54 protein-coding genes and 2 pseudogenes (2 of these 56 only partly in view) are annotated in these 57,671 nt (G+C 34.2%); 22 read left to right on the top strand and 34 right to left on the bottom strand.

The window, feature by feature from the left end; translation table 11 throughout:
- The 10 genes and pseudogenes from ACPWTF_RS03725 to ACPWTF_RS03680 form a co-directional block, all read right to left on the bottom strand.
- Positions 1 to 1,191, bottom strand: partial view of a hypothetical protein gene (locus ACPWTF_RS03725; RefSeq protein ID WP_427874466.1) — the start only. Its footprint begins 2,217 nt before the window's first position; 1,191 of the gene's 3,408 nt are visible here — the first part of the coding sequence; the start codon lies at positions 1,189 to 1,191; its stop codon lies beyond the left edge, outside the window.
- Positions 1,188 to 2,036 carry a hypothetical protein gene (locus tag ACPWTF_RS03720; protein WP_427874465.1) on the bottom strand — a complete coding sequence of 283 codons (849 nt, stop codon included), beginning with the start codon at positions 2,034 to 2,036 and terminating at the stop codon, positions 1,188 to 1,190. The genes ACPWTF_RS03725 and ACPWTF_RS03720 overlap by 4 nt, the downstream gene beginning before the upstream one ends.
- Before the next feature lie 59 nt (positions 2,037 to 2,095).
- A pseudogene (locus ACPWTF_RS03715) lies at positions 2,096 to 3,490 on the bottom strand (DUF6603 domain-containing protein); the annotation flags it as partial.
- A 61-nt stretch (positions 3,491 to 3,551) separates the two neighbouring features.
- Positions 3,552 to 4,592 carry a hypothetical protein gene (locus ACPWTF_RS03710; protein WP_427874464.1) on the bottom strand — a complete coding sequence of 347 codons (1,041 nt, stop codon included), beginning with the start codon at positions 4,590 to 4,592 and terminating at the stop codon, positions 3,552 to 3,554.
- Between the two features lie 12 nt (positions 4,593 to 4,604).
- Positions 4,605 to 5,873 carry a hypothetical protein gene (locus ACPWTF_RS03705; protein WP_427874463.1) on the bottom strand — a complete coding sequence of 423 codons (1,269 nt, stop codon included), beginning with the start codon at positions 5,871 to 5,873 and terminating at the stop codon, positions 4,605 to 4,607.
- A 502-nt stretch (positions 5,874 to 6,375) separates the two neighbouring features.
- Positions 6,376 to 6,636, bottom strand: coding sequence for a hypothetical protein (locus tag ACPWTF_RS03700; RefSeq protein ID WP_427874462.1), 261 nt, complete (start codon positions 6,634 to 6,636; stop codon positions 6,376 to 6,378).
- Positions 6,637 to 6,641: 5 nt separating this feature from the next.
- A complete protein-coding gene (locus tag ACPWTF_RS03695; protein WP_427874461.1) occupies positions 6,642 to 6,800 on the bottom strand; it encodes a hypothetical protein in 159 nt (52 codons plus the stop codon).
- Between the two features lie 438 nt (positions 6,801 to 7,238).
- Complete coding sequence (locus tag ACPWTF_RS03690; RefSeq protein WP_427874460.1) at positions 7,239 to 7,796, bottom strand: ferritin-like domain-containing protein; 558 nt, start codon at positions 7,794 to 7,796, stop codon at positions 7,239 to 7,241.
- Positions 7,797 to 7,809: 13 nt separating this feature from the next.
- A complete protein-coding gene (locus ACPWTF_RS03685) occupies positions 7,810 to 9,951 on the bottom strand; it encodes a catalase (RefSeq protein ID WP_427874459.1) in 2,142 nt (713 codons plus the stop codon).
- Positions 9,952 to 10,156: 205 nt separating this feature from the next.
- Complete coding sequence (locus tag ACPWTF_RS03680) at positions 10,157 to 13,396, bottom strand: CheR family methyltransferase (protein WP_427874458.1); 3,240 nt, start codon at positions 13,394 to 13,396, stop codon at positions 10,157 to 10,159.
- Positions 13,397 to 13,764: 368 nt separating this feature from the next.
- Between ACPWTF_RS03680 and ACPWTF_RS03675 the strand changes: the two genes are divergently transcribed.
- The 7 genes from ACPWTF_RS03675 (at position 13,765) to ACPWTF_RS03645 (ending at position 19,046) form a co-directional block, all read left to right on the top strand.
- Positions 13,765 to 13,950, top strand: a complete 186-nt coding sequence (locus tag ACPWTF_RS03675) for a hypothetical protein (RefSeq protein WP_427874457.1) — start codon at positions 13,765 to 13,767, stop codon at positions 13,948 to 13,950.
- A gap of 25 nt (positions 13,951 to 13,975) precedes the next feature.
- Positions 13,976 to 14,632, top strand: coding sequence for a DUF6766 family protein (locus ACPWTF_RS03670; protein WP_427874456.1), 657 nt, complete (start codon positions 13,976 to 13,978; stop codon positions 14,630 to 14,632).
- Positions 14,633 to 14,761: 129 nt separating this feature from the next.
- On the top strand, positions 14,762 to 15,589 hold the full coding sequence (locus ACPWTF_RS03665) for an STAS domain-containing protein (RefSeq protein WP_427874455.1): 828 nt from the start codon (positions 14,762 to 14,764) through the stop codon (positions 15,587 to 15,589).
- A gap of 18 nt (positions 15,590 to 15,607) precedes the next feature.
- Positions 15,608 to 16,006, top strand: a complete 399-nt coding sequence (locus ACPWTF_RS03660; protein ID WP_012025123.1) for an STAS domain-containing protein — start codon at positions 15,608 to 15,610, stop codon at positions 16,004 to 16,006.
- Complete coding sequence (locus ACPWTF_RS03655; protein WP_427874454.1) at positions 15,987 to 16,334, top strand: hypothetical protein; 348 nt, start codon at positions 15,987 to 15,989, stop codon at positions 16,332 to 16,334. The genes ACPWTF_RS03660 and ACPWTF_RS03655 overlap by 20 nt, the downstream gene beginning before the upstream one ends.
- A 59-nt stretch (positions 16,335 to 16,393) precedes the next feature.
- Positions 16,394 to 17,407 (top strand): SpoIIE family protein phosphatase, encoded by a 1,014-nt coding sequence (locus tag ACPWTF_RS03650; RefSeq protein WP_427874453.1) that lies wholly within the window; start codon positions 16,394 to 16,396, stop codon positions 17,405 to 17,407.
- Between the two features lie 73 nt (positions 17,408 to 17,480).
- Positions 17,481 to 19,046, top strand: a complete 1,566-nt coding sequence (locus tag ACPWTF_RS03645) for a sensor histidine kinase (RefSeq protein WP_427874452.1) — start codon at positions 17,481 to 17,483, stop codon at positions 19,044 to 19,046.
- Between the two features lie 49 nt (positions 19,047 to 19,095).
- Here the strand turns inward: ACPWTF_RS03645 and ACPWTF_RS03640 are convergent, their stop codons facing one another.
- Positions 19,096 to 19,656, bottom strand: a complete 561-nt coding sequence (locus tag ACPWTF_RS03640) for a DinB family protein (protein ID WP_427874451.1) — start codon at positions 19,654 to 19,656, stop codon at positions 19,096 to 19,098.
- A gap of 55 nt (positions 19,657 to 19,711) precedes the next feature.
- On the bottom strand, positions 19,712 to 20,218 hold the full coding sequence (locus ACPWTF_RS03635; RefSeq protein WP_427874450.1) for a Crp/Fnr family transcriptional regulator: 507 nt from the start codon (positions 20,216 to 20,218) through the stop codon (positions 19,712 to 19,714).
- A gap of 376 nt (positions 20,219 to 20,594) precedes the next feature.
- Here ACPWTF_RS03635 and ACPWTF_RS03630 point away from each other — a divergent pair, with 376 nt between their 5' ends.
- Entirely contained in the window at positions 20,595 to 22,253 is a 1,659-nt protein-coding gene (locus ACPWTF_RS03630; RefSeq protein WP_427874449.1) for an FAD/NAD(P)-binding protein, read from the top strand.
- 109 nt (positions 22,254 to 22,362) lie between these two features.
- On the opposite strand, the gene ACPWTF_RS03625 is transcribed toward ACPWTF_RS03630, so the two are convergent.
- A complete protein-coding gene (locus tag ACPWTF_RS03625) occupies positions 22,363 to 22,632 on the bottom strand; it encodes a hypothetical protein (protein ID WP_427874448.1) in 270 nt (89 codons plus the stop codon).
- A 194-nt stretch (positions 22,633 to 22,826) separates the two neighbouring features.
- Here ACPWTF_RS03625 and ACPWTF_RS03620 point away from each other — a divergent pair, with 194 nt between their 5' ends.
- Genes ACPWTF_RS03620 through ACPWTF_RS03610 form a run of 3 tightly spaced genes read left to right on the top strand, consistent with a single transcriptional unit; the run spans position 22,827 to position 25,525 of the window.
- Positions 22,827 to 23,117 carry a hypothetical protein gene (locus tag ACPWTF_RS03620; RefSeq protein ID WP_427874447.1) on the top strand — a complete coding sequence of 97 codons (291 nt, stop codon included), beginning with the start codon at positions 22,827 to 22,829 and terminating at the stop codon, positions 23,115 to 23,117.
- Positions 23,078 to 23,401, top strand: a complete 324-nt coding sequence (locus tag ACPWTF_RS03615; RefSeq protein ID WP_427874446.1) for a hypothetical protein — start codon at positions 23,078 to 23,080, stop codon at positions 23,399 to 23,401. The genes ACPWTF_RS03620 and ACPWTF_RS03615 overlap by 40 nt, the downstream gene beginning before the upstream one ends.
- Before the next feature lie 3 nt (positions 23,402 to 23,404).
- Positions 23,405 to 25,525, top strand: a complete 2,121-nt coding sequence (locus ACPWTF_RS03610) for a cation:proton antiporter (RefSeq protein ID WP_427874445.1) — start codon at positions 23,405 to 23,407, stop codon at positions 25,523 to 25,525.
- 53 nt (positions 25,526 to 25,578) lie between these two features.
- Here ACPWTF_RS03610 and ACPWTF_RS03605 read toward each other — a convergent pair whose 3' ends face one another.
- The 5 genes from ACPWTF_RS03605 to ACPWTF_RS03585 form a co-directional block, all read right to left on the bottom strand.
- Positions 25,579 to 27,087: an ATP-binding protein gene (locus tag ACPWTF_RS03605; protein WP_427874444.1), complete on the bottom strand. Its 1,509-nt coding sequence runs from the start codon at positions 27,085 to 27,087 to the stop codon at positions 25,579 to 25,581.
- A 301-nt stretch (positions 27,088 to 27,388) separates the two neighbouring features.
- Complete coding sequence (locus ACPWTF_RS03600) at positions 27,389 to 27,910, bottom strand: hypothetical protein (protein WP_427874443.1); 522 nt, start codon at positions 27,908 to 27,910, stop codon at positions 27,389 to 27,391.
- A gap of 238 nt (positions 27,911 to 28,148) precedes the next feature.
- Positions 28,149 to 28,904 (bottom strand): SDR family NAD(P)-dependent oxidoreductase, encoded by a 756-nt coding sequence (locus tag ACPWTF_RS03595; RefSeq protein WP_427874442.1) that lies wholly within the window; start codon positions 28,902 to 28,904, stop codon positions 28,149 to 28,151.
- Between the two features lie 25 nt (positions 28,905 to 28,929).
- Complete coding sequence (locus ACPWTF_RS03590; protein ID WP_427874441.1) at positions 28,930 to 29,292, bottom strand: DoxX family protein; 363 nt, start codon at positions 29,290 to 29,292, stop codon at positions 28,930 to 28,932.
- A 15-nt stretch (positions 29,293 to 29,307) separates the two neighbouring features.
- Positions 29,308 to 29,748 carry a nuclear transport factor 2 family protein gene (locus ACPWTF_RS03585; protein WP_427874440.1) on the bottom strand — a complete coding sequence of 147 codons (441 nt, stop codon included), beginning with the start codon at positions 29,746 to 29,748 and terminating at the stop codon, positions 29,308 to 29,310.
- Between the two features lie 99 nt (positions 29,749 to 29,847).
- On the opposite strand from ACPWTF_RS03585, the gene ACPWTF_RS03580 reads away from it, so the two are divergent.
- A complete protein-coding gene (locus ACPWTF_RS03580) occupies positions 29,848 to 30,231 on the top strand; it encodes a winged helix-turn-helix transcriptional regulator (protein WP_379795570.1) in 384 nt (127 codons plus the stop codon).
- 103 nt (positions 30,232 to 30,334) lie between these two features.
- Here the strand turns inward: ACPWTF_RS03580 and ACPWTF_RS03575 are convergent, their stop codons facing one another.
- The 9 genes from ACPWTF_RS03575 to ACPWTF_RS03535 form a co-directional block, all read right to left on the bottom strand.
- The gene (locus ACPWTF_RS03575) at positions 30,335 to 30,619 is read right to left on the bottom strand and encodes a hypothetical protein (RefSeq protein ID WP_427874439.1); all 285 of its coding nucleotides are present in this window, start codon (positions 30,617 to 30,619) and stop codon (positions 30,335 to 30,337) included.
- Positions 30,620 to 31,205: 586 nt separating this feature from the next.
- Positions 31,206 to 31,760, bottom strand: coding sequence for a YceI family protein (locus ACPWTF_RS03570; RefSeq protein WP_427874438.1), 555 nt, complete (start codon positions 31,758 to 31,760; stop codon positions 31,206 to 31,208).
- Between the two features lie 5 nt (positions 31,761 to 31,765).
- Entirely contained in the window at positions 31,766 to 32,200 is a 435-nt protein-coding gene (locus tag ACPWTF_RS03565) for a cytochrome c (protein ID WP_427874437.1), read from the bottom strand.
- Between the two features lie 19 nt (positions 32,201 to 32,219).
- Positions 32,220 to 33,062, bottom strand: coding sequence for a DUF5777 family beta-barrel protein (locus ACPWTF_RS03560; RefSeq protein WP_427874436.1), 843 nt, complete (start codon positions 33,060 to 33,062; stop codon positions 32,220 to 32,222).
- Between the two features lie 23 nt (positions 33,063 to 33,085).
- Positions 33,086 to 33,478, bottom strand: a complete 393-nt coding sequence (locus tag ACPWTF_RS03555) for an OB-fold protein (protein WP_427874435.1) — start codon at positions 33,476 to 33,478, stop codon at positions 33,086 to 33,088.
- A gap of 29 nt (positions 33,479 to 33,507) precedes the next feature.
- Positions 33,508 to 33,912, bottom strand: coding sequence for a winged helix-turn-helix transcriptional regulator (locus tag ACPWTF_RS03550; RefSeq protein ID WP_427874434.1), 405 nt, complete (start codon positions 33,910 to 33,912; stop codon positions 33,508 to 33,510).
- A gap of 141 nt (positions 33,913 to 34,053) precedes the next feature.
- The gene (locus tag ACPWTF_RS03545) at positions 34,054 to 36,504 is read right to left on the bottom strand and encodes a TonB-dependent receptor (protein WP_427874433.1); all 2,451 of its coding nucleotides are present in this window, start codon (positions 36,502 to 36,504) and stop codon (positions 34,054 to 34,056) included.
- An 83-nt stretch (positions 36,505 to 36,587) separates the two neighbouring features.
- A complete protein-coding gene (locus ACPWTF_RS03540; RefSeq protein ID WP_427874432.1) occupies positions 36,588 to 37,487 on the bottom strand; it encodes a FecR family protein in 900 nt (299 codons plus the stop codon).
- Between the two features lie 50 nt (positions 37,488 to 37,537).
- Entirely contained in the window at positions 37,538 to 38,053 is a 516-nt protein-coding gene (locus ACPWTF_RS03535) for an RNA polymerase sigma factor (RefSeq protein ID WP_427874431.1), read from the bottom strand.
- Between the two features lie 198 nt (positions 38,054 to 38,251).
- On the opposite strand from ACPWTF_RS03535, the gene ACPWTF_RS03530 reads away from it, so the two are divergent.
- Positions 38,252 to 39,274, top strand: a complete 1,023-nt coding sequence (locus ACPWTF_RS03530; protein WP_427874430.1) for a hypothetical protein — start codon at positions 38,252 to 38,254, stop codon at positions 39,272 to 39,274.
- A gap of 134 nt (positions 39,275 to 39,408) precedes the next feature.
- Here the strand turns inward: ACPWTF_RS03530 and ACPWTF_RS03525 are convergent, their stop codons facing one another.
- A complete protein-coding gene (locus ACPWTF_RS03525) occupies positions 39,409 to 39,795 on the bottom strand; it encodes a PepSY-associated TM helix domain-containing protein (protein ID WP_427874429.1) in 387 nt (128 codons plus the stop codon).
- 144 nt (positions 39,796 to 39,939) lie between these two features.
- On the opposite strand from ACPWTF_RS03525, the gene ACPWTF_RS03520 reads away from it, so the two are divergent.
- The 6 genes from ACPWTF_RS03520 (at position 39,940) to ACPWTF_RS03495 (ending at position 47,161) form a co-directional block, all read left to right on the top strand.
- Positions 39,940 to 40,908 carry a hypothetical protein gene (locus ACPWTF_RS03520; RefSeq protein ID WP_427874428.1) on the top strand — a complete coding sequence of 323 codons (969 nt, stop codon included), beginning with the start codon at positions 39,940 to 39,942 and terminating at the stop codon, positions 40,906 to 40,908.
- A gap of 66 nt (positions 40,909 to 40,974) precedes the next feature.
- Positions 40,975 to 42,627 carry a hypothetical protein gene (locus ACPWTF_RS03515; protein WP_427874427.1) on the top strand — a complete coding sequence of 551 codons (1,653 nt, stop codon included), beginning with the start codon at positions 40,975 to 40,977 and terminating at the stop codon, positions 42,625 to 42,627.
- Entirely contained in the window at positions 42,585 to 43,403 is an 819-nt protein-coding gene (locus tag ACPWTF_RS03510) for a hypothetical protein (RefSeq protein WP_427874426.1), read from the top strand. Before ACPWTF_RS03515 ends, ACPWTF_RS03510 begins: the two co-directional genes overlap by 43 nt.
- A gap of 193 nt (positions 43,404 to 43,596) precedes the next feature.
- Positions 43,597 to 44,904: a thioredoxin family protein gene (locus ACPWTF_RS03505; RefSeq protein ID WP_427874425.1), complete on the top strand. Its 1,308-nt coding sequence runs from the start codon at positions 43,597 to 43,599 to the stop codon at positions 44,902 to 44,904.
- An 81-nt stretch (positions 44,905 to 44,985) separates the two neighbouring features.
- Positions 44,986 to 46,233: a gliding motility-associated C-terminal domain-containing protein gene (locus tag ACPWTF_RS03500; RefSeq protein WP_427874424.1), complete on the top strand. Its 1,248-nt coding sequence runs from the start codon at positions 44,986 to 44,988 to the stop codon at positions 46,231 to 46,233.
- Between the two features lie 10 nt (positions 46,234 to 46,243).
- On the top strand, positions 46,244 to 47,161 hold the full coding sequence (locus tag ACPWTF_RS03495) for a PorP/SprF family type IX secretion system membrane protein (protein ID WP_427874423.1): 918 nt from the start codon (positions 46,244 to 46,246) through the stop codon (positions 47,159 to 47,161).
- A 249-nt stretch (positions 47,162 to 47,410) separates the two neighbouring features.
- On the opposite strand, the gene hxlA is transcribed toward ACPWTF_RS03495, so the two are convergent.
- From hxlA to ACPWTF_RS03475, 4 genes are all read right to left on the bottom strand, one after another.
- The gene (gene hxlA, locus ACPWTF_RS03490; protein ID WP_095931786.1) at positions 47,411 to 48,052 is read right to left on the bottom strand and encodes a 3-hexulose-6-phosphate synthase; all 642 of its coding nucleotides are present in this window, start codon (positions 48,050 to 48,052) and stop codon (positions 47,411 to 47,413) included.
- 35 nt (positions 48,053 to 48,087) lie between these two features.
- Positions 48,088 to 48,654, bottom strand: coding sequence for a 6-phospho-3-hexuloisomerase (hxlB, locus tag ACPWTF_RS03485; protein ID WP_427874422.1), 567 nt, complete (start codon positions 48,652 to 48,654; stop codon positions 48,088 to 48,090).
- A 533-nt stretch (positions 48,655 to 49,187) separates the two neighbouring features.
- Positions 49,188 to 50,066 carry a helix-turn-helix domain-containing protein gene (locus ACPWTF_RS03480; RefSeq protein ID WP_427874421.1) on the bottom strand — a complete coding sequence of 293 codons (879 nt, stop codon included), beginning with the start codon at positions 50,064 to 50,066 and terminating at the stop codon, positions 49,188 to 49,190.
- A gap of 240 nt (positions 50,067 to 50,306) precedes the next feature.
- Positions 50,307 to 51,143 carry a hypothetical protein gene (locus ACPWTF_RS03475; protein ID WP_427874420.1) on the bottom strand — a complete coding sequence of 279 codons (837 nt, stop codon included), beginning with the start codon at positions 51,141 to 51,143 and terminating at the stop codon, positions 50,307 to 50,309.
- Between the two features lie 381 nt (positions 51,144 to 51,524).
- Between ACPWTF_RS03475 and ACPWTF_RS03470 the strand changes: the two genes are divergently transcribed.
- The 3 genes and pseudogenes from ACPWTF_RS03470 (at position 51,525) to ACPWTF_RS03460 (ending at position 55,745) form a co-directional block, all read left to right on the top strand.
- Positions 51,525 to 53,936, top strand: coding sequence for a TonB-dependent receptor domain-containing protein (locus tag ACPWTF_RS03470; RefSeq protein WP_427874419.1), 2,412 nt, complete (start codon positions 51,525 to 51,527; stop codon positions 53,934 to 53,936).
- Between the two features lie 18 nt (positions 53,937 to 53,954).
- Positions 53,955 to 54,986, top strand: a complete 1,032-nt coding sequence (locus ACPWTF_RS03465) for a sensor histidine kinase (RefSeq protein WP_427874418.1) — start codon at positions 53,955 to 53,957, stop codon at positions 54,984 to 54,986.
- Positions 54,987 to 55,023: 37 nt separating this feature from the next.
- Positions 55,024 to 55,745 (top strand): annotated as a pseudogene (locus ACPWTF_RS03460) (LytR/AlgR family response regulator transcription factor).
- Positions 55,746 to 55,945: 200 nt separating this feature from the next.
- Here the strand turns inward: ACPWTF_RS03460 and ACPWTF_RS03455 are convergent.
- Positions 55,946 to 56,707, bottom strand: a complete 762-nt coding sequence (locus tag ACPWTF_RS03455) for a hypothetical protein (protein ID WP_427874416.1) — start codon at positions 56,705 to 56,707, stop codon at positions 55,946 to 55,948.
- 377 nt (positions 56,708 to 57,084) lie between these two features.
- On the bottom strand, positions 57,085 to 57,671 hold the 3' end of the coding sequence (locus ACPWTF_RS03450) for a M16 family metallopeptidase (protein WP_427874415.1). Its footprint extends 2,227 nt past the window's final position; only the last 587 of its 2,814 coding nucleotides appear in the window; the start codon falls outside the window, past its right edge — the gene reads right to left on this strand; it ends in the stop codon at positions 57,085 to 57,087.

Raw genomic sequence — 57,671 nt, 5'->3', positions numbered from 1 at the left:
TGGATCACCTTTTGTAGGATCATCTTCTGAAATAATTCCAGCATCAAAATTTACCTGCTCCATATTATTTGCTGCAATGCTATAATCATCAGAAAGATTTATTCTTGCGGCCATAGCCTTGGTAAATTGATGCGGATAGGGATGTTCATCCCATTCATCATATTTTTTTGCAATTGCTTTATCGGCGGGCTTCATCGAATCGAAAGGCACTCTTAGTGCACCACCGAGTTTTAAAATATGATGGAGTTCAGGGTCATTTATCGGAGGAAGATTAGAGCCTGGATGTATCACATCTATATCTCTTACTCCAATACTTTTATCAGCAAGCTTTGGCTGTAATAGATTTACTAAATATTCGAAGTCACCCATATTACCTGTTTTGAAATGCCAGCGATGGTAATACGGAAATTCGGAAACGTTGCTGTCATCCCATGCACATTTACTTGCTACTAATGTTGAAGGAATTTCGTAGTCTAATCCAGCAAGTCTCCCGCTTTCAAAAGTGGGAATAAGAAAAGCATAGTATCCAATATTGGGTTCCAGTTTTCTTGGACAAATAATTCTAGAGTAGGCATTATCAGGATTTTTATTAATTAAATCATTAATAGCATTAGTAATATTGTCTGGATTTGCAGTGTTTGCGACTGCTCCATTAGAAAGATCGGTATTTATGTGTACGTGCGCCCATGCCCAAAGTTCTGATGATTTCGGGAAAATATCGGCAGTGTTTTTTCCGCTTTTCAATTTAAAGAAAGGCAACGGTTTATCTTTCATATTCTGTCCATCCTCAAATTCATCTTCTTTTAGTACGACGAGTGTGAGCCAAGGACGAAGTCTATTTTCAAAAGGTCTTGCGGGCGTGTATCGCCATGGAAAATCTTCTTCGTAAAATTCGATATAAGGTAAATAATTAGGTTCAAAATTTGTGATCCAGTTTCTGGGTTCTGTTTTTACAATTGCCTTGCTATCTATGCCTACAATATCACCAGGTCCATAAAGTTGAATTTCTTTAGCTGGTAATATTCTGTTGTCTTCCGTTTTTCCATCTACTTTTATTGCTTCAATTTCGAGTGCTACTTTTATAGAGGCACGCAAAAGCACAGAACTATCATTGTCGGATTTAATGATATTGTTAGATAATCCTTGGCGTAACCATGGTAAAAAAGAGTAGTTTGCTAATGTTTCGCTCATGATGATTGTAATTCATAATTAGGAATAATTTGAAGCTCCTTTTTCAGTCCTGGCTGTCTGGCAATTTGCTCCTCCATATAGGTCTGCGCCATGATCTCACTTTCAAATGTTGCGTGCGCAGTATGTGCCTTATTGTTTGATTTTAAGGCTACCGTATAACCTTCTTCTTTTATAGAAATTTTTTCTGCAAAAGGCTGCATTTTATTCAAATGAGATTTAGATAAAGTAGACTTAGACACGCTGTTTCCTTTTAGGAAATGATTGAACAAGGTGCCGATTTCCATAAAGAATCTTCCTTTTCTAAATGGTTTTATAGGTTCTTTATCTATAATAGTAATTTCATACGCGACATTTTTTCGTACAAATTTTCCATTTTTGATAATGGTATTACTCAATGATATTTGAACGCCGTTTGGCATTTTTTCGAAAGAAGGCTTAGACAGTTTTTCTGAATCGGTAAGGTTTTGATATTGTGCTCGGGCGAAGTTGTCGTTCACTTCTGTGATTTTTAGTTCATTGTCATCACTAGTTGCTTTTTTAATAGTGATTTTTTGTACATCATTTACTTTTTGACTTCCTACTTTATCAATTTTTACCTGTAATGGCAATATTTTTTGTTGTACTACCAGTGATCCTGCAGGATGTAACACAAGAGGCGCTGTTGCCGACTCTTCCATTTTTCGAAGTGATACTAAAAGATTTTTGTTATTTGATAGTATAGTACTCCAGTATTCTCTTTTCTGTAAATCGTCGAGAAATTTTTGATAGATAGCCACTTCTGGTATGGCTGTGTTTTTTTCTTCTCCCCAAGTAACATCAAAGTCGGCAGATATTTCGAAGAACAAGATAGAAACACTACCAGTACCTTTCGCTCTCCATGGAGTTCGTGCCCTTCAAGAGACATTCTTACCCTTACACTTAATATATCAATACCAGCGGCACTAAGTTTGAAGCTGGCCGATACTTGAATAATAAAATAGAATGGACTGAACTGGAACAAGGCATCAAAACCAATATTTCCTTCTATGACACATGCTCTAAGATCAAATTTTATCTCTGCCTTAGCACCAAACTGTACTGTGTTGGATGTTACTGCCTGATAACATTCTACTCGTATCAAGGCAATGCCTGTATTTAGGATAGTGAGAGAAAGGCGTTTCATGGTGGGTAATGAAAGCGGGGGAGGTGTGTATGACGGATGAAAACCTCCAACACTCAATAAAAAATCAGGTTCATCGCCCCATTTCAAACGCACTGCCATATCGCCTTCCAGAGTCATAGTAAGAATAAATGATTCATAGAGACTCGCATCGAAGGTTAACATTTTCTTGTCAAAATCGATAGTTCCCACAAATAGAACCTGTATTTGAACCAGTGGTGTTTGCTCTGTTGGCAATGCTACTTTAAGTACTCCCAGAATAGCAATATTGCCAGGTATTTCAATAATAATGCCTAATGAAAGTGTAATCAAAGTTGGCGTTCCCCAGCCTATTTTTCCCATGGGGCCAATTAGAAATCTTTCTTCATAGGGAGGGAATATCGATTTTAGGTCACTAATAATTCTTGGCGCGTTGGCAATTACATTTTGTGGAAACATGATGCTGTTTACAGCTCCAGTGCGCACGGCATTTCTTAATGGATCCAACAGCATGGTTCTATTCAATCCCAATAATCCGCCAACAGCATTCAATGTGAACCCATAACCTAGTTGAAATGGAGGAAAGAATTCTGCCGTGATAATAATAAGCATTGAAAAACCTTTACTGCCATCTGGCATCTTTGTCGTAATCAAGCCTATTGCTTTTGCAGAAATAAATCCTGCAATTGTCAGTTCTAGTACACCTGCGTATTCTTCTTTTTCAAAATCAAAAAATAAGTAACCGCCGCCAATGACTGCTCCAGCATTTACAGAAAGACCCAGTCCATTTGGTGGCTTAAAACCAAAACCAAGATCAAAAGGCCCCATATTTCCACGGTTATTTTCGGGGAAACTTAAATTGGTGCTCACTCCAATATTTTCTACAACCACTGTAAGCGGACCCAATTCGCCTTTAAAGTCGGCACTTACAGATATAGGTATTTTTCGGTCTTCAATTTTTATTTCGATGGTTATACCGCTAATTTCAATAGGCGCCAACGAAATATGGATGGGCAATTGAATCTGTATTCCTGCACTTCCTTTAAAGTAAATGCCATTTTTGGTGGAATATCCTACAGTAAGATCGAGAGGAACTTCTATAGGATCCAACGGCAGTACAGAAGAAATAAATCCATCTCCACCGCCTAAATCTATTACCACACGTGAATCTTTAACGGCAATTTCAATAGTAAAATCATTGCCTTGCTGGTTTACCTGAGCTTTACCAGTTAATTCTATGGCTCCTATTTCGAGTCTGGTAGATTCTGGCGCACCTAATTGTACCAGATGTTCTGGCCGATATTCGAAAAGTTACTTCAATACTACCATTAATAGCAGAGGCAGCAGTAAGATCAAATAAAGTTATGGCCGTTTTGGGTCTTATTTCTACCCCTGTTGTTTTATCTATTTTAAGTCCGCCCTTAATAAGTAAGGAAAAATTTTCGTTGATTACAATTTCTGTTTCAGCACTTCCGATAAAGAATGGTGATACAGCCAGCCCCGCGTTATTTGGAGTGCTGTCTGTGGCAATTGGATACACTTCCAGTCCAGCTTTAACCGTATCAAGATCAAAAAATGGAACATACAAAGCATCACCACTTAAACTATATTGTGAAGTAATATCTCCAGTAGGCATATAAACGCCAGTTTGTATTTCTAGCGCATTTAGTAAATGTTCAATATTTTCTATTAATAATTTACCATCATAAGTTGGTGTACCCCATCCGTAAACAATTTCTGGTATGCGATGTGGTTCTTGTAGAAAAATGATTAATCTTTCCCATTCAATGCGATATTGTTTGTAGGCAATATGTGCAGGCAATGCCGCTGGTTGGTAACTATTATCAAAAATACCAATGAAGAGGAAGAAAGCAGAAATTTTTGGATGTTCATACTGCATATGCCGCATGATCGTATAATCAAGAAGCTGTCTAGGAAACTTTGTGCCAAAATCAGCTAATGTTGCGCCAAGACCAAGATTATCTTTGATGGAGTCGAAATCGGTTATTACATTTTTTAGCGATCCGATAAGCGAGCTATAATCGGAAGTATTACTAAGATTAATGGAAGAAAAGCTATTGATAAATTTAAGAGGAGACGAAGAAAGGTCTGTACTTTCAGGAACATTCCAACCCAAGTTGCGAAGGAAGTATAAGGTGGTTTGAGGAGACTTTACAGGATTACCTATATCATTGAGCACACCATTGATGGCTTGTCCTAGCTCTTCAATTAATAACTCAAATGTACTTTTATCAGTCGCCATTTTTTAATTATTTTAAGGTCTTGGGTAAAAAGTTCGATACAAAGCTTCTAGCAGTGTTGGGTCTATCTTTTCTATGATTGCATATTTACATACATAACAAAAATCATTATCATAACTTGTACTTTTCATTCTGCACGATCCTGCAGGAATATATACACCGCAGCCTTCTCTGGCTCCCCCTTCATATAAACCTATAATTCGTTGCGGATAGCGAATACCATTTCTTACCGATACAGGTGGATACTTCGTAGATCCGTCAAAACCAATGTTGGCGCATACGGTACCTGCAGGTCGCTCCCATAGTGGTTTGAGGTTGGTTTGCATATAAGTAAAGGCATCGGTGCCGATTAATTTTTCTGAGCTGCCGGGATAAGCGTCTTTGTACCATTTGGCCTTGCTGGGGTCAAATACATTCGTAACAGTATCAAGCACATCTCTCCGTGTTACAGCATTGGGACGTACATCAGTACCATCAAAATGGCCTGCTGTAGTTGCGATGGCTGGTGTGTTTATTTCAGAATATTCATCTATAAGTCTAAAGTGCGAATGGCCTAATTCATGCATGCTCACGGCAGCAAGATTATTATAATTATTTCTTGGAGTGCTTGGAGTATGGTCTATACCCGCAACAGAAGTTGATAATCCTTGAAAACCGGGCTGATCGCCTAAACAGACCATTGCAAAATCGCGATGTCCGCCTCCACCATATTTATCATCATTTACCAATACAATGACTAATGCATGGTCTTTTCCTGTAGAGGAAGACATACCACTTGGAGGAGCAGCCCAACATTGCGGTATTAAATTATCTGCCACAGCTTCAGAAGGTAAGGTAAGCGTAGCAATAAAATCCATTATTAAGGTTTCATCGCCGGTTTTAGGCCGTATAAGTCTAGCCATTGGCGTTCCGTTTATCAGAAAACCATAAGTTAGTCCCAATGCATTTGATTTTTGCATCATAGTGCCAACAGCCGGTCCAGCCGTACCAGGATTGTCTGGAACTGTTATTCCGTTAGCGTCGACAGGAACGGCACATGAAATACCCGAGCTCGGTGATGGCGTAAATGCTTTAAAAATATTAAAATGTTCTCTAACTCCTCTAAGATTAAAAGGAGCCTTTCTAAAAAATCGGGCCACAACCTCGTTTATGGTTCTGTCAAAAAGAGCTCTGTCGCCTGCGCTAAAGCCATCGCCTAAAAAAAGAAGATTTTTTTTGTCCTTTGTTGCGCCATTATAGATAATGGTTTCAAGTGTTATACCTGCAGGGATAGGAGTCGGCATATTAGTTTCTTTTAATTAATAATTAAATTGAAAATCATATATCCGTGTCATTTATTTAATCCTAAAATTATAATGAAAATGCAAATTGATTTGCAGTATTCAAACAAATCATATTTTAAAAATATCATTTTGTTTGAACTATAATTTTTCAAAAAAAAAACACTGAAATTGTATATACAAAAATTAGATTATTTAAAAAGATGGCTTTATAAAATTTTGTATATGAGGCAGTTATAGAAGTAAAATTTTTGCTAAGATAAAAAAAAAAGAAAGATCTTCATTTTTTTTAACAACTGATTACTTACCAGCAAAATTTTTATTTTATTGATTCCTCTTTTTACTGAAGAAGAACTATTCTTTAAATTAGGTTATGGGAAAATTGAAAACGGACACATCGTAGGATGCAGATGCCATGGTAAAAGGGCTTTACATTTTGTATTAGATAAGCAATACAAAAAAAGCCGCCTGTATTTAGGCAGCTTCCTTTTAAAGAGGGTATCAACTATTCTTTATCATAAGTGTCTCTTTCCTCTTCAATATCTTCATCTTCATCCAGATCATTATCTTCATCTTGACTTTCATCATCATCGGATCGATCATCTTCTTCATTCAAAGCAAGATTAGTACCGTAGTCTGGTTCTGGATTTTCTGTTAGAGAATGATCTGCTGGAGGTGAGTCAATATCAGGATCTTCATATTGTCTTCTGTCATTTTGAAAATACTGGTCTTCCTGACCATTCTTTTCCTTTTCATCTGTACTCATAATAATTAATTTTTAGCGGCGTTTTTTTTTGTATCAGCCGAAGTTTTCGATTCCTCTTTTGAATCTTTTTTAGAATCGCTTTTAGAAGCACTTTCTTTTGTATCAGTTTTTTTATCTGATGACTTAGCACTGTTAGTGCTTTTCTTTGTGTTTGAACTTTTCATATCTATTTGTATTTAAATTATTTATTGAGGTAAATGTAGAGTTGATATATGGTTTGATTTTATACTTAAGACTATTAGTAATTATATAATTAACAGTAGGTTATCTCTTTTTTTATGTAATTACCTTTGCATAAAATCTTACTGTTAGTTTATCAGATTATTTAATCTGATTTTTATATTTAATACGTGAGATTCTTATATCATTTTAAATCTTGTCGTTTTTGTGTCTATATTCCAGATTATTTTAACTAAAAAATTTCATTAAATGATGGAGATAAAACAATCGAGGCAAATGTATTGGGAAGAAGGGACGTTTTTTACATGCAGCATCATGTGTGTTACATGATTTACAGTCAGTTGTTTATGATACAGGATCAAAAAAAACATCTGCATAGTGTACAGATGTTTTTGGTTTAATTAAAAAAGTTCGAATAAAATTTATTCGGCAGCTACAATATTTACTTTATTTAGTGCTACGTCGTTTAGTACGCAATCGGCTTCTTTTTCTTCTGAAAGAGTTTGTGTTAATAGTTTTGCAGTATTGTTTTCTCCAAGTGTTTTGGCAAAAGCGACTAAAGTTCCGTATGTTGCAATTTCATAATGTTCAATTTTTTGTGATGCGGCAATTATTCCGGCATCTCTAACCGCTCCTGGAGTTGTTTCTAAAAGAATACTATCGCCTTCTTTAAGAAGACCCGCCATTGCTTCGCATTTTTTTCCTTCCGCTTTTTCGCCTAAAAGATCAAAAACTTCTTCTAGTCTTTTTACTTGGTTTTTAGTTACATCAAGATGCTCTAAAATCGCGCTCGCAAGTGCGGGAGAAGTGGCGTTGTCTGCCATTTTTGGTAAGGCACCTACTAATGCATTTTCTGCCCAGTAAATGTCTTTAAGACTGTCAATAAAAAGTTCTTTCAGTTCTGTTGCAGCGTCTGAGGCTGGTTCAACAAAATTGTTTTTAACGGCTTTGTTTTCTGTGGGTTTTTCTGAATTTTTCATGTGTTTTTTTGATTTAATTGTATAAGTTTGGTTCGCGTTCCCAAAAACGGTGTAGGGTCATTGCAGCGATAAAATCTTGAGCAAATCCTTCGGTTGCGACATCGCTGGTCAAAATAATTCCTCCATCTTCATTTGTAATTTTTGATGCAAAAGGGGCACTGCTTATAATTTCTGAAGCTTCGCCATCTGCACCAATTACTTTGCAATGCTTGTAGGCATCATTAAGGAATTCGAATAAATCGTCATTTTCAGCCAATGCATTCAATCCTAATCCATGTGGAATGTAAACTGCATCAAATAATACAGATGAAGCAGTTAAGAAACTAAATTCTGCAGCAATTGCACCGTCAGCATCTGTTATGATAGATCCAAGATGAGGTGCTATAATGCATCCTTTGGCATCTTCTTTTTTAAGTGCTTTTTTGATATTCAATACAGCCGCTTCAGAAACTCCGTCAGAACAAATAATTGCTACTTTTCTAGACGCAATCGTTGGTGAATTCGTTGGATTTTTAATCATACTCAATGCTTCAGAAGAAGAAACAGAAGATTCAACTGTTTGCGATTCTTGAGGTTCGCCTTCGTTTTCTGGCGATACACCTTTATTAATCGGTGTTTCCAAAATTGGAGGTACAGTAGCTCCAAGTCCAATTGCTACTTTTTCAGCAAGAGTGGCATCAATTTGCGAAAGCAGACCTAACACTCTAACGCGAATAGCAGTAGTTTCTACTTTTCCAAGTTCAAAACGTAGTGCTTTTACAATATGGCTTTTTTCTTCTGGCGTCTGGCTGTTGAAGAATAATTTTGCCTGCCCGAAATGATCGTTAAAACTTTCACTTCTTTCTCTTACTTTATGAGCATCAACTCGTTCGTTGAAACTTGCAAAACCTCCTTCTTCAATTTTAGCCTGATACGGACAGCCTCCGCCAAGTGAATTTGGATGATAACTTACACGCCCTTTATTGATTTCCTGACGCATGTGTCCGTCACGTTGATTGTTGTGAACGGGAGCAACACTTCTATTAATTGGGATTTCATGAAAATTCGGACTTCCTAATCTAGAAAGTTGTGTATCGGTATAAGAAAATAATCTTCCCTGTAAAAGAGGATCATTACTAAAATCGATTCCCGGGACGATGTGTCCTGGATGGAAAGCAATCTGTTCTGTTTCTGCAAAGAAATTATCAGGGTTTTTGTTTAAAACCATTCGGCCGACAATAGTAACGGGAACTAATTCTTCTGGAACCAGTTTGGTTGGGTCTAGAAGATCAAATTCGTATTTGTTTTCGTCTTCAGCAGGAATTACCTGAACGCCTAATTCCCATTCTGGAAAATTTCCCGTTTCAATAGCTTCCCATAAATCTTGTCTGTGAAAATCTGGATTCTTTCCTGAAATTTTCTGAGCTTCGTCCCAAGCAACAGCGTGAGTTCCTAATTTGGGTTTCCAGTGGAATTTTACAAAAACAGATTCTTCCTGTTCGTTGATTAGTCTAAAAGTGTGTACTCCAAAACCTTCCATCATTCTGTAACTTCTCGGAATGGCACGATCAGACATAACCCACATGATCATGTGCATGGATTCTGGCATCAATGAAATAAAATCCCAAAAAGTATCATGCGCAGATGCAGCCTGCGGCATTTCATTGTGTGGCTCTGGTTTTACAGCATGGATAAGGTCTGGAAATTTAGCAGCGTCTTGTATAAAAAATACAGGAATATTATTAGCCACTAAATCATAAATACCTTCCTGAGTATAAAACTTAACGGCAAATCCTCTGGCATCTCTGGCAAGATCTGTAGAACCTCTTGATCCAGCAACGGTAGAAAATCTTGTAAATACAGGAGTCTTAAGACCTTTTTCTTTTAAGAAACCAGCTTTAGTCAATTCCGGAATTGGATTTGTAACTTCAAAAAATCCGTGAGCTCCTGAACCGCGCGCGTGCACAATTCGTTCCGGAATTCTTTCGTGGTCAAAATGCGTTATTTTTTCCCTAAGAATAAAATCCTCGAGTAGAGAAGGACCTCTTTCGCCTGCTTTCAGCGAATTATTATCATCATTAATTCTAAGGCCTTGATCTGTAGTCAGAAATTTATTTGTGCCATCTGATTTGTTGATTGATAAATCGCGTTGTTTTTCGTCTTGAAAATTTTTCATAAAATATCATATTAGTTAAATACCTTGAAATTTTGAAGAATCAAAACCCTTACTTACAGATTTATAGTTAGTTAGAGTTGTGATTTTTCTTTCTATCAAAAGTATATTATACTAATGTGACGTTTTTATACTTTTACAATTTATAGTTCTACAATTACCAGTAATTCAGATAAATAAAAATAAATGAGATTGTTTTTTTTAAAATTTAGCTTTCAAGTAACGGAAGATAGACATTAACTGTTGTTCCTACAGAAGGTTTGCTTGAGACTTTAATAAAACCGCCATGATTAGAAACAATTTTTTGCACCAAAGCCAGCCCTAGTCCGCTTCCATATTGCAAATCATTGCTTTCAAGTTTATAAAAGGGAGCAAATATCAATTTCTCAAAATCATCATTAAAGCCTATTCCGTTATCACTTACATAAAGCTTTATAAAGTTAATTTTAGAGTCAGCGCCTAATTCTATAATTTCTTCAGATTCGGGATAAAAGATGCCAATTTTTATTTCGGGCGCCGTATCCTTTCTGGTATATTTTATTGAATTGGAAATTAAATGCCTAAGCAGCAGCTGTATTTGTGGAGCTATAATTGCAATTGTTGGAAGAGGATCATTTGTTATAACAGCATTATACACATTAATTGCTCTTTTTAAATCACTTACTGTTTTTTTGAGAAGGATATTAAGATCTGTCTTTTTAAATTCTTTTTTAGAAAAGTTTATTTTTGAATAATCTATAAGGTCTTCAATCAGCTGATTCATATTTACTGCCGAGCTTAGCAATCTTTTTACATTATGTCTGCCAGATTCAGTAAGATTGGTTTCATTGTCTAAAATTTTTTTTCCAAACATATATATTTTTCTAATGGGCTCTAGTAAGTTGCCGCTGGCAGCATCTGTAAAATATTCTAATTGCTTGTTATGGTCGAGGAGTTCTGTGTTTTTGCTTTTTAACGATTCACCACTGTGTTCTAATTCTGTAATATCTTCTAGGGCAATAAGAATCATGCCTTCAGGAACAGAGTTTAAAATGGGAGATGCATTTAGAATCATGATCTGTTTCTCTCCGGCAGAAGATTGAAATTCTATTTTAAAGTTTTCGACGATATTGTTTTGAGCCAGTTTTTTTAAAACAGTTTCTTTGAATTGCGGCCTATTCCATTGGCCGTTTATTATATCAAAAATTGAAAAGCCTTCTGTATTTTCTTCGTGGGTTTTAAAATATTTGTAAAAAGATGGATTGGCATTTTTGACTATAAAATTTTTATCAATAATAATTAAAGGTTCTCTTATGGTTTTTACAATCGATTCATAAAAATTGCGCATCGATGCGAGTTCATCACGACCGTCCTGAAGTTCAAAATTGATATAAGATAATTCTTTGTTATTAGACTGAAGCTCTTCTGTCGAAGTTTCGAGCTGCTCATTTATAAGCTGCAGTTCATCAGTGCTGCTCAGTAATTCTTCATTTGTAGTCTGCAGTTCCTCAAAATAAATCTGCTGTTCTTCGGTAACTCTTTTAAAATCACCCCTCAGCTGCAGCAGCTGTCGTTCTAATTCTTCGGTTCTATTTTCGCCAGTTCGATTTTGTTCGGCAGGTGAAACCGTTTTTTTGCAAAAAATAATCAATAATAATTCGATATTTGAAGGAAGAAATATAACCTCAAAAGAGGTTAAAAAAGATTGTTTTTTTACGCTAATATTTTCTCCAGAAAAGTTTTTTTTCTCATTACGGGCTTTTAAAATTGCATTTCTTAATTCGAAACCAATTTCTTCATAAACCATACTTAAAATATTAAAGCTCGGTTTTCCAACAGGCGGCTGTAAAAAGGGGCTGGTATCTCCATGAAAATGAACTATTTCTAATTCTTCATTAATGATTACAGCGGCAGGAGAATATTGCTCTAAAAGGATATCTGCGGCAATTTTTCTATAATCTATTTCATTGCTTGTTAAAGGTGAGTTATTTTTTGTTCTGATAACAGCAGAATTAAAATCGGAATGGAAGATTTTACGTTTAATATCATCCTGTTTTCGAATATAGATCTTATCCTTTTTTTCTATTATAGTAAACAAATTTTGGACATTGTTTGCCGATTCTGATCTGCCCAAGAACAAATATCCCTTGTCTTTAAGCGCATAATGAAAGGATTCAAATATTTGATTCTGTAATTGTGAATCAAAGTATATCAGTACATTTCGGCATGATATTAAATCTATATTTGCAAAAGGCGCGTCTTTAGTCAGATCATGCAGGGCAAAAACGCATTTATCTCGGATGTTTTTATTAACATGATAACCGCTGTCTCTTTTAGTAAAGTATTGTTCGATTCTTTCTTCACTTATATTTTTCACATCTTGCAAAGTATATATTCCAGAGCGGGCTTTTTTAATGCATTTTTCAGATAAATCGGAAGCGAAAATCTGAACCTGAATATCCTTATTGTTTATTTTATTAAGATATTCATCAATGCAGATAGCCAGAGAATACACTTCTTCGCCAGTTGAACATCCTGCAGACCAAATTCTTAAATTCTTATTGCTTAAATTTTCAATGATAGACGGAAAAACGGTAGAACATAAGTTATCAAAATACAGTTGATCTCTAAAGAAATAAGTAACAGGTATAAGGAAATCATAAAACAGAAGATCTTGTTCGCTAGTACTGCTTTTAAGTAGATTCAAATATTTTTCGATGCTATCTTGCCTAGTATTTACCATTCTTTTGGCGATACGTCTTCGTAGGGTTTGGTATTTATAATGATAAAAATTGGTGCCTGACCTTACAGATACAAGAGCTATAATTTCTTCAAACAACTCTTGATCACGATCTGATGTTTCTTCTTCAAAATAAGCGTGAGCGGCCAAATAACTACTTTGTACTTCAAGTAATTTAGAAACAATTTTTTCAGGTAATGCAAAATAATCTATAAATTCTGCTGTGTCATTTTGATTTTTATTAGATAAAACAGCAATAGTCGCACCGCCATATTCTTTTAGTTTTTTAAGTCCCGCCGCACCATCAATCGGATTTGAAGAAAGGATTACTCCAAAGGCATAGCTGTTGTAAACAGAGGAAAGGGATTCGAAAAATAAATCCATACAATTGTTTACTCTGCTGCTTCGCGTTCGAGGCTTAAGTTTTAGTATGCCATTTTCTAAAAACAAAAAATTGTTTTCAGGAATAATGTAAATATGGTCGGGAATTAATTCTATTTCACTGACAATTTCGGCAACAGGAATTTTAGAATATGTTGCGAGCTGTTCGGCTAGTTTTTTGGATTGAGGGAAATATAAATTTTCTATAATCAGATAACTCATTCCTGACACTTCAGGTATCTCAGAAATAATCGTCTTTAATATTTCAATTTCTGCTGATGTCGAGGCAATACCAACAACAGGGAATAAATTTGATGATGCTGTCGTTTCTATTTCCGATGTGTTCATGCATTTTAAGTTTTAAATGAAAAATATTCATTATGCTTAAAAATTATACTGAACCTCTTCATCGAAATCTAGATAATTATTATTAGGACATAACCCGTAAATTTAGGAAAGAGATTGGAGTTCTTTTTATAAAATTGACCTTGGTGTTTTCATAATTAACATCTGTACTAATTAAATATGTAATTACTGTTGAGTTATTGAAATATAGTTTTTTAGTTTTTTGAGGGGAATAATGTAAATAATACATAGTAATGATATAAAAGTAGTCCGGTCGAGCTTCTATACCTTTAGTCTTGAAATTGAATGGCATAATTGTTTATTCTGAAGGAGGAAGTAAACACATTTTGAATTATTAAATATAAAATATCATGTATAAAAAAGGACAACAGGTGCAGCAGGAATTTGGAACACAGGTGATGAAGGTTGTTGGTTTTGAACCCGATTTGATAGAGAATGTTATAACAGAGTGGGAGGATGAAGAAGGAACTATTGTAAAGGGAAAATTCATGGAATCTCAATTACTGCCTGCGGAAGATGAATTAGAAAAACAATAGTTTGCAATCTTTTACAATTAAAATCATGAAAAAATTTTTACGTAATAATGGACTTTCGATTTGTTTCTTTCTATTATTTATAGCCTCTTTTGTAGGACAGATTTTTTTTGGATTTGTAGAACACAATAAAGATTTAACAGAAAACGGCACCTCACCAATCAGTTTATTTTCTTATTTCTCAACAGGGCATTTTATAGAATCTACATTTGAAAATTGGGAAAGTGAATTTCTGCAGATGGCTTTATTAGTGGTTTTGACCATTTTTCTGCAGCAGAAAGGTTCTTCAGAATCTAAAGATTTAGATAAACAAGAAGAAGTAGACAGAGAACCATCAGCCAAAAGAGAAAATGTTCCATGGCCGGTTAAAAAAGGAGGGTGGATATTAGCTGTGTACAAGCATTCTCTAAGTATTGCCTTATTTTTGTTGTTTTTTATTTCTTTAGGAGCACATTTTTATGGAAGTCTGAAAGATGAAAATCAACAACTAGCATTGAAAGGTTTGCCGCTTGAAACCGCTTCGGCATATATAGGAGATTCGCGGTTTTGGTTTGAGTCATTCCAGAACTGGCAGAGCGAATTTTTGTCGGTTTTTGCTATAGTCATTTTTTCCATTTATCTGAGACAGATCGGTTCTTCGCAGTCTAAACCTGTAGATGCTCCCCATATGCAGACAGGAGAATAATTTTACAAAAAAAAATCGATTATTGATTAAAGAATAAAGTGATGTTTTTTTACAAGTTTTTTCTGAATTTAAAGAGTTTTACTAATATTAATTTTCTACATTTACATGAATATCCAAATATCACAACAAATGCAGAACAATCTCCTGGCAAGCTTGAAAGAGCACCAAAACAAATTATTGACCACATGGTCTCAGCTTTTACAAGCAAACGGATCTACTGATGGAGCAACAGAAGAAGAAGAATCAAAGGAGTTCGCCGCTCTTTTTCTAGATGCTTTACAGCATTCAAACGGAAATACTGAATCACACGAATTTGAAAAAGTTCATGACTTGTTAATTGGAATTTCAAGTTCCAGAGGCAGACGTGGTTTTTCTCCCCGCGAAAATGCACAATATCTGATTGCTTTTAAAGAAGCAGCTTCTAAAATTCTTTCAGAAACAGCATCTGATTCTACAGAATTATACAACGCTAATTTGCAATTATCTACGCTGCTGGATAACATGACAATCTTAACTTTTGAATCGTATATGAAAGGACGTGAAGATGTCATTTCAAGACAGATTGACGAGATTAGTGAGATTTCGACACCGGTTATCCGTGTTTGGGATGGTGTTGTGGCACTTCCTATTATAGGAACCCTTGACAGTTCCAGAACACAGGTGGTAATGGAAAATCTTTTGCAGCAAATTGTAGATACAGGCAGTTCTATTGCCATACTTGACATTTCAGGTGTGCCGGCGGTAGATTCATTGGTAGCACAGCATCTTATAAAAACGGTGAGTGCAACGAGATTAATGGGAGCAGAGTGCATAATCAGCGGTATCCGCCCTGAAATTGCACAGACTGTGGTGCATTTAGGAATAGATCTTACTGGAATTATTACAAAAGCTTCGCTTGCAAGCGCTCTTCAAACAGCCTTTGAAATGTTACAGCTTACGGTTGTGAAAAGAAAATAACGAATTAAGATTACTGACATGGAAAGAATTCCAATACTCAAGATGGGAGATTTTCTTCTTGTTACCATACAGGTTGATTTGTATGACCAATTGGCTGAAAATCTTGAATCTGATTTAATAAATACTATAAACAAGAATAATTCAAAGGGCGTTTTGATTGATATATCAGCGGTTTCTATTATCGATTCCTTTATGGGAAGAATTTTAGGAAACATCGCGGTTATGTCAAAAATTATGGATGCCCAGACGGTAGTGGTTGGTATGCAGCCTGCGGTTGCTATTACACTGGTTGAACTTGGATTATCTTTAAACGGTGTTATAAGTGCCTTAAATGTTGAGAAAGGCATGGATTTGCTTCGCGCGAAAATGTACAATGGCGATAACGAGGAGCAGACGTATGACGACAGCAACGAATAAAGAGGAACTGCTTATAGTAAAAGAGCAGGATGTAGTTCCGTTGCGCAATCGCGTAAAGGAATATGGTGTAAAAATTGGAATGAGCATTTTAAATCAGACCAAGTTAATTACTGCAACAAGCGAACTTGTCCGTAATCTTCTAAAGTACGGAGGAGGAGGAAAAGTTATAATAGAATCTGTAACCAACGGACGCGATCTAGGTGTGCGTGTAACTTTTATTGATAAGGGAACCTGGCATAAAAGATATAACTCTGGCCATGCAGGACGGTTACAGCACCGGAAAAAGTTTAGGCCTTGGCCTGCCGGGTACAAAAAGGCTGGTAAATGAATTTGATATACAAACCCAATTAGGAAACGGTACAACCGTAACTATAATAAAATGGAAAAATGGATAATACTTTTTCCGTTTACAAAATTGACGATAGGAGTCTTATCGCTTTTATTAAAAGAGAGATACATAATTTAGCACTTCAGTTAGGTTTTAAACCACACAGAGCTGCTGAAACCGATATTATTATTGCCGAACTTACTTCTAATCTTATTAAATATGCAGGCGGTGGAGATTTGCTTTACAGAGCACATCATAATGGAAGCTTTAATGAAATAGAAATATACTGTTTGGATAAAGGAACTGGTATTGACAATATTTCAAAGATAATGAAAGACGGCTATTCTACCTCGAGTACACTTGGTCAAGGTATTGGCGCTATTAAGAGATTAAGCAATGATTTTCAGATTTATTCTATGCGCGGATGGGGAACTGTCCAATATATTAAAATCTGTGATAAACCAGATGTTTCGATCCCCAATTCAACTACAAATTTGGATATTTCCGCATTAAGCGTAAACTATCCAGGCGAGCGAATATGCGGAGACGGACATCATATTAAATATTCTAAAAAAGGTTTTCAGATTTTTGTTGGAGATGGATTAGGACACGGGGCAAATGCCCACGAAGCAGTTGAACAAGCAATTAGAGCTTTTAAACAATGTACCGAAAATGATCCTGTGGCAGTGCTTCGATATGTTCATGAGCACGTTAAAAAAAGCAGAGGGCTTGTTGCTACTATTGCTGCCGTTGATTATGAAGCAGAAAGCTGGAATATTTGCGGTATTGGTAATATCAACACACGTATTTATAACGGACTTGACAACAAAACGTATACGCCATATAATGGCATAATCGGTCATAATATTCCACGGACTATAAACAGCACTATTGTTCCTTACCAAAAACATCAAATTATTATAATGCATAGTGACGGACTGAGAACAAGATGGAATTTAAATGAACTTAATTCTATAATTAAACAGAGTCCAGCTATTATTGCTTCTGCCTTATATAAAGATAATGTGAGGGGAACTGATGATGCTACAATTTTGGTTGGAAAAATAATTTAGGCTTTATGAAGGAAATTGTAAAAATTAATCTTGACAATGAAATCGGAACCTCATACTGGCTCACAAGCGTTCCATGAAAATTGCTGAAATGTGTGGTATGCCTGTGCCGTCGCAGACCCGTTTTTCTACGGCGGTTTCAGAAGTGGCAAGATGTTCCATTGCCAATGGAAAAAATTCGGTGCTAGTATTGGGAATCAATATTATCAGAGCGAGTCACAAAGAAATATTAGCTGTGCTTACCGATAAAGTCGATCTTAAAAAATGCAACCCCGAAGCCTATAAATATGCCGCCAAAATATCGGGCAAGATAGAATACAATTATGCCGATAACAAATCGGTAACAACTTTAAGCCACCAGGTTCCGTCACCAGGACTTCTTTCAGATGCCAAAATAAATACTCTTGTAGATTACTTCAAGTATGAACCGCCCATTTCTGCTTACGATGAAATCAGAAAAAAGAATATTGAACTTGTAGCGCTTTCAGAAAAACTGGGAGAAAGTGAAAACCGCTACAGAACTCTGGTCGATACAATTCCTGTTTTAATCTGCATTGTCAACGACCGAAACAATGTGCTTGTCGCAAATAATGCATTTGAAAGCTATCTAAAAGTTCCTTTAATGGTTTTTGATAAAAAAAGCCTCGCAACATTTATACATCATGATGATGTACCGCTAATTGTTGAAGGATGGAGTAATACAAAAAAAAGCAAAGGAGATTTTTCTGCTGATATTCGAATTAAAAAAGAGGATAATTATATCTGGCATAATGCTTCTATTATGCCAAATAAATCTGAAGATGGTTCGATTAGCAGCTGGCTTATTTATTTTGTAAATAATCATGCCCAGAAAATGATTGTTGAAGCTTTAAAAGACAATTCGGAGCTGCGAAAGATGCAGCTTGAGCTGGAAAATGCAAATTCAAAGCTGAAATTCAAAAATAAGGAACTGGAACAGTTTGCTTTTATAACAAGTCATGATCTGCAGGAACCACTGCGAAAAATCATGATTATGATTTCAAGAGCGGCTGAACATTTAACCGAGCAGCAAAAAACGCTTTATTATTTTGATAAAATTACTTTGGCAGCCGGCAGATTATCTAATTTAATTTCAGATGTGCTTAATTACTCCCGTGTCAATAATCATGATAAATTTACAGCAGAAGTTGATCTTAATGATGTCGCCGCACAGACTTTAGAAGATTTGAGTCTTATTAAGGAAGAAAAAAAAGCGGTGATAAATTTGAGTACGTTGCCAGTTGTTAATGGAATTGATACCCAGTTGCGACAGCTGTTTTATAATCTAATAAATAATGCATTAAAATTTAATTCAGCACAGCCAACAGTAAATATATCTTCCTGTATAATTTCATCTACAAGCGATACCACTTTTGATCCTGCAGCTCCTTCAGGTAATTTTTATGTCATTTCAATTGAAGATAATGGAATTGGAATGGACAGCGAATATTCAGGCCGCATTTTTGATATGTTCCAACGGCTTCATCAAAGAGATCAGTACAGCGGAAACGGTATCGGACTGGCACTGTGCAAGCGTATTGTTGAAAACCACAACGGGACTATTAATTTCACCAGTAAACCAGGACAAGGAACAACTTTTTGGATTTATCTTCCAAAAGATTAGCATTTGATTTTTACTGCTTTTATATTTCTGGAGTCTTGTTTAATGATTTTTATAAGGTTAAGGTATTTTTAGCTGCCAATTGTATTTTTTCAATCTGCTTTAAATGTCTGATAATATGATTAATGAAAAACTCAAAAGTATCGCCAAGTTTTAGAGTGATTAGTCTAGAGATCGATATTTTAATTTTTACTTTATTCAAGCTTACATTTCGCGATTGTTGTAACAAATTGAGTAGTTTGTACTGCTGGTTTATAAATTGGTCAATAACCGTTTTGTCAAGGTTTTCATTTAAAGGATTTTTATCCTTAAAAGTCTTCATTTTATTTAATTTTTCTTTAGGCAGCATACTTTTTGCAAAATAACTGCCAAAAAATCCGCTCTTAAAATCAATTTCAGCTTTACAGTCAGAATTTTTGATTTTCTTTTCTATTTCTGGCAGATAAAAATTTCCGTACCTGTTGAGGTGTTCCAAGCATTCCAGAATGTTCCAGGAAATCTCATCTTCTTTCCATGTTAATACATTTAAATCGTAAGTTTTTAGTTTTTCGGCTTCCTTTAAAATCTGTTTTGTCTTTTCTAAAAGAGCTTCAATAAATTTTTCTGACTGCATAATTTTAATTTTATGTAAAGGTCAAAAAATAGATTTTTATAAACCTTGATTGAAATCAAGACTTTTTGAGGCGTGATAAAGTTTCAGCACTCATTCTTAAATAATTGGCAATATGTCTGTTTGGAATTTCCTGAAATAGCTGCGGACTTCGTTTTAAGACTCTTTCATATCTTTCTTTCGGCGAATTTTTCAGAAGGTCAATTTCGCGTTCCAGCTGTTGTACTGCAAGATTTTCCAAAATTTTGACCCATAAAATTGCGTTATTTTTTAAGGCTAAAAAATCATCAATCTGTTTTTTGGTTACCACTTTTAAAACTGTTTTTTTTATGGCCTGAATACACAAATTAGAAGGTTGTCCCGTTAGAAAAGAATCGAGAGAAACAACAAAGTTTTCTTTATATCCAAATCGAATGTTTTGTTCATCGGTTCCGTCTAAAATAAAAATTCTCACGCTGCCACTTTCTATATAGTATAAATTGGTATCTATACTGCCATTTATTTTCAGAAATTCATTTCTGTTAATGGTTATCTCTTGGTCTGAAAGTGCTATGATTTCTTTCATTTTTTCTTTGTTTGTGATTTTGGTATTTGCTGTGCTGGCAAAAATCTAAAATTAGATTCACATTGTTCTCATAAATTTAGCCTTCTTTCAAACGTATTTGCTAAATATCAAATTTAATTAAACTTGAACTAAGTGATATCATGTAATTTATAGATAGGATTCTGTAAGACGCAGACCTGTATTTGATTTAAATTTAATGGTTGAAATTGTAAAATTTTGAAATGTAAAATAACATACAGAATATGGTATAATATCTTCCTGTATTTGTTATCAAAACCATCAAAAAAAATCTAAACCTCATAATAATTAAATTCAATGACTGCTGAGAATAAAAAACGTATTGCAATTATAGGAGGATGTGCCAAGCGGACTTTTTATGTATAAAAGACTGGTTGAATCTGGAAAGAATAATTTTGAAGTAGAAATCTTCGAACGTAAAGCACAACTTGGTTCAGGAATGCCTTACAGCAGCGAAGGTGCAAATAACGAACATATTACCAATGTTTCAGGCAATGAGATTCCGGATATTGTAATTCCAATGTCAGAATGGGTTCACAATGCGCCCGTGGAACTGCTTGAAAGATTTAAAATTGATCCTCAAAAATTTAATGATTATAAAGTATTTCCCCGATTGTTTTTTGGGGAATATCTTGCTGCACAATTTGAAATGCTGATCGAGGAAGGATCGAAAGCCGGAATTAGTTCAGAAATACATTTCGAGAGTGCTGTTGCAGACATTAAGTACGATGTGAAAAGCGATACAATCGAACTTGAAACAGAGGAAGGACAGATAAAGGTGTTCGATTCTGTCGTTATTTGTACGGGACATAACTGGCCGAGAACTCATGAAGGAAAAATACCAGGTTATTATGATGCTCCTTATCCTCCTCAAAAACTAGTGCAGAAGTTTAATCATGCCATCGCAGTGAAAGGTTCTTCTTTAACAGCTATAGATGCTATTAGAACAATTGCAAGACACAATGGTTCATTTGAATCAGATAAATACGGTAACTTGCTTTTCAATTTATATCCTGAAAGCAGCGAATTTAAAATTATGATGCACTCGAGAAGCGGTATGCTTCCTGCTGTACGATTCCATTTGGAAGATTCTCGGCTTTCCAATGATTCTTTATTGAGCAGTGATGAAATAGATGAGCACAGAAAAAATAATAATGGTTTTCTGTCGCTTGATTTTGTATTTGAAAAGAATTTTAAAGACATATTTCGTGATAGGGATTATAATTTTTATGAACGTATCAAAGATTTATCCATTGAAGATTTTGTGGAAGAAATGATGAAACTCCGCGAGCGTTTGGATCCTTTCCAGCTTTTAAGGGCCGAATATGCCGAGGCGGAGAAATCCATTAAAAGACACGAATCAGTTTATTGGAAAGAGATGCTCGGCGTGCTTAGTTTTGCCATGAATCATCCTGCAAAATATCTTTCGGCAGAAGACATGCAACGGCTTCAGAAAGTTCTAATGCCGCTTATTTCTATTGTAATTGCTTTTGTCCCGCAAAAATCCTGTGAAGAACTTTTAGCTCTTCATCATGCGGGTGTGCTTGATCTTATTTCTGTAGGTTCTGACAGTACAGTCGAACCCCAGCTTAACGGAGGAATAATATATCACTTCAGTGATGATGATGATAAAAAACATTCGGTTTATTATCAGACGTTTATTGATTGTATAGGCCAGCCTCACCTGGAATACCATGATTTTCCTTTTAAAACGCTTTTGTCACAAAAAGCCATAAGTCCTGCACGTTTAAAATTCCAATCTAACCAAGCCGGCCATGCTGCTTTTTTGTTAAATCAAGATACAGTACAAAAAGATGAGGCTGGAGAGTATTTTATGAATGTTTCGGGTATAGCCATAAATGACAATTTTCAGGTTATTGATCAGTACGGCGCTTACAATAAAAACCTTTACATTATGGCGGTTCCTTATATAGGCGGACTTAATCCAGATTATTCAGGCTTAGATTTTTGTGAAGCAGCTTCTCTCCAGATCATTAGAAATTTGTTGCCAGATTAATTACGTGATAGTTGTAATAATTTCATTGGAAGTAATTTTGTGATAGTCTGCTTTGCTCTCCGTTAATCTAATTTCATCTCTAAATTTTGGAGTTATTTTTAATAATATATTACCTGGTAATCTTACACAATCTAACAATCTGGTAAACGGCATGATTTTTTAATGCTAAAGAACGGACGATTTCTGGAATTCTTTGCATGCTTACTTCACAGATATAGCCGAATTCTGCTTCGGATACTATTTTAGAATGCTTTGAAATTATTTTTTTGAAGGTCTTAGACGTTTTATAAAGTTCAATGTAAACTAAATATATTGCATCTGAATATTCTTTCGGACTTCCTGTATTTTTCAACAGTAAATTATAATCAGTTTTTTTCATGGCAGTTGGTTTTTATTGAAAATCAGTTCACTAATTTACTTTAATCTTTTTTAACTGTGCCTCTTACTTGCATTTTGTGCCTTTACTTATTGTAATTCCTTATCAACTTTAATGCTGGCTTATTGTTTTTTAAAGTTCTTTTATTTTGTATAGCGGTTTATTTTGGTTAAATTGTATATCCAAAAAAAAGATTTATGAAACAGTTACCTCTATTATTCATTCTTGGCTGTATTTTTATCTCGTGCGAAAGCAAAAAAGAGCAGGAATTGCTGAAGAGAGAAAAAGCTCTAATTGTAAGGGAAGAAGAATTTGAAAAAAAAGAAGCTGATTATAAAGCACTACTGTCTATGCGTGACAGCATCTTTGCATTAAAAGATACGGTCAGTATTGATAATCTATTAATTACAGAATGGCCCAATCACTTAAAGGTTTCAAAAATAGTAAGATGCTTTGTAGAGAATCAGACTGCAGCCAGTATGTTATAGGGGATCAGCGTAATGAAACTTGGGAATTTGTATCTGATTCCACCGGAATATATACGAATGTCATAAATAACAAAAAACTTGTGCGTGTATTTAAGGCAAAATACCTGAAAGATAAAATAATGCTTGAATTTAGCAGTGACAGTGTTTCAAAAAATAGAGTAAAAATGACCGTTGTCCTTGATGATATAAAAGAAAATGTCGTTAAAGGCACACAGACTATTACTGGACAGGATAACTGTTCTGCCAGATTCTCGGTGGAACTTACAACTCCTCAAAAAAAATAATTTATGTTATTAAGTATACAGCACGTCAGCCTTCCTATTGAAGATCCGGTACTAAAATTCCTTATCGAACTCATCATAATTTTATGTATTCCTCTTTTATTGAATAAAATAAAAGTGCCGCACCTGTTGGGACTTATTATAGCCGGTGCAGTTATTGGTCCAAACGGATTTAACGTTCTTGCCAGAGACAGCAGTGTAGTGGTAACAGGAACTACTGGACTGCTTTATATAATGTTTCTTGCTGGTCTGGAAATAGATATGGAGGACTTTAAAAAAAATAAATGGAAGAGTATTACTTTTTCGCTGTATACCTTTATTGTGCCATTTGCTCTTGGGCTTATAGGCGGTTATTATATACTCCGCTTTTCGCTTTTAAGCTCGGTATTATTTGCTAGTCTTTTTTCATCACATACTCTTATTGTATATCCGATGGTAAGCAAACTTGGAATCGCCAAGAAGCTGGCTGTAAATGTTACTGTTGGCGGAACTATGATTACAGATGTGCTTTCGCTGGTAGTACTGGCTGTTGTAGTGGGTATGTCGCAGGGAGAAGTCGGAACTTCTTTCTGGGTCACGCTTTCTGTTTCTATGCTGGTATTTGCTTTAGTTGTTTTGCTTCTTTTCCCCATAGCAGCGCGGTGGTTTTTTAAGAATGTAGAAGACAAGATTTCCCAGTATATTTTTGTTATTGTAATGATTTACCTTGCGGCTTTACTGGCAGAACTAGCAGGAATAGAGGCGATTATTGGAGCATTTTTTGCAGGTCTTGCCCTAAACAGACTTATACCGCACACTTCATCACTTATGAATAGGGTAGAATTTGTAGGAAATGCTATTTTCATTCCATTTTTCCTGATTAGCGTCGGTATGCTGATTGATTTTAATGCTTTTATCCAGAGCTGGGAAACGCTAGGAGTAGCTGCAGTTATGCTTATAGCTTCAATAGGAGGGAAATATGCAGCTGCTTTTTTAACTAAAAAGACATTTAATTTTACAGATGATGAAGGCAGGCTTATTTTCGGAATGAGTGCAGCTTCTGCAGCGGCAACACTTGCTTCTGTAATGGTGGGATATAATATCATCTTATCTGAAAATGAAGCAGGAGAGCCTGTGAGGCTTTTAAATGAACATGTGCTTAATGGCAGTATCCTGCTTATATTGGTTTCGTGTACGATTTCATCATTTGTATCAATGGCAAGTGCCCAGAGGATTGCCGATGCAGATAGAGAAGAAACCGCGGCAGGTGAGGGTGATGAAGAAGAGAAAATTCTGCTGGCTGTAAATCATGAGCATACGGTTGAAAAAATGGTTAATCTGGGACTTCTTATAAAAAGTAGAAGTAATATAGACAACCTTTTTGCACTCAATGTAATTAACGAAGATAAAAGTGAATCATCTCAAAAAAATGCAGAAAAGCTACTGGGTGCGGCCGTAAATATGGCAGCGGCGGCTGATGTTAAACTAAATCCGATAACGCGGCATGATAATGATGTAATTTCGGGGATTAATAATGTGGTGAAAGAACAGAATATTACTGATCTGCTTATTGGTCTTGAAGAAGAAAAAGGATTTTCATCTTCATTTATTTATAATCTTTATAACGGTTATCTGCAGAACAAGCATATAAATTTGATTATCTATCATGCAGTTCAGCCGGTGTCAACCATTAAAAAGTATGTTGTGCTAATTCCTGCTGATTCAGAAAAAGAACCGGGATTTTTCCATTCTTTATTGAGAATTTGGAATATCGCAAAAAATTCGGGAGCAAAAATGAGTTTTTACGCAAATGAGAGAACTATTACTGTATTAAAAAGTATCATTAAAAAATCTAATATAGAAGCTGTTTTTAATCCTGTAGCTTCATGGCAGGAAGCCGAACAGACTGCGAGAAGTCTGGAAGAAGACGAGGCGCTTATTATTTTAATGGCCGACAGAGGCATGTATTCTTATTTTCCTCAGATGAAAGAAGTGCCTGAAATTTTAAATAAAAAACTCAGCAATAACAATTATATAGTAATTTATCCTTTTTCAAAAATGGACAATACTGTAACAGAAAAAAGAGCTGTAAGCAACCTTGATGATTTTGCTGATATAGGGAACATTATCGGCCGAATTTTTAAGTAAAGAATTTAGCTTGATCGGAGTGCCACAACTTAAATATTGTATTACGAAGTATTTTAAATAGTTTTTTTTCCTTGGTTTAGGGGAAGAGTTACAGTAAATTCGGCACCATCATTTTCCTTTCCTGTAGCAGTGATAGTTCCGTTATGTCTTTCGGTTATTTTTCTGCACAGGGCAAGGCCGAGTCCGGTTCCTTCGTAATCGTCTTTGGAATGCAGTCTTTCAAAGGCATTGAATATTCGTTCCGCATATGCACTATCCAGCCCGATACCATTATCTTTAATTACTATCTGGACATGTTTTTTGCCTTCATGCTCTACAATGTTACATGTTATTATAACTCTGGGAGGTTCATCTGCTTTAGAAAATTTTAAAGCGTTGTGTATTAGATTATAAAATAATTGGTGTATTAAAATAGGAGCTCCTTCTATTTCATGAAGTTCACTTGTAACAAGGATAGCATCTTTTTCTTGTATGATAAGTTCAAGATCGATTTTTATGTTTTCAATTATTTCATTAAGATTTATTTTCTGGACCTGCTGAATTGATTTGTTGAGAGTTGAATAAGCTAATGTACCTTCTATTAAGGTCTGCATTCTCTCGGCAGACTGATCCACTTTATCACTATATTTTTTTATATTTTCAATTTTTTCAGCTTCAATTTCTTTTTTTAATAAACCGTTAAAAATTTTGATTTTTCGTACAGGTTCTTTTAAGTCATGAGTAACCATATTGGCGAAATGAATTAGATTCTCGTTTGATTCTCTAATCTCTTTAGTGCTTTCTTTGATTTTTTGCTGAAGATCTTTTTCAAACTTTCTCTGATCGCTAATGTCCTGTATAATTCCGATGATGCTAGAAGCATTCCCATTTTGATCTTTTATGATTTTTCCGTTGACTTTTACCCATCTTTCCGATTTATCATCATTTATGATCCTTGCCTCATAAACTATTTTTCCTGTAATTAATGCATCCTGATGTGCTTTTTCTCTTATTTGCAAATCCTCTGGATGCATTCTTTTGAGAAGCATTTCAGTGTCTGATGCTTCATCAACAGACCATAATTCATTAAAATTTCCAGAAGTAAAAGTTTCCTTAGTCAGTAAATTTATTTCGTAAGTTCCCATTCCAGAAGATTCAACTGCTATTCGGAGTCTTTCATCTGCACTCTGTATCTTCTGCTTTATATTATGCATGTCAGTTATATCGGTTCCATTTTTTAATAGACCGTAAATATTTCCATCTTTACCATAAAGAGGAGTAAAACTGTAATTGAAATAATGCTGCGTTATTTTTCCATCAATGACTAAATCGATCAGCTTGTCTTTTGCATAAAATGGTATTCCTGTATTTAATACCTCAAGAGCCTGAGTCATTATCTCGTGTTTGGGTGTTTCAGGAAGTACATCAAAATAATTTTTTCCGATAACCTCGTTTCCTTTTCCCCATACAGAGATCATCGCAGGATTAGCGAGCTCTATTTTAAGATCATTTCCAATTAAAACAGCGATAGGAAGAGGTGTGTTGTCCACAATGTTTTTTAACAGCGATACATAATCATACATGGCGGATATTTTTTTGGTGCTTACAAATTTAGAATCAAACAAATTGGAGGTGTTATATCAAAGCGTGTTAATATTTCATAATTTCAATTAAGAAAAAGAACTGCCAATTTTTTATATGCTTAGCAGATTTTTATATTTGATATAATGATGATTAGTTTTTAAAGAGAAATTTTGTTCTGTTAGAGTATTGAAATGCCCATTAATATTTGAACCCAAATAAGAATGTACTTTTTTACGGAAAGCATCAATTTCATCTAAAAAGGGAATAACAAATAGGGAGAAATTCAAAGAAAATTCTTTATTAAAAGCCATTAACAGCATCAAAATTTTCAGTCGCAGTATGAAGGAGAGTTTCCTTCTCAAATACTGCGGTATAAAGCATCTTTTTCTGTCTTGCCAGTGTCATAAGGTTGTTCAGGCCAGCGTTCATTTTATTGTTCTTTAATGTTCGAAGCATTTCTTGCTGCTCTATTTCTTTTCGATCAAATAGATGAAGTTCTTTAAGCGACATATAGTATTCAAGTGAGGCAGTTTTTAAGGATTCACCTTTTGGAATGCCGTCAGTAGAAAGCTTTTTGATATCGCCAATAAGTATGTCAAACTCTTTGCGCTGCTGATTAACAGCTTTTAAAGCTCCTTTGTAATCCTCTTTTACTAGACAATTGAGCTTTTTTTCTCCTGGACCTTCTTTTCCAATAGTAATTTCAAAAGCCCTACGTTCCCATTGATTAGTCAACTCCTTAAAATCGGCTGCATTTGAGGATTCACAGGAACTTAGTATTATAAATAAAAATGCTGTTATATAAATGCCAAATCTCATCATAATGATAGTTAATTGATTTTACTTTTAATTCTGAAAATGATTTCTTTTAAAAACGTCAAAACGATTGATGTAGAAATCTAAATTTCATAAAATCTTTAAACACTAATTTACATATTATTAAAATCGTATGAAAAAAAATAATCTAAATTGAACATCATTTTGTAAAATCACAATCAAATAAAAAGAGAGAACCCCGAAAAGTTCTCTCTTTTTAAAATTGTCACTTATACTATTTGTTTTACTTGAACCCGCCTGATACTTCTACAGTTTGTCCTGTAATTATTTTTGATTCTTCTGAAGCAAAAAATACGGCCATATTTCCGATATCATCGGGCGTAGCCATGCGGCCTAAAGCGCTTCGTTTTACAGTTCCCAGAATGACATCTGAATCTAAACTGGCTCCTAATTTTGCAATACCTTCAGTAAAAACTCCGCCCGGTCTAATAGAATTGACTCTGATGTTCTTCGGCTGTAGTTCTTGTGACAGCGCATAGGTTATAGAATCAACAGCGCCTTTTGAAGCAGCATATACCACAGAGTAAGGTTCTGGTCTAGTGCCGGCAAACGAACTGATGTTGATAATGCTTCCTCCATTTTCATCAAACAAAGGTGCGGCTTCTTTTGATGCTAAAAGAACACCAAGCACATTTATGTCAAATGTTTTTCGATATGATTCTTCTGTAAATGATTCTAGCAATTCAAATTCATAAATACCAGCATTATTTACCAATGCATCCAAACGGCCATACACTTTTATTGTTTCCTGAAAAAGTCGTTTTACATCTGCCAGTATAGATATGTCTCCCTGCACTGCAACAGCGCTACCACCAGATCTAATTATTGCAGCTACAACTTCTTCTGCGCCTTGTCTGCTTGAACTATAATTTACTACTACTTTGGCTCCAGATGCAGCCATTTGTTTTGCAACACCAGCACCAATTCCTTTAGATGCACCAGTTATTACGACCACTTTGTTTTCTAATATTCTTTTCATTTTTTGTTTATTTATTTTTTGATTTTTATACTGATTTCGGAGCTCCTATAAAGATATATTTGTCACGAAGAAATGCTGTGATCCATATTAGGGACAAGGGTATCGCCGGATTAAGCATTGAACCATCATGTGATAATTCTGTTGCCATTGCTCCAGCAAAATAGCAGGAAAGCAGGATAAAACCAATTCGCATGGTTTTGGGAAAGATAAATAAGAACGCAAAAGTCATCTCCATTAAACCGAGAGCCGTCGCTGCATGAGGCAGATTGAATTTTACGAGTCCATTAACGGACCACGGAAGCTGGATGGCTTTCATAAGACCGCTTAAAATTACCATCACAGTAGTTAATATGAGCAGGGTGGTTGCAAGATATTTTTTAGTTTTCATCGGTGTTTAATGAAATTAATTAGCAAGTTCTCTAACCTCTATCATGATAAAATGCCCGATACGATTTTTTATCAGCCATTTTTCATTATGGTTTACATATTCGTCCTCATATTTAACGCTGTATTCTGAAAGAATATTCTTTCCTTCCACTTCTCTGATCATCTTTAATTGAGAGAAAGAAATGCCCGAAGCGGTATCTCCATTGATTTCTACTTTATGCTGTCCATTCAATGTAAAGTAAGTTTTTACATGTCCCGCATGCTGATTGAATTCTTTTTCCATGTTTTCTCTTTGCGAAACCGAGGAAACTAAAGCACCATTCATGTAAACTTTATAAGTAACATCTGGGGTAAATAAATCCATTACCTCTGAGATTTTTTTCTCGTCACCTAGAGTAGCGTAATCATCTATTAGGTTTCTTAATTCCTCTTTTACTTTTAGATTTTCTAGTGTCATGATTTTATTATTTTTAAAATTATTTAGCAAAATTAGAGTACATTTGCTTACAATTTGTTAGTCGTTACCAAAAGGTTAGTGACTTCTAAAATGATAGTTATGTCAGAATCAAAAGAAAAAAAGATCGAAAACAAGGAATTTACGGAAGAATGCAATACTGTACTTATGGCGGTTTCTGATGCATTATATGCCATTGGAGGGAAATGGAAATTGATGATTATAATTGCAATGGCGAGAGGAAATAAAAGATTTACAGAAATTCAAAGACAGGTTACTGGGATTTCTGCAAGGGTTCTTTCGAGTGAGCTTAAAGAATTAGAACAAAACGGTTTTATACTTAAAAAAGTGGCTGTGGGATATCCTGTAAGTATCGAATATGAACTGCTTCCTTACAGCCAAACTTTGGAAGAAGTTGTGGGAGCTATGACTAAATGGGGGATACAGCATAGGGAAAAAATCCGAAATGAAAGTAAAAAACAATAAGCGCAATTAAAAAAAGAAAGAGAATTCAATTGAATTCTCTTTCTTTTTTTAAGCTTTTAATCAATATAATCAGTTCAATTTTTAATGAGTTTTTCTCGAAAAGCTAATTCCATAGAATCTTACTGTTTATCGCCATAAGACCTTTTATGGTAATTAAACTTTGATCAGTATCTGAATTAAGAAAAATGTAACCTTCAGAGTTCATCAAGACTAAGGCATCCAGCAGTTTTGCCTGATTTTCCCTTTCAGCAGCGCTATTATTAGTAAATTTCGAAATATTAGGCACTGCTGTCACAAGCTTTGTTAACTCTTCAAAAGTGCAGCCCATGCTATATTTTTCAGCTAGTATCCTAAGGATTTTTACAAAAAAAACAGAAGATGGTTCCATATATAATCGCTTTAATGATATATACGAAAATTGATTCTTATTAGATTATTCTTATTACTCCAGTTAAATTGAATTTATACTTTCGGATAAAAATGCCTAAGAATTTGATTTGGCGTTTTAATGACTTCTTTGCCGATTGCGTCAAACCATTTTACTTCTTTTACTACTTCTGCACAGCATTCGTTTTTGGAGTTAAAAAAACAGCTTTTAATATTGATTTTATCCGCTAATTAACAATGCTTCATTTCAACTAAAAAATGTTCTGTAAACATCAGGTTTTTATGGATAATTAATTCATGATTTCCTTCCTGTAAACCTAAATGCATATAATTAAGTTTCTCTTTGGAAAACCCATTATGAAACAAAAAATGGTATAACAATCGGAACCGTATAAGAGATATATGCGGTATCTTCCATAACCATATAATCATTTACATCTTCTCCGGTAACAACATAATTTTTACAGATCATTTTAATGTGATTTAAGGTTAAAAAAAGAGACCGGCGTAATAAGTTTACCGGCCTCCAGAATGTTAGTCATGTTTAGTACGCTTGTAAATCTGAATAGATTCGATTCTTAAAAGAATTATTTAACCAATAAAAAATTGTAATTAATCTTTATTTTGTCAGCAATTTTCTTTCTGACAAGACTTGGTATTTCAATATCAAAATCTTCAGGTTTTGCTTCAAATGTGCCAATAGCATTAACACCATTTGGAGCTTTGGAAATTTTTACAATCACAGAGACTGGTTTTGTTTTTCCGTGAATAGTAAGATCTCCTTTTAATGTGAAATTTTTAGGAGAACTTGTAATTTTTGAACTATCAAAATCTTCAATTTTACCTTTGAAAGTTGCTTTTGGAAATTTTTCAGATTCCATATAATTTTCATTAAAGTGTTCTTCCATCAGCGCTACTTTAAACCGAAAACCTTTTATAAGAACTAAACTGGCAAAATCTCCTGTTGTTTCATCTAGAACTGCTGATACTGATTTGCTTTCGGCAGCAACTTCTTCGTAAGAAGGCATGGAAGCTTGAAATTTTATATTCCCTGTTTTTGTAATTAGTTTTTGTGCGGTTCCTTCGTTATTCGCAATTATAATAAGCAGTAGTGCAAAGAAATTAATAAATGATTTTTTCATAATAATTAATTTTCTTTTAGACCATCGGTGTTCCATTTTACTATTAGATCAATATTAGCCTGAGCCATTCTTCCGCCTTGAGGCATAAGTCCCTGCTGACCACTTTGAAGTTGGATTCTCCCCAATAAACCAGCACTTTCTACAGCAGCCTTTACCTGAGCAAAAGTAGTAAGCGGTCTAAAGGCTGCAGACCTTCCGCTAGCGTGGCAGCTTATGCAGTTGGCATCAATAATAGATTTTACATCTTTACTGTAGGTAACCGCAGTTGTTGGATTTGTCGGGTTCGTTGGGTTTGTCGGATTAGTAGGATTTGTCGGGTTTGTCGGGTTTGTTGGATTTGTTGGTGTAGTAGGTTGTGGTTCGATATCCTGCATTGTATCAGAATCGCTGCAGCTTGCCAGTACAGCCAGTAAAATTGTAAGTACGATTGTTTTTTTCATGATTTATTGTTTTTAATTGTTAGAAAACTCTGTATAGGTTAAAGCCAAAGAAGAAATCTCCTTTACCCCAGTCGCCAGAAGCATTGGTAAGGTATCCGCTCTCACTCATAGATTGTGAATTGGTAAAGATTAATTGAAAAACGTGTCCGCCTGTTTCCACATCAAGACCTACAGACAACGGATTTTTATAAAAGTCAGGTTTGTCAAAATTGTGCATGTATTCTAAATTGACAGATAATCTTTTCGTGATTTTATAACGGCCGCCACCTCCAAAAGAAAACTGATTGTCTCTTTCGATATCAGGAGTGTAAAGGTTTTTGTGTATAAAAGACGGTACTAACTCTAATGAGAATTTTTCACTGATTTTTCTAGATATTAAAACCTGTTGCACATACGTCATACGATGTTTAAATTCTAAACCTGGATATTGGTCTTTTTCTAAAAAGGTATTAATATCTGCAACGCTATACCCAACAATGTCCAGCGGAAAATTATCGTTTTGTCTTGCTACTCGATACTTCAATCCGGTTTCATACATTTTGTTTAAAGTATGTCTCGAAAGGCTGACAGATAACCAATCTGTAACACCATAGATTCCTCCAAGTTTTGTGGTTGCATTGTCAAGACCAAAAAAACTGTCAAAGCCATCTTTTACAGAGCCAAAACGATGCGAAACCACAAAATAAAATTCTTTTTTAGCAGGCATTTTTGTGGTCTGTAAGGTTACCAGCTGTAAAGCTTTAAAAGTAGCTGTAGAATAGCTTTCTTCTGTTTGTGTAGAATCAAGACTCTTCAATAAATCATCCTGAGAGTAAGCCATTGTAACTAAAAACAGGCAGAACGGAATTAGAATTTTCTTCATAAATTAATTGTTATTTGTTTGGTTTATTTAACAGTGCATTGGTCTATTTTGACTTCCATAAACAGTTCGTCATATCCAATGCATTTGCCTTTAATCGTCATTTTGCTGTTGGTCATTTTGTTTTTCAATTTTTCTTTAAAAAGGCAGAAGACAGTATTTTCAAGTATAATTACAGAGTCGGTTTCTTTGGTTGCCTTACCTGTTATTTCAATAGTTTTGTTGAGGTATAGTGAATCTGCTTTTTTAGGATCTGCGTTATAATCTTCGAGAAGTTTTTTGGCCGTTACGCTAAAATCTGGCGCTTCAGATGCTATGTTACGGGCTTCTTTAAAGACAACTCCATAATAAAAGTAGATTCCAGCAGAAACGATTAGTAATAATACCGCGGTTACAATTGCTATTTTTTTTCTTTTCATATTTGGTTTGTATTGGTGATAAATAATAATCAGTCAGCGTTTTTTTTTGCCTGATGGCCTTCATCCCGTATTTTTTTTCGATGCTGAATGCCAAAATCCCGTAATGATTTGATAATAGGTTCAAGTGATGAACTATAATCGGTTAATTGATATTCGGTTTTAGCGCGGCTTTGATCATCCGTTTTCTTTTCGACAAATCCGTTTAGTTCCAGTTCTTTCAACTCTTCGGCTAAAACTTTGGATGTGATTTTCTGCACTTCCTTTTTAATTTCAGAAAACCGTTTGTTGCCTTCCATAAGTGTCAGGACTATCGGAATTCTCCATTTTCCGTTAATAATGTAAAGAGCATCCATGATGGGCACTATTTCAGATTTGCATTTTGATGCAAATTTGATCTGCCGTTTATTAGATGTTGCATTTTCTGGTGTATTCATACTTAAAACTGTCTCAAATCAAATGATGATTCTATAGTGAAACAGCCTTAGTAAAGATTACCCTACCAAAGAATTGTGATTTTTTGAAAAAAAATAGAAATGTAGAATGAGAGCTTTAAAAAAACTCTTGCAGCAACGATATTAAAATGAAACTCTAAAACTCAGATTTGGAGTTCTTTGCAGTGAAAAAGTGTCCACTTCTTCGATAGAATTGGTTAAAGAATTAATTCTGTAATATTCACTGATTTCATTTCTTCTGTTTAGGATATTTAAGATTGAGATTCCTATTTTGTATTGAATTCCGCTTTCGGTTTGCCACTTGTAAGTTGAAGAAAGATTAACCTGCGAAAACATATTCAGATTACTGTTGTTTGGTTTGTTGTAAACCAGTACAGGATCAGAAAGATCAATTTGAGATAAATCTGGAGATGTTTTTGGTCTTCCTGAAGTCCATTTTGTTCCTAAAGCAATCTTGAAATTGTTTTTCTCATAAATTGCCGCCCACGATAAAGTGTGTGTCAGCTCAAAGTTGTTGGGAAAACGAGGATATTGATAATTAGTAAAATGATAATTGTTTTCGTTGTATGTATAACTTAACCACGTAAGAAAGTGGTTTATTTTTTTCTGAATTAGCATTTCTGTTCCCCAGATTTCATAATCTCCTATAGTTCTGACAAATTCCAACTGATTCTGAAAACCTTGGCTAGAGGTTGTTATTCCGGTTACTTTTTTATAAAAGTTTTCGATGTCCAAAAGCCAATTGTTCTTTTGATAGAACAAATTTAAAGATAGCTGTCTGCTTCTTTGAATAGGAATTGTGCCGTTATTCGAGACAATCCAGCGTCTTTTTTCTATGCCAAAATAATCTTTCTGGAGATCAATAATCTGCTGGGAGTTTTGACTTTTGAGTTCGCCGAGAAGTTCTAAGGTTACACTTTTACTAAGTCCGTAACCCAATTGAACTCTAGGCTCTGCAATATATTTTTTGAATTTTTCGATATAATTAAGCCGCATTCCGCCCTTAAAATATACTCTAGAAATGGTATCATTATATTTTCCTTCTACAATTAAAGCATGAGTTCGTAATACGTCTTTTACTTTACGATAAAAATCAGGATTAGTTACCTGCTCTAAATTAGTAATGCCAATTTCATTAAATTGATATCCGTCGCTGAAACTAAATTTAGAGTTTAGAATATGATTATTTTCTAAATTAACGCCATTGTTGTTTACGGTATTTTCTTGAATAACAGTCTGGTTTTCGTAAATTGACTTTTGATCGGCTAGAAGTTCGTACGAAGAATTATAAACATTAATTTTGGTCGTGTTGAATTTATTCCAGTTTCTTTTCCATAACAAATTTGCACCGTAGTTCTGTTGGCGTAAAACATTGGTTTGCGATTTGTTTATATTGTATGAAGCAGCACTTTTAGTAACTTCCAGATTATCCTTTATCGTTATTAAATCAAGTATGATTTGATCTTTGATTCCTATTTTTTGCGCGTATTTTACAGTAGCGTCATAAAAGCCAAATTTTTTATCACTTTTATAATTAAGATTTTGGTTTTGCGAAAAATCGGTAATGGTAGTATTTTGAAATACTTTATTGAAATATTCTTTATAAGTAGGAGTTTCTACAAAATCGGTAATCGATTTGCGCGCCGAAATTTCGATATAACTTTTTTTAGAAAGATTATATTTTCCATAAACATCAGCATTAATCATGTTGATTCCCGCGCTAAAAGAGTTTTTTTCTGCTTTTTCTGGAGTAGAAGAAATCGCGACTACACTTGAAACGCTTTCTCCGTAAAAGGCAGAACTTCCATTTTTATAGATGGAAATGGTATGCCCTAGATTTGGATTGAAAACTGATATTAAACCAAAAAAATGTCCTGTTTGAAACATTCGTATTCCATTCCACAAAAATAAATTCTGATCGTGCGTACCACCTCGAACGTTGATGCTTGATACACTTTCGTCCAAACTGTTTACACCCGGAATCTGCTGCATGGTCTGCAACGCATCGGGTTCAATAAGGCCGGGAAGTATACCAAATTTTTTCGGCTTAATTTCAAGAGATCCATCAGTGTTTTTAGAAATCCCCGAAGCCAAAATGGCATTCGTTTTAATTTCGTGCAATTCTGTAATTTCAGGTTCTAACAGGATTTGGATGCAATCTTTAACCTTTGTGTTTCCTGCCGTAATTCTTTTTGAAGCAAAACCAACATGACTAATTACAAAAGTGTTTTTGTTTTCTTTATTAAACTCAAAATAACCTTCTGAATCAGTTGTAAAGTGACTTTTATTATTTAAACTGATGTTGGCATTTTCGATAGGCTTTTTATCAATAGAAGATAAAACATAGCCACAAATTATTTTTGAAATAGTATCCTTTTTATAGATATTGATGAATTTGTTGCCTATATTTTCAAAAGACAAATGAGTTCTTTTTTCGAGATATTCCAATTTTTGTTCTAATGAAAATGATTTCTTGGGGGGATTTAATTCGAGACCTTCAATGTTATCTTCGGTATAATTAAAGCTTACGCCATGTTGTTCTTCAATATCAATTATTATTTTTTTAAAAGGCATAACCTTTCCTTTGTCTTGAGCAAAAAGATTCAGGACAAGAAAAAGAGAAAAAACAAAAAATGAAATTGTTTGGGGCGGAACATTTATTTTTCGTCAAAAATTATTTTGTTGTTAGAAACTTTTCTAGCTTCTAAATGATAAGTCGTACTAATAATCTGCAAAGCTGTATTGAGATCTTTTGCAGGCAGTTTTCCTGTAAACAGAGAGATAGTGTCTTTGGCGTTTAAATCGATTTTAATATTGTATTGCCTTTCAACTTCATCTAAAATAGTTCGTATGTTTTCTTTATAGAAACAGATCTGATTATCCATCCATTCTGGCTGTGACGAATTTACAGTCCTTTTCGCCTCTTTTCCATTTTCAAAACGAACACTTTGTCCGTGAGTTAATAAAACTTGAATGTTGTTATAATTTACTTTGACACGGCCTTCATAACACACAACATCAAACCTGTTTTTTCTGGCTTTAACGTTAAATTGCGTTCCTAAAACCGTTACTTTTCCAAGATTGGTCTGCACTTCAAATTTTCTGCCCTTTGCAACTTTAAAGTAAGCTTCTCCTTTAAGTTCCAAATGTCTGTTATTGTCCCAATTCCACTTTTTATAGTGTATTTCAGAACCTGAATTTAAAACCACTTCAGAATTATCGGGTAATGAGAAAGCAGTCTTTTTTCCAAAATCGGCAGTTTCGGTTTGAGGCACAAAAACTTTCATCGCAAACGTAATTCCAAGGGCGAGAACAAATATGGCAGCGGCTTTAAATGCCCATTTTTTGTAAAGTGGCACTACTTTTGGCGCTGTTTTTTTCTGGCTTAAAATATTCGACAACATAGCATTTTCATCCAAATCGCCTGTTTCTAGATGAGCGGTATAGTTTTTTATCTTTTGGTATTTTTCAAAATCGGGGCTTGCCTCAAATGCGGCCAATTCATCCGGAGATAATTCGTCGTTGAGCCATTTTGCCAATAAGCGATCTTTTTTCATTTTATCGTATTATTTAATTAAAACAATTAGAATTAAATTTACCCTACTTTTTATAAGTCAATTTCTTTACGTAAGCTTAACAGGGCCAAATGGATGCGTTTTTCTACTGCCTTTACGCTAATGTTGAGCTCTACGGCAATTTCGCTGTATTTTTTGCCATCAATTCTGTGCATTAAAAAGGCAGTGCGCTGTTTTTCGTTTAAGTTTTCGATGGCTTTTAAAAGTTTTGCCTGAAATTGTTTTTCTTCCAGAAGATATTCCGGACTCTCATTGGTCTTGTCCAAACCAGTGAAGTTTTTTTCATATTTCAAAACCACTTTCTGGTGCGCAATCTGGTTGAGACTGCTGTTATTTGCAATCGTGTAAAGGTATGATTTTGCTTTTTCTAAAGGTACAGAAGCACAGTTCTGCCAAAGCTTTACAAATGCTTCCTGAGTTATATCTTCTGCTTGTTCTGCGTTTCCAAATTTGTAAAAAAGAAAATTCCGAAGTGCTTTTACATGACTTTTGAAGAAAGACGAAAAAATGATTTCATCACAAGTATTAGATTGGTTTTGATCTGGCATTTAGAGTTTCAATTTTTTCAGCGTAAAAGTATTTGTTTTTAATTTAAGTAGGGTAAAAGTAGAGATGATTGTTTTATAGAAGAATAAAATGCTATTGGTTTTTGATAATTTAGTATAGATGAAAATTATCAAGCCTTGCTGTTAGGTTATTAAAAAACAGTTTCTTTTAAAATTTATTACCTTTGTAAAAACATAAATATGTTCCTTTTGAAAAAATATTTATCACTTGCAGTTTTCCTATTGTTACTGTTTTCCTGTCAAAGTGAAGTAGACGAGCAAAACAATAATTCGCAGGGAACCATTACTACTGTTTCTCCGCTTACAACTTATTTGCAAAGGGTTGCTATGGTTAGAACTGTACAGGATAATATGATTGACGGATTTAGTTATTGTACTATAAAACTCCCTTATACCGTTACAGTAAATAATGAGCAGATTGCAGTAAACGCAACTGCCGATTATCAAAAAGTTTTGGATAATATCAACGCAAGCAATTATGATGATGATATTGTAAAAATAGATTTTCCTGTAACGATGGTATACTACAATTACATCGAAAAACTGATTCCAAATCAGGCAGATTTTGATTCTTTGATTGATTATTGGAATCTCTATCCAGATCTTTTATCCAAAATCAACGGTCTGAATATCAATTATCCCATAACAATCAATAGCTATAACAGCCTCAATCAAGCGGCGAGTTCTCAATTAATAGTAAGCGATCAGGCCTTTTTTAATTTTATAAAAAATTTAAATGAAAGCCAATATATCTCTCTAAAATATCCTATTACAATTGCAGATTACAATAATCAGACAAAAACGATTTCAAATAATCAGGATTTCGAAAATGCTATTAAATATGCCATAGATTATTGCCCAGAAAATAACCTTGTGACACTAGATTTTGCTGCAACTATTACAAAAGGTATTTGGGAAATACCCTATTTTTACGATGGTGCCGTAAAGACTTCAAATTACAGCGACTATACATTTGTATTTAAAACCGATCAATCTGTAGTTGCTACCAAAAGTGGAGTTTCAGAAACGGGACAGTGGAAAAGTTCAGTTCAAAATGGTGTCAGAGAAGTTAAAGTAATTTTCAATACAGGAGTGCTTTCTAAATTAAATTTCAACTGGAAGCTCTTTGAATTTAATAATTCTCAGATACGATTGCGAGATACAGGTACAACGACAAATTATCTCTATTTTCAAAAAAAGTAAATCTCCAAGTCCACTTTTTTGTTTTACTTAGAGATTTATAAATTGCTAACTATGTTTGTTTTAAATAAGTGAAACGCCTTTTTTAAGCATCTCAATTCTATGTTTTTATGTGTTTAAAAATAATACCCAGAACATCACTTTTTTTTCTTTCTTCCCAACCAAATAAGAAGTCCTGTAATGGGTAATGTTGCAGCAAATAAACAAACTAAAAAAGCTAGAATTTTGGTTGGATAACCGTAGATGCTACCTGTGTGAATTGGATAAATTAGGCGGCGTACTTTATCGCCATTGCTAAAGGATTCATAAGGTTTTATTTTCAAAAGCTTACCCGTGTATTTATCAAAATAAGCCATACTTGAAATATTCGGAATAGATTTTTCAAGATTCAATTTAATAACCATAATACTATTTATGGTATCAGAAGGAATTCTAATCTGTGTATCTCCTTTGTATTTATAAATGTTTTCTGTTTTTGAAAGTATGTTTTGATAGAAAAAAGTTTTATCTAGTTTTGGATCCACTTTTGTCGGATTTTCAACAGCAATAGTTTAGTTTTAGGAGGCATTGGCACTGATGCTGTAAATGTTGGAATAGGTATTGATGCCCCAACAAACACTTTACACGTAAAACCCTTAACTGGTGTAAATCCTGTTCGCTTCGAAGGTTTGCAACCGAGTATTTCAGGTACTGATAATATTGTCGTAGCAGATGCAACTGGCATATTAAGAACGGTAACGCCAAGTTCCTTAATTCCTGCTACTACTGTGTCGAACTCCTCAGCATTAAATAGCTTGAGTACCACAGTAAATGGGGTAACAGGAACTTCGGTGAATATTGTAAATAGCAATACGACATCACTTACGGGAGCTAATTTAAATACAGAAGTAAACGGAATCACTAGTACGCCACTGGACTTGACTCCTGCAATTAAGGCTAGCGAAACCGTAACTACAGTAAATCCAATTGTAACTACTGGAAACATTATCGCGACCTATACCAACGAGGCAGGGGGCACACCTGTTGAAGTAAAAGAAACAGTTACGACATTAAGTTATAACAGTACTTTAAATACCTTGAATTATGTAGGGGAAGGTACTTCTACTGCTATAGACTTAGTTGATTTAGTTAATAATACGATTGTAAAGTCAGATATAACTACTACAACTCCAGCTACAGTTTTAGCGGTAACAGGTACAGGAGCATCTTTGGCTCCAGCGACGGTTGATATAGTTCCTTCAACGATTGAAGGTGATGTGTTAACAACGACGGCGACAGGCGTAGAATGGAAAGCCCCTGCTAAACCAAATGTTTTAGGTATTAAAATTACTTCCGGAGATTACACATTAGTTGATGATGACTATACAATTATTGCCAAAAATTTAACGAGTGACATTACGCTTACACTTCCAGATGCTACAACAAATACAGGTAGAATTTTAGTATTTAACCAAAATACAGTATCATCAGGAGGCACAGCTGTGGTAGTTAATTTTAATGTTCCGGTAGTGTATTCTGATACAGCCTCCTATCCATATATTGCATCAAGTGTATTTGGCGGCGCTACAGGTGGAAGCTTAAAAATTACTTTGCAGTCAGACGGAATAAACTGGTATGTAATAAATTATACAATGTAATAATTATACATAATCAATATAAAATATTGTATCAAAGCTTATTAAATAATGATAAAAATAAGGACTATGAAAAGAATAATTTTTACTCTACTATTAATTTTTAGTTTTATTAATACTTTCAGCCAAATAAATGAACCAGTAGTAATTGGAGGTCAACAAAAAGGAGATCCGAATGCAACCTTAGAAATACTTTCTAAAAACGGGACAAAAGGTTTTATGCCTCCTCGCTTAAGCCAGGTTCAAATTAATGCATTACAAACATCATTGACAGCTGATAACAACGGATTAACAGTTTATAATACAGATGAAAAATGTCTGCAATCATGGAAAGGAGACACTTGGACAGAATGTAATCCGGTACTTATTGCCAAGTTTACATTTGACTGTGCTAATGCAAAAGCCGTAGGGAATTATTATAAAGACACACCCGTTACTAATGATGAGTATTTAGAACTTCCTGTTATAGCGACCAAAGCAGGGTCTTATACCTTTGTAGCTGAAACACAAAATGGTGTCCGTTTTTTTCTATCTTCAATTATTAGTACAGCAAGTCCAACGACTCAGATTATTAAAATTCCAGCTTTTGGAACACCAACTTCAACGGGAAATTTCAATTATAATTTATTAGATCAGTCTGGTTCGGCTGTATGTACTTTTCCAATTACAGTAACTGAAAACAATGCTGAATTTAATATAAATTGTAGTGAATCAGAAGTTATAGGTGATTTTAATGAAGGAAAACAAGTAACTATTAAAGATCAAATAATTCTAAAAATAAATGTTACTAAAGCAGGTAATTATACTTTTAAAACAGCTTTAAAAAACGGAATTTCATTTTCAGCAACTGGTTTTTTTACCTATCCAGGGGAACAAATTGTAACGCTGCGCCCAAGTGGTATTCCAACATGGAACGCTCCTGATGGTATTATATCTTTTGATATTTTAGATAAAGATGGTATTTCTTATGGTTGCACGATAAATGTGCCTGTAACAAGTGCTAGTGCTGCATTTGATATAGTGAATTGTACTAATGATGTAACTGTTGAGGGCGATTATTCAGTAGGAAAACAAACAACCTCTCTTAATTACATTGAACTGAAATTAAATGTAACAAAACCCGGCCCGTATGCAATTGAAACGGAAGATAAAAATGGTCTGTCTTTTAGGGTCTCAGGCACATTTGAAAAAGCAGGATTGCAGACAATACAAATACCAGCAAGCGGAACGCCAGACATAGTAGGTACAATTGTATTTAATCAATTTAAAGAATTAGTTTCTGGAACAATACTTTGCCCTACTGTTTCCGTAGTAATTCAGGATGTTATCGGATGTTTTGCTGTCGTTTCTTCTCCAACAGGTAATCAAATCGGTACATGGACAGCTAATGTGCCGTTAACAGGTGCGCAGTATTCAGTAACCTTAACCGCAATTTCGATAGGCTCTTACACATTACAAGCAACGGGATCAGGTATTACATTGTCAGCTTCAGGAACTATTCCCGCACCTGGCACTCAAGACATAACGATTACCTTTAATGCAACTGGAATACCTGAAACATCTGGAACAGTCCCTTTGGTTATTAAAGGAAGCTGTGGAGATGTAACAACAATTAATTTAACAATTGGAGTTGGCCCGGTGATCAGACTAATCCTGGTAAAAGCTGTAAAGATATTTTATTGGCGACCTCAAATACAGCAAAGGACGGAGAATATTGGATAAATCCGCTTACTCCTGAACCATCTGGAGCAGGTTCAGCATATAAAACATTATGCGATATGACAGGCGGAGGTTACACCTTGATATATTCATTTTCTGAAGATGTAAACTGGAATAAATATACTTGGACAGGATATGTTGAATATTATGGAGACTACACCAATTTAAATGTAAGCAACTATCGAACCAGTTCAGGTAGTTATAGCCAAAATGGATACCAGTATTTAACAACTGGAGGTGTTATAAAATATGACGAATTCAGAATCCCTACATCACATATGCTTGCTATAAATACAGGTGCTGGCGAGTATAAATTACGAGTGGCTTCAAATGCGGGTAAAGGTAATATTGCTGATGCACGCGGTAGCGCGAATTATGTGACATTCTCAACGGTTTCAGGGGCAGATCCAAAAGTAAATGCAACTATAGCACGTGGTGTTAACGGTGAAGGAATGATAGCTGGGGTTCCGTTTACAATGACAGCCAGTGCAAATAATACTAAAGGTGCAGGAACATATAATGGTGTATCTGGACATTCGTTTCAATTAGTGCAAAGTACAGAAGCGATGCGAATTAATTGGTTTGGAAACCCTAATGTGGCAAATGCAAATGTGTGGGTCAATTTATTTGGTTACTTCGATGGAGATAATGACACAAGCAGAGGAGCTCAATTAAACGATCATTTTCAAAAATGCGTAAATGGTGCCAATATTTGTAAATCTGATGGGAATCAGACTAGAACAGGTAATAATTATGTAATGCAATATTTTTTAAGATAAAGTAATCAGATCATTATCGAAACAGCGCGACGATTAAATATTGTTTGCTTTTCTTTTTGTTGCTAAATGATGTAATTAAATCGTAACAATTTTTATTATGTATATAATCAGGTTTATTATATGGTTCGAAATATTAATTGCTATTGCAAGTACAACTAATGCGCAATCATCAGTAGTTTTAGAAAGCACACTATTGAAAAAAGGAGATATATGCATTTTTTACGGGTATCTAAATGGTAATATAACAAGAGGAGATACTATTTGGATACAAACTGCAGGAAGATTAGAATTTTCAGCCAAAACACCTTTGTCAGAAGGGCAGTACATTTTGCAAACGCCTAAACAAATTCATAATGGAATAATAGAATTGTTAATTGAAAAAAATAAAAGTAATGTTTTAACAATATCTCATGATACATTATACAATTCTATTTTATTTAAAGATAATCCTGTCAATGGAGTTTATTCAGCTTATTTAGGTTCAATCAGGGCGACAGAAAATCAAATCCAAAAATTATATGATGAGGTTAATTTAACCACTTCTCTAGTAAATAAAGAGAAAATTAGTAAAGAGATCAAAGAACATCAAAAGCGGTTATATGATTTAGAAATTAGCATTATAAAAAGATTCCCAAACACACTTTTATCCGCTATTGTCTCTTGTAATAATTTGCCATTAATGAATGGGAGTATTTTAGATAATTATATGTCTGATCCTAATTCGGCACTATACAAGCAAACAACGAAATTTCTACGTGATAATTATTTTAAGGGAGTCGATTTTCAAAGTGATGTTTTGTTGAATACTTCTTTAGTGCCATTAAAAATAAAAAAATATATTTCGCTATTTGATAAAAATGATCCCGAATTAGATGATGTAGTAAAAGAATTATTGCAAAAAAGTGCTGTAAACCCTTTAATGTATCAGGTTGTTTCAGATGCTTTATATACAAATTTTCATCAATCGGTTTATACGAATAACAATGAAAATATTATGGTTGATATTTTAAAAAATGCTGAACAACAATCCTTTGTTCCAGATTGGAAAAAGCAATCTATAATGCAGCAAATTTTAATTTATCAAAAAAACAAAGTCGGAACTCAAGCGACTAATCTCAATTTAAAAGATTTTATAGACAAAGAATATCTATTAAATAATGTAAAATCAAAATACACTATTTTATATTTCTATGATCCGGAATGTTCTAATTGTTCTGAAATTACACCAAAAATAAAAGGATGGTTTTATGCAGATGGACCTAAAGATGCTACTGTACTAGCAATCTATATTAATCAGGATGAACAAGAATGGAGTAAATATGTAAGGGAAAATACTTATCCGCCCAGATGGATTAACTTATGGGACAAGAATGAATCTGATAATATGCGTGAAAAATATTGGATAGAAAGTCTTCCTGCAATTTATGTACTCGATGAAAATAAGAAAGTGGTTTTGAAGAATGCCAACTTTAGGCAATTGTTAAAGTATTTTTCTACATAATAATTCTAAATATCAAAAGATATTAAAAAGAAAAACAATACAGTGAAGTGAACTTTTAGTCATAATATAAATTAAAAAGAGATGATCAAAATTTATATAAAAGTAATTATTGTATCAATATTGATTATTGGTAAACTGTCGGCGCAAACGATCAATACGGGAGATTTATCAATTGCACCAAATACGGAATTTTCAACTTTATTTAACTTTGATAACAAAACCAGTGGTGACTTACTAATTGATGGTAATTTTGTTGCTTATGCAAATTTTAATAATGACGGACTAGTTACTTACACTAATTCGAGTAACGGAAAAACTTATTTCATAGGAACGCAACAACAACTAATTTCAGGGACACAAATAGCACATTTTCAGAATATTATTTTTGAAAACACATCGGAATTAGTTCCTTTTCATTTGAATACAATTGTTAATATTGGTAAAAATGTCGAATTTAAAAAAGGTATTATAGATGCTGATACTTATAACGGTAAAATGGTTTTCGAACAAAATGCTTTTCATACAGATGCTAGCAATCTGAGTTTTGTAGATGGAAAAGTAGAAAATGTTGGGAATCTCGACTTTGAGTTTCCTGTTGGAGATCAATTTTATTTCAGACCTTCTTACCATGATAAGGGAGCGAATACAAACAATGTCTATACGACTCAGTACTTTTTTGAAAATGCAGGAAGTCTTCATCCTTATACCAATAAAGAAGAGACAATTCTGTCTATCGATGAGGCGGAGTATTGGAATTTAACACAAGATCAAGGAGCAGAAAAAATTATCTTAAGCTTAACCCTTGATACGCATACAACTCCTGCTTCTTTCTTTGTAGAAAATCCGGATACTGAATTAGCAATAGTCCGTTGGGATGATACTACATTAAAGTGGGTAAACGAAGGAGGAAAGACCACAGATCTTCTTACGGGAGCAGATTATTCTAAATTGGTTACAACTCAGGTAGGAGGTTATGGACTTTTTACAATTGCAATTGTAAAAAAAACAATCACTCCAGATTCAGATCTAATTATTTACAATGCTGTATCACCTAATGGTGACGGGATTAATGACAGCTTTTATATAAAAGGAATTGATAAATATCCAGACAACCATGTAGAGATATACAATCGCTGGGGAGTAAAAGTATATGATGCCACATCCTATAATGAAAACGATGTGATGTTTAAAGGATATTCTGACGGACGAAGTACAGTAAAGAGAGGGGAAGGATTGCCGGCAGGAACCTATTTTTATGTTCTAAAATACAACAAAAACAATACAATAATTGAAAATACAGGTTACTTATATATTGCAAATGATAAATAAGATTCTTGCTATGAAAATAAAACTACATTTTTTTGCCATTGTGCTTATAGCCATTACAGGCTATGCACAGCAAGATGCACAATATACGCAGTACATGTACAACACTATTAATATAAATCCAGCCTATGCGGGATCACGTGGTGTTTTGAGTATTTTTGGACTCTATCGAACGCAGTGGGTTGGTCTTGATGGAGCCCCCGAAACAAGCAGTTTTTCTATTAATACTCCAATTAACAGCAGTAGACTTGGTGTTGGACTTTCTTTAGTAAATGATAAAATTGGCCCTACAAACGAGAACAATATATCGGCAGATATTTCTTATACCATACAAACTTCACCCGATTTTAAACTTTCTTTTGGAATTAAAGGAACGGCTAATATCTTTAATCTCGATATAAATAAGCTAAATCCTGAAGATCAGGGAGATCCACAATTTCAGGATCTAGACAATAAGTTTTCGCCCAATGTTGGAGCTGGTGTCTACTGGCATTCAGACAAGGCCTATATCGGATTTTCAGTTCCTAATTTTATTGAAACCAATCGATATGATGATAATGATGTCGCAATCTATAAAGACAAGATTAATTACTATTTAATGGGAGGTTATGTCTTTAATCTGGATAGATACCAATATTACAAATTCAAACCTGCCGTACTGGCAAAAATGGTACAAGGAGCGCCTCTTCAAGTTGATATTTCTGCCAATTTTATGTTTATTGACCGATTTGTTGTTGGTGTTGCATACAGATGGAGTGCCTCATTAAGTGCCATGGTGGGATTTCAGATCACAGACGGACTGTATTTGGGTTACGGATACGACCGCGAAACCACACATCTGAATAATTACAATTCAGGGTCACACGAGATATTCTTGCGCTATGAGTTCTTTAAAAACAACGGAAAAATGACAACTCCTCGTTTCTTCTAAAAAAAGTATTAGTAAGAATTATACAATCTTCTGCTTCATAATTTTTTGAGTCTATTGGCAAGAGAATTCACCAGATCTGTAGAAGAGATGAACTGCAGATTGTATTGTACTGCGCATGCTAATACCCAGATGAACGATTCCAATGTAGAATGTATTTCTCATAATGGATATAGTAACTAAAGTATTTTTTGCACAAAAAAAAATAAGGCTGTAGCAAATATGAATTAAGCTCAGCCTTATTAAAATCAATTATTGAGCAGTTACACTGCTGATTGCCTCTTTTAATGCTTTGGCAGCAGCGGCTGGATCTTCAGCGCCATATATAGCACCGCCCGCTACAGCTACATCTGCACCAGCAGCTACAACATCTTTTATCGTATCGATGTTAACACCACCTGCTACAGAAAAGGGAACTTTTGCTTCTCTTCCTTCAGCAATTAGCGTTTGTACAGAATATCCTGGTAATGCCTGTTCATCAAGACCAGCGTGTAATTCAACAAAAGCTACTCCAAATTCAGTTACTTCTTTTGCTCTCTGTACTCTGTTTTTAACACCAATAGTATCCACTACAACCTGTTTTCCATATTTCTTTGCTGCTTCCACAGCACCTTTTATGGTTGCATCATCTACAGTACCCATAACGGTAACTAGATCAGCACCAGCTTTAAAAGCTATTTCTGCTTCCAGAGCACCAGTATCTGCAGTTTTCATATCTGCAAAAACTAGTTTGTCAGGAAAAGCAGCTTTCATGGCTGTTACAACTTTAAGGCCTTCAGCTTTAATAAGGGGCGTACCTAATTCTATAATATCTACATAAGGTGCTACTTTGCCTGCAAGTTCTAATGCTGCCTCTGTAGTAAGTAAATCAATTGCGACTTGTAATTTTGTCATTTCAAAATGTTTAAAAAAAATTAATTATAAAAAAGTTATTCCAGGTTAGCATGTTTAGGCCAGAGGTCTTCCTTGGTTAGGCCAGATTCCTGCCATAGGCTCATAAAAATACTCTCAAGTATAAACAGTGTAAATTGTTCAAAAAGACTTCCTGCGTATTGTTTGGAAACTGATATGCCGAAATCTGTTTTTGTTGCAGCATTCACTAGCAGTATATTATCTGATGATTGTGCCAGTCTGCTTTTTGCGTCGGCTGTAATTGCGATAACTTTTGCCTTTTGTGTTTTTGCTTTTTCGACGGCTGAAAGCACAGATGAGGTAGTTCCAAATCCAGAAGCTACCAGCAGAAGATCTCCTTCAAGAATTGCAGGTGTTATAATTTCTCCAACAACATAGACATGGTAGCCTAAGTGCATAAATCGCATTGCAGCCATTTTTAATGCCAGTCCGCTTCTTCCGGCTGCCATTATAAAGATTCGTTTTGCAGCTTTAATTTCATGAATCAGAACATCTATTTCCTGCTGATTAATCTGGTCTGCTAATTTTAGATTTTCGTTTAAAATAGTCTCTAGGTTTTCCTTTGTAGAATTTTTTTTATTCATCTGTTTGTTTTTAAGTATCGAGACCAGCCTGTTTTTGCAAAATTGTTAACAGGATAGGATTATTTTAGTGATGATTTTTGAATTAATTATGGATTTTTTATCCCAATCCAATTGAATTAAACAGCATTATTTCTGGATATTTTTTTAAGTTTTTATGGAACTTCAATAAATTCTGATTGCTGATGCAAAGATAAATCAGCAGAGAGGGGAGGGTGTTATACATATGAGACAACGCGGTATAAATTTGCGCCGGTTTTATCCAGAACAGTGCTATAAAATTAGCTTCAGAAAACTGTGTGAATCTGTATTCAATAATTACTTAATGGATCAAACTTATTTAACTTTCCAAAGCACAATAAAAGAATTGATCAATCTCATAAAAATATTTTTCTTGAGTTTTGAGCATAGGCTATTTTTCTATTAAAGAAATAGATTCAAGATATAAATTGTTGTAGAATAGGGTAAAAGAAAAAGGGTGTTATCGTTAGCACAGTTTAGCTGTATGCGCTCAGATCTATGATATGAAAATAATACTATGCATTATAAATTTGTGCCAGTTCGTTTTGAAGTTCTGTCGGTGTTTCTTTGAGTTTTGATTTCACAAATTTATTTAATGCAGACGGAGAACTAAAGCCAAGATCAAATGCAATTTCTTTATGGGAAAGATTAGAAAACAGCAACTGTCTTTTTATTTCTTTTAGGATTCGATTATGTATGGCGTTAATTGCTGTTTCAGCACAGTGTTTTTTCGTGATATCATTAAGTTTTTTTGGGGAAATACCAAGTTCTGATGCATAATATTGTACTGTACGCTGGCTTTTAAATTGTTCATTTAGTAGTTTTTTAAAACCGATATAAAGATGCTGATTGGTCTTTTGGTGTAATACGGGATGCTGGCCATGAACCGATTCAATAAGTCCCAGCAGCAATATCTTAATGTAAAAACGAGCCTGCTCTTTTCGCACAAGACTCGGATTGTTATAAATAACTCGGATGTGTTCAATAAGTGATAATGCTTGTGTGAACTCTTCTTTAGAAAGCGCGCTGCAGTTTAGATTTGCCGATAGGTTTACATTATAAGGGCTTAATTCATTTTTCAATATATCAGAGCAGAACAAAATTTCTTCAAATAATATTATTTTGCCTTTAAGGTCACTGCTGGGGTTGGATATAAAGTTAATCTGGCCTGGGAAAACAATTGATATTTTTTCAGATTTTAAATTAAAAACTTTTTCTTCAATTTGGATGTCAATTTTTCCAGCCTCAACTATTAAGATGTAAAAATGGTCATTTTTATGCGGTTTTAGATATTCGCTGATATTGAGATCGCTTATTTCAAAAACTCGAAAAGATAGATTCGTATCCTCCTGCTTCTGGATGTTCTGTGTAAGCTTAAACCGTTTTAAATCCATTTGTTAAATATATGTATTGTAATGTCATGTTTTTTCTTTTTGTCCCACCATTTTTAGACAATAGACAGCGACAATAAGAGTAATCTGCAAATTTAAGCAAAACTATTATGATGTTTTTTTTATAATGTAATTCTAAGATTTAAACAAGTAAAAAAATCTTTTGATTTTACTCCATTTCTAAGTGTTTAAAGATGTATGTGCCAGATTAAGATTGAACACAGCAGCATTAAAAATAATATTTTAGTGGAGTAATCGGTAGGCTATTACTGTTTTATTTAGAGTAGGAAGAATGAGTAAATGATCATTTTCGATATATTCAATATCGGCAGTAATGATGTTTTCTTTACCTAAATCAATTAGTAAATTTTTATTTCCATTTAAATCAATAGTAAAAAGCTGTCCCTGCCAGGCTCCCGAAACTATATACCCATTTTTGCCATAACTGACAATACCATCCAGATTATCAATTCCGCTAAAAATCTGATGAGATTTTTTGGTCAGTTTGTTTATGGCAAAGGCAGTTTTACTTTCCATATTCAGCACTAAGAAATCCTCTTTAGTGCATAACAATCCATTTGGTTTAGCAAGAAAACCAGATTCAGCCCATACATTTATTTTTCCGTTTGCTATTTTATAGATCTTGTTGCCAAAGCAGTCAGAAACGTAAATATCTCCGTTGGTATCTATTGTTATATCGTTAAGGAATTTAGCATTATCTACATGATATACTTTCTCAATTTTAGCTGTTTCAGTATTTATCTGGATGACTCTGTCAATATCTGCAACATACAATTTTTTCTTATATAATCCCATTCCTTGAGGGTTATCCAATCCATCAACCCATTTTAAAACTTCTATTTCGCCATTTGTTTTAAGCTTGGAAATAAATCCATTGCCATCTTTTGCAAGATATTCACCATTTATATTTGAGATATAGAGAATCTTTTTTGAAAAATCGTAAAGTGCAGATTCAGGTTTTAAGAAAAGAGAATCTGATACCCATGCTCTGGTAATGTTCTGACTAAAAGTGATTGCAGGAATTAAGGTTGCAAATAAAATGAGAATTATTTTTTTCATTATTTAATCTTTAAATGGTTGTACTAAATTTTGGTTTCAGGTTGTTTAAAATGAAATCTTAATATAGTCATACTAACATACTAAGTTTTGGCATTTCTTTGAAAAAGAGATTGTTGATTGCGAAAGGTGAAAAATGAAGCATCCGTGTTAATCTTTCGAATATACTATTCGTAAAAGTAATTCCTTACTGAGGAAGCCACAATAACTAAAAATAACCACTTTTAAAATTTAAGGATGCTAATAGGTAGATTTTGACAGTTTATTGATGCGACTTTTTGTTTCGAGTTTATTCATCAAGCAATTTTATCCATTCATCAAGAAAGTTTCTTAAGGGCCTATTGTCCTGATAGATTTGCCTTCAAGAATATTAAAAATATGAAAATGAAGGTAAAAAAAATAATTGTTCATGCTGTGTTGTGCATAATGTCAGTAGGATTGCAGGCTCAGAAAACTATTTCTGGAAGAGTAATTGATAACCAACATTCACTTTCTGGAGTAAATGTTATAGTTCTTCAAGAAGACTCAAGTTATGTAAACGCAGTGGAAACAAATAGAGATGGTTTTTATGAAATAGAAAATATAAAACCCGGAAGTTATAAATTGTTATTTTCACTCATAGGATATGAGAAGAAAACACTTGATATCAAGATGGTTTCAGAAGATTTAAAGATGCCTGAGACGGTTTTGGAAATTGAGCCTTTTGCGATGAATGAAGTCACTGTTAAAGCAAAGCGCTCTGCCTTTAAAACTGAGCCGGGAAAAACTACTGTCACGCTTTCGGCTGTCTCCATAGGATCAGATGGCTCGCTTTTAAATGCACTTGGAAAAATTCCCGGAATATTGATTTTGAATGATGGAACGGTTCTACTAAATGGAAAGGCCGGAGCAAATGTAATGATAGACGGAAAACAGACATATCTTACGGGGGAAAATTTATTGAATCTGCTTCGTTCTATGCCAGGCAGTGCTGTCGATAAAATAGAAATGGTTTCGAATCCTTCTGCCCAATATGATGCAGGAGGAACAAGCGGATTTATTAATATTAAGAGCAGACAAAGAAAAGAAAGCGGTTTGAACCTTAATCTTTCATCTAATATAGAAGCAGGAAAGTACGGCAGACAGAATCAAAATATTTCTCTTCAGTTTCATGAAAGAAAATACACATTTTATACCAATTATTCATTTAACAGCGGACAGGATTTTATCTTAATCAATTCATCACGCGAATATCTAAAAGCTAAAACTGATGCTACAATTTTGAATATGGATGCGTACAGAAGATTTAAGTCCCATTCACACTATTTTAAAACGGGTATTCAATACCAGTTTTCAGAGAAGCTTACATTAAACACTGATGTATTTGGAAACTGGTTTGGAAGAAATAAAAATGAAAACGCTCTGTCTGAATTATTTCAAGGTTCAGATTCCAAAGATTTTTCACTTTATACGGCCAATATTCAGCAGTCACGGCATAACAATTTGGGAGGCGGAATGAGCATCTTGTATCAGTTCAGCAGCAAAATAAAATGGGAAAATATATTTAATTTTCTTGTTTTTGAACAAAATGAAAAACTAGATCAGAAAAGCAAAATGATTCCATTATCAGAGTCTGATGCAGAAAGCCGTCTTCGCGGAAATATGGAAGGCAATATCAGAATTACAAATCTGCAGTCTAGTATAGGCTACGATATGTCAGATAGATTTAAATTTAATTCAGGAATCAAATACTCATCCATTCATATCGATAATAATGCATTATATAATTCGATGCATTTAGATCAATGGTTGGAGGATGAGAAATTGAGCAGCCATTTTTATTACAAAGAAAATATACTGGCCGGTTACCTGCAGTCAAATCAGAAATGGTCAGAGCGATTTTCTACAGAGGCAGGACTTCGTTTAGAATTAACTGAGACCAAAGCACGTTACGCTGCAGGAAATCGTGATTCGACCCTTGTGAGGAATTATGGACAGCTTTTTCCAACTTTTTCGGCAAATTATGCTCTCGCGGCTAATCATGTGCTTTCATTTCAGTATGGAAGACGTATCGTTCGCCCCAATTACAGAGATCTTAATCCTTTCACAGAAGTAAATGACCGTTATCTACAGGAAAGAGGAAACACGGCTTTAAGACCGGAGCTGGTAAATAATATGGAAGCTTCATGGATATTAAAATCACAGTACGTATTTAGTATGTTTTACACTACTCGTAAAGATCCTGTAACCAAAAGCTATCTAACCGAACCAGAAAGTGACGTGACTATTGTTATGCCTTTAAACTTAGACAAGAGTTATGCATTAGGAGTAAGAGCAGGCCTTAACAATTTAAAGCCAAAGCAATGGTGGACATTACATTTAAACGGTTCATTGATATATAAAGAATTTCATTGGAAGGAAATGGAGACTTTATATGATAATAATCTTTGGATTCCTGCATTTCAGTTTAATAACCAATTTTCTCTTTCTAATGAATGGGCTGTTGAAACGACAGGATATTATAATGGTGAGATGGCTGAAGGTCAGGCTAAAATAGGTTCAATTGGTTCAGTATCTTTGGGAGTGCGAAAAAGTTTCTTTGAGAAGAAGCTGAGCTGCTATGCTTATTTTAATGATGTTTTTTTAACCAATCGCCCTAATATCAGTTTATATAATAGTGTAATTGCTGGGTTTTACAAAGAGCGTAGAGACAGCCGTATGGCAGGAATCACTCTTTCATGGCGATTTGATTCTGGGACTTCTTCAAAAGCCATGCGAAAAATCGAAAATATGGAAGAAAGTAAGCGTATCAATTAGTAAATTAGAACCTGTAAAATGAGTGAAAGCAAAAAAATAGCAACTGATTGGATTTATCCCGCTGTCTGGGGTATTATGATGTATAATGTCTTACGAGCAGTTACTGATCTTACACATCACGGTATTTTTTGGGAAGGCGAAATAAAACTGCATATAACAGCATTGATGCTTTCAGTATTAATATGTTATTTATTCAATTATGGATGGAGACAAAGGCTTCTTAAAACCAGCGAAAGCAAGCGAATAGGGAAAGATTATGCTTTTGTTGTTTTTGAATTAATTGTCTGCTTGAACCTTCTGCTAAAAGTCGGGCAGAAACTGGGGGTATTGTTTATGGGGTCTGGCTGGATAGACTATATGCTGATTAACGTTATCTACGTACCGTTGCTACTTATTTTCTATACATTGATTCGTGGTTATCTAGCAGAGAAACAGGCAAATGAAAAACATCTGACATTAGAAAAATTGAAAACAGAGAAAAAAGAGGCAGAACTTGAATTTCTAAAATCGCAATATCATCCGCATTTTCTTTTCAATGCTTTGAACACTATTTATTTTCAGGTAGATGATAATAATGCTGAAGCAAAAAAAAGTATTGAATATTTATCAGAATTACTCCGTTACCAGCTATATGATGTAAATCAGGAAGTCGCATTTTATCAGGAAATAAATTATTTACGTTCCTATATTGCTTTTCAGCAGCTCAGAAAAACAGATAGGCTGAAAGTAAATATTGATATAGATAATGCATTACAAGAGCAGCGAATAGCTCCTTTGCTATTTCAGCCTCTTCTAGAGAATGCATTCAAATATGTTGCAGGAGAATATGAGATAACCCTTGTGTTACAACTTAAAGATGATAAGGTATATTTTGAATTAACAAATTCAGTTTCTGATGTACTAGTTTCTTCAGATTTAAAGGACAGTGGCATAGGGCTCAGTAACTTAAAACGAAGACTTGAACTGCTGTATCCTGAAAAACATCAGATGGCAGTAAACAAGGGTGACGATTTTTTTAAAGTAACCCTTGCACTTCCCGTTAAAGAATAGAAATCTAAGTTAATTTTGATTAAGCAGAATAAATAATATGAAGTTAAAATGTATTATTACAGATGACGAACCAATGGCCCGTAAAGGAATTAGAGGATATATTGAAAAAACAGATTTTCTTTCATTGGTCGCAGAATGTGAAACAGCAATTGAACTTAATAGTCTATTGAAGAAAGAATCTGTAGACGTCATTTTTCTCGATGTTGAAATGCCTGGCCTTACGGGCATGGAATTTCTTTCCTCTGCATCCAATCTTCCTAAAATTATCATTGTATCAGCTTATGAGCATTATGCTTTGAAGGGATTCGAAATGGATGTATTTGATTATCTTTTAAAACCGGTTTCGTATGAACGTTTTCTGAAATCGGTCAATAAATTGTTCGATCAGAAGCAAAAGGAATTGAATTCTGTTCAAACAGATTACATATTTATAAAAACAGATAAGAAAACTAAAAAGATAATGATCAGGGATATTCTATTTATAGAAAGTATGGAGAATTATGTTCTGATTCATACCCCCAATTCAAAAGAAACGGTTTATTGCACGTTGAAAATGATAGCTGAGAATCTTCCGTCCGATCTTTTTTTCAGCCACATCGGTCTTTTATTGCAAATTTTGAACATGTCAGCGCAATAGAAGGCAACACAATAGAGATTGGAAAACATAAAATTCCTTTATCCAAGAATTTAAAAGATGATATATATTCTAAATATATCACAGGGAATTTTATTGCAAGAAGTAAAAAAGCAAATAATTGAAAAAAAGATAGTTATTTGATTGCTGATGATTTAATAAGCTAAAAATTACAGGAAAAGTATTTAATAAGATGTTGGTTCGAGCCCTGTTCCCACAACAAAGTAAAAGCTTCGGATAGATCTGAAGCTTTTTTTGTTTTCTAAATATTTCTTTTGAGGTTTTATATTTTTTGTCACAGCTGTTATGCTTAATTTCTTCTTTTTTATTTATCTCGATATATTACTTCCCATGTTGGTTCAAATTCTAACTCTTCAAATGGGAACGAATGTAAATTTTTATTTTTATAAATATCACTGCTAAAAGTATCTTGTATCCAATTTCCGAAAGTCCAATTCCCTGCTTTTTCAGGCTTACCCCATCTTCTTGTTTTCAAAATTGTTGCTTTGGAATTTATCCTTTCCGATAGCTTTTTCAAAATAGGTCTGGAATCAAGATTTAAACTCTTGGCAATTGCAACTACAATGAAATATCCAAATTCAATATGCCTTTTGTTTTCAAAATCTCTTTGATTAGAAATTGAAATATAAATTTCTGGTGGACATTGCCTTTTTTCGCAAATTGTCCAAATCGGTGACCAAAGTTCGAAATCAAGAAAGTAATTCTCTGTGTTATCAGACATCGTCCACTTTTCGTGTGATTTTTCATTCCATTTAAGCCGTCCAAGCTTTAAATCAGAATGATAGACAAATTCTTTGTTGTCCTTTTTAGAGACACGTTTTTCAAGTTTGCATTTAGTTGCCCTAACTCCTGTTTCTTTTAAAAATTCGCTTTGTTTTACCAGTAAATCAAAATAGGGTTCAAAGTTCGATTTCCAATTTGTTTTTATCCAAGGAGATTTTTCATAGTCAACCTGTCCAAAAATCAAGTAAAAATCATATTCTCTATTCTCCCAACTGGAATCAGCATTAGTAAAATTGTCGTAAAGATTTAAAAACTTATCTTTAAATTGCTTTATTAATCTCATTCTCTGTTAGTTTGTTTATGAATATCACTAATTATTAAACCATGTATTAGATTCTAACTATTTAGCTAATATAGCAAAAAAGCCTTTTAAGAGAAATATTTAAAGAAATCTCAATTGTAGAATATAAGCTTCCATTTCACATTAAAACTTAAAAAAAAACTGCCCATGACAAGGTTTAACGAGGGACTTTAGTAGAATTATAATTATTAAATGATAATTTGTATTGCGCCACGATTCTGTCGCAAATCTTATAAATGTGTGTAATTTGTATTGATTTATCGTTGCACTTTTGAAGACAATTGCAAACAGCAAAAAAGGCTGTCTTGGCAAGACAACCTTTAATGACTAATTAAAAATAAAAATGTATTCTAAAGTTGTTACTTTCCTGATTGGCTTTCAGGGTTCATAATAACTTCGACGCTACTAGAACTATCCAAAACGTGCTTACTAAACTGCTGAATAGTTTTTGGGTTAATTTTAGAAATTAAACTCTTGTATTCTTCATCCGTTGAAAACGGAATCTGATTTAATGTGTTGTTGTAGATTGTTGTAGTCCAGAAAGAATTGGTCTTAAGTGATTCTTCTCTGTTTTTCAACAAAGCCTTTTTAATGTCTTCTAAATCATTTGCATTTACTGGATTTGTTTTTAAATCGTTTATTTCTTTCCAGACAATCTGCATTAATTTCTGTTGCTTATCAGGATTACAGTCAAAAGTTAGCGCCAAACTAAAAGTTGGCTTTGGAATTAATTCCAGGTTTCCGCCCACATTAACGCCGTAACTTCCGCCTTCTTCTTCTCTAATTGTTTGAAGGAAACGTTTTGAAAGTAGTTCTCCAATAATATACATCGTCATGGCATTTTCTTTACTGTACTCTGTTTTATCTGTGATATTTAAGTATACAGTACTTTTTGCCACTTCCATTGGGCGTTTAAAATGCACTATGGTTTTGCCCTTTTTTGGTT

The organism is Flavobacterium sp. MMS24-S5 (genome assembly GCF_050320125.1).
GTDB classification, from domain to species: domain Bacteria; phylum Bacteroidota; class Bacteroidia; order Flavobacteriales; family Flavobacteriaceae; genus Flavobacterium; species Flavobacterium tyrosinilyticum.
This window is presented reverse-complemented; position numbering and strand designations above follow the sequence as displayed.

What these genes read in the sequence shown, in the direction of transcription:
- ACPWTF_RS03535 (WP_427874431.1), bottom strand. Translation starts at nt 38,053, where the DNA reads ATGCCAGATCAAAACCAATCTAATACTTGTGATGAAATCATTTTTTCG.
- ACPWTF_RS03545 (WP_427874433.1), bottom strand. Translation starts at nt 36,504, where the DNA reads ATGCCTTTTAAAAAAATAATAATTGATATTGAAGAACAACATGGCGTA.
- ACPWTF_RS03465 (WP_427874418.1), top strand. Translation starts at nt 53,955, where the DNA reads ATGAGTGAAAGCAAAAAAATAGCAACTGATTGGATTTATCCCGCTGTC.
- ACPWTF_RS03500 (WP_427874424.1), top strand. Translation starts at nt 44,986, where the DNA reads ATGATCAAAATTTATATAAAAGTAATTATTGTATCAATATTGATTATT.
- ACPWTF_RS03670 (WP_427874456.1), top strand. Translation starts at nt 13,976, where the DNA reads ATGAAAAAATTTTTACGTAATAATGGACTTTCGATTTGTTTCTTTCTA.
- ACPWTF_RS03600 (WP_427874443.1), bottom strand. Translation starts at nt 27,910, where the DNA reads ATGATGAGATTTGGCATTTATATAACAGCATTTTTATTTATAATACTA.
- ACPWTF_RS03695 (WP_427874461.1), bottom strand. Translation starts at nt 6,800, where the DNA reads ATGAAAAGTTCAAACACAAAGAAAAGCACTAACAGTGCTAAGTCATCA.
- ACPWTF_RS03640 (WP_427874451.1), bottom strand. Translation starts at nt 19,656, where the DNA reads ATGCAGTCAGAAAAATTTATTGAAGCTCTTTTAGAAAAGACAAAACAG.
- ACPWTF_RS03650 (WP_427874453.1), top strand. Translation starts at nt 16,394, where the DNA reads ATGGATAATACTTTTTCCGTTTACAAAATTGACGATAGGAGTCTTATC.
- ACPWTF_RS03530 (WP_427874430.1), top strand. Translation starts at nt 38,252, where the DNA reads ATGTTCCTTTTGAAAAAATATTTATCACTTGCAGTTTTCCTATTGTTA.
- ACPWTF_RS03455 (WP_427874416.1), bottom strand. Translation starts at nt 56,707, where the DNA reads ATGAGATTAATAAAGCAATTTAAAGATAAGTTTTTAAATCTTTACGAC.
- ACPWTF_RS03575 (WP_427874439.1), bottom strand. Translation starts at nt 30,619, where the DNA reads ATGGAACCATCTTCTGTTTTTTTTGTAAAAATCCTTAGGATACTAGCT.
- ACPWTF_RS03645 (WP_427874452.1), top strand. Translation starts at nt 17,481, where the DNA reads ATGAAAATTGCTGAAATGTGTGGTATGCCTGTGCCGTCGCAGACCCGT.
- ACPWTF_RS03610 (WP_427874445.1), top strand. Translation starts at nt 23,405, where the DNA reads ATGTTATTAAGTATACAGCACGTCAGCCTTCCTATTGAAGATCCGGTA.
- ACPWTF_RS03590 (WP_427874441.1), bottom strand. Translation starts at nt 29,292, where the DNA reads ATGAAAACTAAAAAATATCTTGCAACCACCCTGCTCATATTAACTACT.
- ACPWTF_RS03585 (WP_427874440.1), bottom strand. Translation starts at nt 29,748, where the DNA reads ATGACACTAGAAAATCTAAAAGTAAAAGAGGAATTAAGAAACCTAATA.
- ACPWTF_RS03550 (WP_427874434.1), bottom strand. Translation starts at nt 33,912, where the DNA reads ATGAATACACCAGAAAATGCAACATCTAATAAACGGCAGATCAAATTT.
- ACPWTF_RS03580 (WP_379795570.1), top strand. Translation starts at nt 29,848, where the DNA reads ATGTCAGAATCAAAAGAAAAAAAGATCGAAAACAAGGAATTTACGGAA.
- ACPWTF_RS03540 (WP_427874432.1), bottom strand. Translation starts at nt 37,487, where the DNA reads ATGAAAAAAGATCGCTTATTGGCAAAATGGCTCAACGACGAATTATCT.
- ACPWTF_RS03470 (WP_427874419.1), top strand. Translation starts at nt 51,525, where the DNA reads ATGAAGGTAAAAAAAATAATTGTTCATGCTGTGTTGTGCATAATGTCA.
- hxlB (WP_427874422.1), bottom strand. Translation starts at nt 48,654, where the DNA reads ATGAATAAAAAAAATTCTACAAAGGAAAACCTAGAGACTATTTTAAAC.
- ACPWTF_RS03565 (WP_427874437.1), bottom strand. Translation starts at nt 32,200, where the DNA reads ATGAAAAAAACAATCGTACTTACAATTTTACTGGCTGTACTGGCAAGC.
- ACPWTF_RS03700 (WP_427874462.1), bottom strand. Translation starts at nt 6,636, where the DNA reads ATGAGTACAGATGAAAAGGAAAAGAATGGTCAGGAAGACCAGTATTTT.
- ACPWTF_RS03710 (WP_427874464.1), bottom strand. Translation starts at nt 4,592, where the DNA reads ATGGCGACTGATAAAAGTACATTTGAGTTATTAATTGAAGAGCTAGGA.
- ACPWTF_RS03475 (WP_427874420.1), bottom strand. Translation starts at nt 51,143, where the DNA reads ATGAAAAAAATAATTCTCATTTTATTTGCAACCTTAATTCCTGCAATC.
- ACPWTF_RS03620 (WP_427874447.1), top strand. Translation starts at nt 22,827, where the DNA reads ATGAAACAGTTACCTCTATTATTCATTCTTGGCTGTATTTTTATCTCG.
- ACPWTF_RS03680 (WP_427874458.1), bottom strand. Translation starts at nt 13,396, where the DNA reads ATGAACACATCGGAAATAGAAACGACAGCATCATCAAATTTATTCCCT.
- ACPWTF_RS03615 (WP_427874446.1), top strand. Translation starts at nt 23,078, where the DNA reads ATGCTTTGTAGAGAATCAGACTGCAGCCAGTATGTTATAGGGGATCAG.
- ACPWTF_RS03705 (WP_427874463.1), bottom strand. Translation starts at nt 5,873, where the DNA reads ATGCCGACTCCTATCCCTGCAGGTATAACACTTGAAACCATTATCTAT.
- ACPWTF_RS03675 (WP_427874457.1), top strand. Translation starts at nt 13,765, where the DNA reads ATGTATAAAAAAGGACAACAGGTGCAGCAGGAATTTGGAACACAGGTG.
- ACPWTF_RS03690 (WP_427874460.1), bottom strand. Translation starts at nt 7,796, where the DNA reads ATGAAAAATTCAGAAAAACCCACAGAAAACAAAGCCGTTAAAAACAAT.
- ACPWTF_RS03635 (WP_427874450.1), bottom strand. Translation starts at nt 20,218, where the DNA reads ATGAAAGAAATCATAGCACTTTCAGACCAAGAGATAACCATTAACAGA.
- ACPWTF_RS03630 (WP_427874449.1), top strand. Translation starts at nt 20,595, where the DNA reads ATGTATAAAAGACTGGTTGAATCTGGAAAGAATAATTTTGAAGTAGAA.
- ACPWTF_RS03685 (WP_427874459.1), bottom strand. Translation starts at nt 9,951, where the DNA reads ATGAAAAATTTTCAAGACGAAAAACAACGCGATTTATCAATCAACAAA.
- ACPWTF_RS03595 (WP_427874442.1), bottom strand. Translation starts at nt 28,904, where the DNA reads ATGAAAAGAATATTAGAAAACAAAGTGGTCGTAATAACTGGTGCATCT.
- ACPWTF_RS03495 (WP_427874423.1), top strand. Translation starts at nt 46,244, where the DNA reads ATGAAAATAAAACTACATTTTTTTGCCATTGTGCTTATAGCCATTACA.
- ACPWTF_RS03655 (WP_427874454.1), top strand. Translation starts at nt 15,987, where the DNA reads ATGACGACAGCAACGAATAAAGAGGAACTGCTTATAGTAAAAGAGCAG.
- ACPWTF_RS03555 (WP_427874435.1), bottom strand. Translation starts at nt 33,478, where the DNA reads ATGAAAAGAAAAAAAATAGCAATTGTAACCGCGGTATTATTACTAATC.
- hxlA (WP_095931786.1), bottom strand. Translation starts at nt 48,052, where the DNA reads ATGACAAAATTACAAGTCGCAATTGATTTACTTACTACAGAGGCAGCA.
- ACPWTF_RS03625 (WP_427874448.1), bottom strand. Translation starts at nt 22,632, where the DNA reads ATGAAAAAAACTGATTATAATTTACTGTTGAAAAATACAGGAAGTCCG.
- ACPWTF_RS03560 (WP_427874436.1), bottom strand. Translation starts at nt 33,062, where the DNA reads ATGAAGAAAATTCTAATTCCGTTCTGCCTGTTTTTAGTTACAATGGCT.
- ACPWTF_RS03665 (WP_427874455.1), top strand. Translation starts at nt 14,762, where the DNA reads ATGCAGAACAATCTCCTGGCAAGCTTGAAAGAGCACCAAAACAAATTA.
- ACPWTF_RS03570 (WP_427874438.1), bottom strand. Translation starts at nt 31,760, where the DNA reads ATGAAAAAATCATTTATTAATTTCTTTGCACTACTGCTTATTATAATT.
- ACPWTF_RS03515 (WP_427874427.1), top strand. Translation starts at nt 40,975, where the DNA reads ATGAAAAGAATAATTTTTACTCTACTATTAATTTTTAGTTTTATTAAT.
- ACPWTF_RS03605 (WP_427874444.1), bottom strand. Translation starts at nt 27,087, where the DNA reads ATGTATGATTATGTATCGCTGTTAAAAAACATTGTGGACAACACACCT.
- ACPWTF_RS03660 (WP_012025123.1), top strand. Translation starts at nt 15,608, where the DNA reads ATGGAAAGAATTCCAATACTCAAGATGGGAGATTTTCTTCTTGTTACC.
- ACPWTF_RS03480 (WP_427874421.1), bottom strand. Translation starts at nt 50,066, where the DNA reads ATGGATTTAAAACGGTTTAAGCTTACACAGAACATCCAGAAGCAGGAG.